The sequence below is a fragment of the Corynebacterium sp. KPL1814 genome, from assembly GCF_000478175.1.
In the GTDB taxonomy this organism is placed as follows: domain Bacteria; phylum Actinomycetota; class Actinomycetes; order Mycobacteriales; family Mycobacteriaceae; genus Corynebacterium.
The window spans coordinates 53,045-95,153 of sequence record NZ_KI515779.1 but is presented as its reverse complement, the minus strand read 5'-3'; the positions used below and the strand labels follow the sequence as shown (position 1 = coordinate 95,153).

At 56.6% G+C, this 42,109-nt stretch carries 35 protein-coding genes, 1 tRNA gene and 1 pseudogene; 14 read left to right on the top strand and 23 right to left on the bottom strand.

Features of this window, described 5'->3' with window-relative positions; genetic code table 11:
* Nucleotides 1-52 precede the first annotated feature (52 nt).
* From HMPREF1257_RS12105 to HMPREF1257_RS12330, 3 genes are read right to left on the bottom strand one after another with little or no spacing between them, the layout of a single operon-like run.
* Nucleotides 53-901 carry a YbfB/YjiJ family MFS transporter gene (locus tag HMPREF1257_RS12105; protein WP_023025724.1) on the bottom strand — a complete coding sequence of 283 codons (849 nt, stop codon included), beginning with the start codon at nucleotides 899-901 and terminating at the stop codon, nucleotides 53-55.
* Nucleotides 902-919: 18 nt separating this feature from the next.
* Nucleotides 920-1,300, bottom strand: coding sequence for a carboxymuconolactone decarboxylase family protein (locus HMPREF1257_RS12100; RefSeq protein WP_023025722.1), 381 nt, complete (start codon nucleotides 1,298-1,300; stop codon nucleotides 920-922).
* Complete coding sequence (locus HMPREF1257_RS12330) at nucleotides 1,281-1,742, bottom strand: hypothetical protein (RefSeq protein WP_198010521.1); 462 nt, start codon at nucleotides 1,740-1,742, stop codon at nucleotides 1,281-1,283. The genes HMPREF1257_RS12100 and HMPREF1257_RS12330 overlap by 20 nt, the downstream gene beginning before the upstream one ends.
* Before the next feature lie 180 nt (nucleotides 1,743-1,922).
* On the opposite strand from HMPREF1257_RS12330, the gene HMPREF1257_RS11360 reads away from it, so the two are divergent.
* Both HMPREF1257_RS11360 and HMPREF1257_RS11350 read left to right on the top strand, forming a co-directional pair.
* Nucleotides 1,923-3,157 (top strand): IS3 family transposase gene (locus HMPREF1257_RS11360; RefSeq protein ID WP_176453645.1). Its coding sequence is split into 2 segments (ribosomal slippage): nucleotides 1,923-2,211 and nucleotides 2,211-3,157, totalling 1,236 coding nucleotides; the frame shifts between segments, so codons are not numbered across the junction.
* Between the two features lie 618 nt (nucleotides 3,158-3,775).
* A protein-coding gene (locus HMPREF1257_RS11350) for an IS3 family transposase (RefSeq protein WP_156904624.1) occupies nucleotides 3,776-4,992 on the top strand; the annotation gives its coding sequence in 2 pieces (ribosomal slippage) (nucleotides 3,776-4,037 and nucleotides 4,037-4,992; 1,218 coding nt in all).
* 16 nt (nucleotides 4,993-5,008) lie between these two features.
* On the opposite strand, the gene HMPREF1257_RS11345 is transcribed toward HMPREF1257_RS11350, so the two are convergent.
* From HMPREF1257_RS11345 to HMPREF1257_RS11320, 6 genes are all read right to left on the bottom strand, one after another.
* Nucleotides 5,009-5,755, bottom strand: coding sequence for an FAD/NAD(P)-binding protein (locus tag HMPREF1257_RS11345; RefSeq protein WP_255342561.1), 747 nt, complete (start codon nucleotides 5,753-5,755; stop codon nucleotides 5,009-5,011).
* Between the two features lie 42 nt (nucleotides 5,756-5,797).
* Nucleotides 5,798-6,820, bottom strand: a complete 1,023-nt coding sequence (locus HMPREF1257_RS11340) for a nitronate monooxygenase family protein (RefSeq protein WP_023025717.1) — start codon at nucleotides 6,818-6,820, stop codon at nucleotides 5,798-5,800.
* A 366-nt stretch (nucleotides 6,821-7,186) separates the two neighbouring features.
* A protein-coding gene (locus HMPREF1257_RS12325) for an IS3 family transposase (protein ID WP_176453645.1) occupies nucleotides 7,187-8,421 on the bottom strand; the annotation gives its coding sequence in 2 pieces (ribosomal slippage) (nucleotides 7,187-8,133 and nucleotides 8,133-8,421; 1,236 coding nt in all).
* Between the two features lie 339 nt (nucleotides 8,422-8,760).
* Nucleotides 8,761-9,054: a type II toxin-antitoxin system death-on-curing family toxin gene (locus tag HMPREF1257_RS12585; RefSeq protein WP_255342562.1), complete on the bottom strand. Its 294-nt coding sequence runs from the start codon at nucleotides 9,052-9,054 to the stop codon at nucleotides 8,761-8,763.
* Nucleotides 9,055-9,137: 83 nt separating this feature from the next.
* Complete coding sequence (locus HMPREF1257_RS11325) at nucleotides 9,138-10,232, bottom strand: HigA family addiction module antitoxin (RefSeq protein WP_023025715.1); 1,095 nt, start codon at nucleotides 10,230-10,232, stop codon at nucleotides 9,138-9,140.
* A gap of 14 nt (nucleotides 10,233-10,246) precedes the next feature.
* On the bottom strand, nucleotides 10,247-10,546 hold the full coding sequence (locus HMPREF1257_RS11320) for a type II toxin-antitoxin system RelE/ParE family toxin (RefSeq protein WP_023025236.1): 300 nt from the start codon (nucleotides 10,544-10,546) through the stop codon (nucleotides 10,247-10,249).
* Nucleotides 10,547-10,808: 262 nt separating this feature from the next.
* Between HMPREF1257_RS11320 and HMPREF1257_RS12440 the strand changes: the two genes are divergently transcribed.
* The 5 genes and pseudogenes from HMPREF1257_RS12440 (at nucleotide 10,809) to HMPREF1257_RS11305 (ending at nucleotide 15,579) form a co-directional block, all read left to right on the top strand.
* Complete coding sequence (locus HMPREF1257_RS12440; protein ID WP_023025712.1) at nucleotides 10,809-10,949, top strand: hypothetical protein; 141 nt, start codon at nucleotides 10,809-10,811, stop codon at nucleotides 10,947-10,949.
* A gap of 262 nt (nucleotides 10,950-11,211) precedes the next feature.
* On the top strand, nucleotides 11,212-12,123 hold the full coding sequence (locus HMPREF1257_RS12580) for a hypothetical protein (protein WP_023025130.1): 912 nt from the start codon (nucleotides 11,212-11,214) through the stop codon (nucleotides 12,121-12,123).
* Nucleotides 12,104-13,420: an ATP-grasp domain-containing protein gene (locus tag HMPREF1257_RS12090; protein WP_023025709.1), complete on the top strand. Its 1,317-nt coding sequence runs from the start codon at nucleotides 12,104-12,106 to the stop codon at nucleotides 13,418-13,420. The genes HMPREF1257_RS12580 and HMPREF1257_RS12090 overlap by 20 nt, the downstream gene beginning before the upstream one ends.
* Entirely contained in the window at nucleotides 13,335-14,732 is a 1,398-nt protein-coding gene (locus HMPREF1257_RS12085) for an FAD/NAD(P)-binding protein (RefSeq protein WP_084529624.1), read from the top strand. Before HMPREF1257_RS12090 ends, HMPREF1257_RS12085 begins: the two co-directional genes overlap by 86 nt.
* Nucleotides 14,733-14,869: 137 nt before the next feature.
* A pseudogene (locus HMPREF1257_RS11305) lies at nucleotides 14,870-15,579 on the top strand (IS6 family transposase).
* Nucleotides 15,580-16,188: 609 nt separating this feature from the next.
* Here HMPREF1257_RS11305 and HMPREF1257_RS12315 read toward each other — a convergent pair.
* The 3 genes from HMPREF1257_RS12315 to HMPREF1257_RS11295 all read right to left on the bottom strand — a co-directional run bounded on the left by HMPREF1257_RS12315 (nucleotide 16,189) and on the right by HMPREF1257_RS11295 (nucleotide 20,183).
* Nucleotides 16,189-16,806, bottom strand: coding sequence for a hypothetical protein (locus HMPREF1257_RS12315; protein ID WP_156904658.1), 618 nt, complete (start codon nucleotides 16,804-16,806; stop codon nucleotides 16,189-16,191).
* Between the two features lie 168 nt (nucleotides 16,807-16,974).
* Nucleotides 16,975-17,051, bottom strand: a tRNA-Met gene (locus HMPREF1257_RS11300).
* 162 nt (nucleotides 17,052-17,213) lie between these two features.
* A complete protein-coding gene (locus HMPREF1257_RS11295) occupies nucleotides 17,214-20,183 on the bottom strand; it encodes a UPF0182 family protein (protein ID WP_034659653.1) in 2,970 nt (989 codons plus the stop codon).
* Nucleotides 20,184-20,306: 123 nt separating this feature from the next.
* Here HMPREF1257_RS11295 and HMPREF1257_RS11290 point away from each other — a divergent pair, with 123 nt between their 5' ends.
* Both HMPREF1257_RS11290 and HMPREF1257_RS11285 read left to right on the top strand, forming a co-directional pair.
* Entirely contained in the window at nucleotides 20,307-20,843 is a 537-nt protein-coding gene (locus HMPREF1257_RS11290; protein WP_005281826.1) for a PPA1309 family protein, read from the top strand.
* 36 nt (nucleotides 20,844-20,879) lie between these two features.
* Complete coding sequence (locus HMPREF1257_RS11285; RefSeq protein WP_023025695.1) at nucleotides 20,880-21,533, top strand: hypothetical protein; 654 nt, start codon at nucleotides 20,880-20,882, stop codon at nucleotides 21,531-21,533.
* 22 nt (nucleotides 21,534-21,555) lie between these two features.
* Here HMPREF1257_RS11285 and HMPREF1257_RS11280 read toward each other — a convergent pair whose 3' ends face one another.
* Entirely contained in the window at nucleotides 21,556-22,620 is a 1,065-nt protein-coding gene (locus tag HMPREF1257_RS11280) for a PDZ domain-containing protein (protein WP_034659654.1), read from the bottom strand.
* Nucleotides 22,621-22,713: 93 nt separating this feature from the next.
* Between HMPREF1257_RS11280 and HMPREF1257_RS11275 the strand changes: the two genes are divergently transcribed.
* Complete coding sequence (locus HMPREF1257_RS11275) at nucleotides 22,714-24,159, top strand: zinc-dependent metalloprotease (RefSeq protein WP_023025690.1); 1,446 nt, start codon at nucleotides 22,714-22,716, stop codon at nucleotides 24,157-24,159.
* 6 nt (nucleotides 24,160-24,165) lie between these two features.
* On the opposite strand, the gene HMPREF1257_RS11270 is transcribed toward HMPREF1257_RS11275, so the two are convergent.
* The gene (locus tag HMPREF1257_RS11270; protein WP_023025688.1) at nucleotides 24,166-24,687 is read right to left on the bottom strand and encodes a M48 family metallopeptidase; all 522 of its coding nucleotides are present in this window, start codon (nucleotides 24,685-24,687) and stop codon (nucleotides 24,166-24,168) included.
* Between the two features lie 121 nt (nucleotides 24,688-24,808).
* Here HMPREF1257_RS11270 and HMPREF1257_RS11265 point away from each other — a divergent pair, with 121 nt between their 5' ends.
* Complete coding sequence (locus HMPREF1257_RS11265) at nucleotides 24,809-25,675, top strand: hypothetical protein (protein ID WP_232208576.1); 867 nt, start codon at nucleotides 24,809-24,811, stop codon at nucleotides 25,673-25,675.
* Here the strand turns inward: HMPREF1257_RS11265 and HMPREF1257_RS11260 are convergent.
* From HMPREF1257_RS11260 to HMPREF1257_RS11225, 8 genes are all read right to left on the bottom strand, one after another.
* Nucleotides 25,653-27,707: an ATP-dependent DNA helicase UvrD2 gene (locus HMPREF1257_RS11260; RefSeq protein ID WP_023025684.1), complete on the bottom strand. Its 2,055-nt coding sequence runs from the start codon at nucleotides 27,705-27,707 to the stop codon at nucleotides 25,653-25,655. The genes HMPREF1257_RS11265 and HMPREF1257_RS11260 overlap by 23 nt on opposite strands.
* A complete protein-coding gene (locus HMPREF1257_RS11255; RefSeq protein ID WP_023025682.1) occupies nucleotides 27,700-28,431 on the bottom strand; it encodes an NAD(+) diphosphatase in 732 nt (243 codons plus the stop codon). Before HMPREF1257_RS11255 ends, HMPREF1257_RS11260 begins: the two co-directional genes overlap by 8 nt.
* Entirely contained in the window at nucleotides 28,432-29,550 is a 1,119-nt protein-coding gene (locus tag HMPREF1257_RS11250) for a TrkA family potassium uptake protein (RefSeq protein ID WP_023025680.1), read from the bottom strand.
* Between the two features lie 99 nt (nucleotides 29,551-29,649).
* The gene (locus HMPREF1257_RS11245) at nucleotides 29,650-32,829 is read right to left on the bottom strand and encodes an ATP-dependent helicase (protein ID WP_023025677.1); all 3,180 of its coding nucleotides are present in this window, start codon (nucleotides 32,827-32,829) and stop codon (nucleotides 29,650-29,652) included.
* Nucleotides 32,822-35,929, bottom strand: a complete 3,108-nt coding sequence (locus tag HMPREF1257_RS11240; protein WP_198010524.1) for an ATP-dependent DNA helicase — start codon at nucleotides 35,927-35,929, stop codon at nucleotides 32,822-32,824. The genes HMPREF1257_RS11245 and HMPREF1257_RS11240 overlap by 8 nt, the downstream gene beginning before the upstream one ends.
* Before the next feature lie 32 nt (nucleotides 35,930-35,961).
* Nucleotides 35,962-36,750 carry a hypothetical protein gene (locus HMPREF1257_RS11235; protein ID WP_023025673.1) on the bottom strand — a complete coding sequence of 263 codons (789 nt, stop codon included), beginning with the start codon at nucleotides 36,748-36,750 and terminating at the stop codon, nucleotides 35,962-35,964.
* A 10-nt stretch (nucleotides 36,751-36,760) separates the two neighbouring features.
* Nucleotides 36,761-37,711, bottom strand: coding sequence for a DUF3152 domain-containing protein (locus HMPREF1257_RS11230; RefSeq protein ID WP_051138424.1), 951 nt, complete (start codon nucleotides 37,709-37,711; stop codon nucleotides 36,761-36,763).
* Between the two features lie 66 nt (nucleotides 37,712-37,777).
* On the bottom strand, nucleotides 37,778-38,002 hold the full coding sequence (locus tag HMPREF1257_RS11225) for a DUF3107 domain-containing protein (protein WP_023025669.1): 225 nt from the start codon (nucleotides 38,000-38,002) through the stop codon (nucleotides 37,778-37,780).
* Nucleotides 38,003-38,075: 73 nt separating this feature from the next.
* On the opposite strand from HMPREF1257_RS11225, the gene HMPREF1257_RS11220 reads away from it, so the two are divergent.
* Together HMPREF1257_RS11220 and HMPREF1257_RS11215 are read left to right on the top strand one after the other, a co-directional pair.
* Nucleotides 38,076-39,422 carry a DEAD/DEAH box helicase gene (locus HMPREF1257_RS11220; RefSeq protein ID WP_023025665.1) on the top strand — a complete coding sequence of 449 codons (1,347 nt, stop codon included), beginning with the start codon at nucleotides 38,076-38,078 and terminating at the stop codon, nucleotides 39,420-39,422.
* Nucleotides 39,419-40,657, top strand: coding sequence for a hypothetical protein (locus HMPREF1257_RS11215; RefSeq protein WP_023025663.1), 1,239 nt, complete (start codon nucleotides 39,419-39,421; stop codon nucleotides 40,655-40,657). Before HMPREF1257_RS11220 ends, HMPREF1257_RS11215 begins: the two co-directional genes overlap by 4 nt.
* A gap of 36 nt (nucleotides 40,658-40,693) precedes the next feature.
* Here HMPREF1257_RS11215 and HMPREF1257_RS11210 read toward each other — a convergent pair whose 3' ends face one another.
* A complete protein-coding gene (locus tag HMPREF1257_RS11210) occupies nucleotides 40,694-41,173 on the bottom strand; it encodes a hypothetical protein (protein WP_034659662.1) in 480 nt (159 codons plus the stop codon).
* Nucleotides 41,174-41,636: 463 nt separating this feature from the next.
* Here HMPREF1257_RS11210 and HMPREF1257_RS12075 point away from each other — a divergent pair.
* Nucleotides 41,637-42,109 (top strand): helix-turn-helix domain-containing protein (locus HMPREF1257_RS12075; RefSeq protein ID WP_369707794.1); only part of this gene is annotated, 473 nt, incomplete at its 3' end.

Below are 42,109 nucleotides of genomic sequence, written 5' to 3'. Positions count from 1 at the left end.
GCCGGATCTCGTCTCGCCATAGTAGTCATTCTGGTTCATCTCCTTATGCGGGTTAGGTTCCCACACACAAACCATTAGACACTCTCCCAAGTAATGCACGACGTCGGCCAAAACGCTCTGCAAGTGCTGACCAGAAATAGGGAGAGGGGATTGCTGCGACGCCAGCTACGGCCCATGTGATGGCAGCTGCTGATGAGCCGAAAACAGGGTCGGCCAGCACAACGAGATATGTGCCAATAATAATGTATCCGAAACCTTGAAAAAAGTATCCCGCATTCAGTAATCGAAAAGCTTGATGAAGTTCTGGGGTGGATCGTTCCGTAGAACTGGCCAGTACCTTGCGATCCTTAGTCTTCTCTTCAGAGCCAATGGGCCAAGTCCAGGCGATGATGCTAAATAACGCACTGATTAGGGTAGCGATACCCCACAAGTGTGTCCATGCCAAGGTTTGACCTAGTGACCACACCGTTAGTCCAGAAACGGTAATGCCTAAGCCAACACCACCATAAACAAAGCCAACTAGAGAGGAGGACTGTACATTCTGGGTAACAAACTGGGTGATGCATACAAAAATGAATGCAGACGCTATGCCGGCTAAGAACCGTAGTAAAACATGCATTCCTGGACTATCTGTCAACGCCATTGCAGCAAGCAGTAGAGTTGAAAATATTAAGGAACTGCGATAAAGGGTTCTCGTTTTAGATAGCCAGTTTTTAGAAAGGGTCAAAGACCCGAGCAGATAGCCGAGATAATTTGATACTGCAATCCAGGACGAGATGGAACTTGACCAGTTTAAAGCTGCCATCATGAGGGGAAGCAGTGGCGTATAGAAGAACCTGCCGATCCCCATTGCCACTGCAAGTCCAAGTGTGCCTTGAATGCTTGAAGACGTTGCTCTCATCTATCTGAATCCGGTTACTTATGAAGTTACTTGTTGCTCTTCCGTAGCGATGCGTTGGGCAATTTTAGCTCCCTCCACTGCTGTAGGCATTCCTGAATAAACACCAGAATGAAGGATCGCTTCGATAATCTCTTCGAAGCTACACCCATTTCTTCTAGCTCCGCGAATATGCGTTTCTAGCTCTTGATGCCGGTCAAGGGCTGCCAGAATAGCTACTGTGATTAGACTGCGAGATTGCAAAGACAATTGTTCGCGCGGCCAAAGAAAACCCCAGGGAGTATTTTCCAAAAGTTCCAGAACGGGCCGTGCGGGTTCCCAACCGTTGAGCGTATTGTTGACGTAGTTGTCGCCTAGAACCTGTCGACGGATTTGATCGGCGTTATTGTTTCTTTCGCTCATGAAGGTCCTCCTGAATGCTTGAAGCGATTGCGTCTGCATCGTGAATAATTACAGAGTTTACAAACGGACGTATAGTGGCAGCGGTTCCCCACTGTAGGCCCTCGAGGGGAATCCCGTATGCATAGAGAGAAACGCTTTGTTCGCTATCAGACTGCACCCTGAAACTGTGTGGATCCACATCAATTGCCCCGGATACACAGGGGGTATTTTTAAAATAGTGCGGCCTGATAAGGCCAAGTGATGCAGCTGAAACGATGAGCGGATCTGCTGTATTTTGAATAGATGATGTTGGTAATCTTGCTTCCACTAGAGCCGTTGCTTCTCCTTTCTCTTGCGGCATCGATGGATTGAAATAGTCAACTTTTCCGTTTGACTCATCTAGGGAGATGATTGGATCAGCAGGGAGCACAGTTAAGATACCCGCTTTGATTAGAGCTTGCATTTGTTCCAGTCTTTGGATCGGGGGGCCGATAGAAAGGAAAGCGTTAGTAGGGCTATACCTAGCTAGGAGTTCTTCCTTGAAGGACTCTCCCGTTATACGCCCGTATTGAACGCATTCGCGAACCTCGTTTTGAAGTGTCCCAGGTTTTGTTCCGTTTGAGTAGATGGGAAAATCTGGAATATGCCAAGAAAATTTGACCAGGATGCGAAGGATCGTGTGGTCCGTCTTGTAGAGGACCGCATCTTGGCGGAAAATATGTCGATGCAAGCCGCGTGCCAGGCAGTAGCCCCAAAGCTGGGGGTGTCATGGCACACAGCCCGTCAATGGACCCAACAGGCCCGCCGTGCGGGAAACATCCCAGAACCCGTGCCTGAAGATCTGGCCGCCGAAAACGCGAGGCTTCGCCGTGAAAATCAAGAGCTACGCGACACCAATGAACTTTTAAAGGCTGCCTCAGCTTTTTTCGCGTCGGAACTCGACCCAAAACGTCGGAAATGATCCGGTTCATCGATGAATACCGGAATCGTTTCTCTGTCGAGTTCATCTGTAAGACGTTGAAGAAAAACCGCGCTGGTGGGTTCATCACCTCGCGTGGGTATCGTCAGTCCAAGGCCCGTGGGGTAAGTGCTCGCGGCCTTCGTGATGCTGTGCTGGTTGAACGCATTAGTGCTATCCATCGGGATAATTACGGCATCTACGGTGTGCGGAAAATGTGGCATGCTCTTCATCGTGACGGAATCGATATCGGTCGTGAACAAACCGCGCGGCTGATGCGTCTAGCCGGTGTATCAGGCAAAGGCAAAGGCCGCTCGCCTATGACCACTCGCACACCTCAAAGGCCGGATTTGCGCCCGGACTTGGTGGAGCGAGAATTCAAAGCCGAAGGCCCGAACAAGCTGTGGGTGGCTGATATTACCTACGTGCGCACGAAGAAAGGCTTTGTGTATGCCGCGTTTGTCACCGATGTTTACTCCCGACGGATCGTTGGGTGGGCGTTATCAGATTCCATGCGCACCGAAGCGTTGCCGCTGCAAGCTCTCAACCAGGCGATCGCGTCTGCTGAGGAAACAACAGGTCTCATTCATCATTCGGATCACGGCTCGCAGTATGTCAGCGTTGTCTACAACGAGCGTCTTGCCCAGCACGGGATTGCCGCTTCCACCGGAACTGTTGGCGACTCCTATGACAATGCTCTGGCGGAAAACGTTAATGGTTCCTACAAAAACGAGCTGATCCATACTCGCAGGTGGGATGAGGTTGTCGAGGTGGAAATCGCGACGTTTGAGTGGGTGTCATGGTGGAACGAGACGAGGCTTCACCAAAGCTTGGGCTACCGCACGCCAGCTGAAGTGGAAACCGAATTTTGGGACCAGCACCCGCCGCAAGCAATAATAGAAATCAAGGCAAACGCCTAGGAACAAAACCCGGGGCACTTCATTTCTAATGTCTCTAAGTACGTCTAGTGCAGCTTTGAGTGGCCCGGATTTATTTCCCTTTTCTGCCTCGGCGATGTCATTTTCAATCTTCGAAGCGACCGTGTCCTGGTAGTCGCGGAGCTTCTCTCCAGGGGAGTTGGTCCATTTTGCCTGAAAAGCTCACCCCAATCCAAGGTCTCTGTATATCCTTGGTTGTGTCGCCATTCAACTAGACTGTGGCCTCCTTGCTTTGCAAGGCTAACAAGAGATTCTTCATCGTAATCGGCGTTGTTTGCTTCGAGGAGCGAAATTGTGAAAGCTAGTTCAACTTCCTGAGCGATTCGGGGCCAGACGTCTACAGAGAATGTAGCGTTCGAAAGAGTAGCAGCGTAATCTTCGGTTAGGATTCGTGGAACCCATCGTTCGTCAGGACGTTTTTGGTTTTTTCCACGGGCATGGTGGGGTGCTCCCTTTCGAGAACATGCGATGATATGTGGTTCTTTCCCGGAAGGTATGTAGTGCTTTCCGTGTGCATTTTCTCTAAATTGCCCACCTCTTTGAGGTTACCCTCGTTTAGTGGACACCCGATTAGTGCGGATCTTGTGTCCGTAAGAGAGGATGTTCATTGTGAGTCAACAACGCCAGAAATACACGCCGGAGTACCGGCGTGAAGCCGCAAACCTAGTAATCGAGTCAGAACGCCCGATTGCTCATGTAGCGAAAGAAATTGGTGTCGCACCTGGCCTTTTAGGTCGGTGGGTGAAAAATGAGCGTCAACGCCGAGGATCCTCTGATGGGCTAAGCGAGGCTGATCTTCGTGCTGAGAACGCTCGTCTGCGTCGTGAGCTGGCAGAAGCCAAGATGGATAACGAGTTTTTGTCAAAAGCGACAGCCTTCTTCGCCGCAAAGCAACGCGATCAGAAAAGTTCGAATTAATGCAGCAGGAGAAGGCGAATTTCAGTATCAAGCGCATGGCACGCCTTTTGAAGGTATCTCGGTCTGGATACTACAAATGGGCCCATATGCAGCAGCAACGCTTATCCGGTAAGGATGATCGTGCAGCATTTTACGATGATGTTGATCGCAAGATTCATCAGATCTGGAAAGACTCCAACGAGGTCTACGGTGCCCCGCGAATCACCGCAGAACTAGGTGAGCGCTACCAGATTGTTCTTAACCGCAAGACTGTGGCTAAGCGGATGCGCCTGATGGGAATTGAAGGAATTTCACCGCGTGCCTTCGTCCCAGCGACAACGATTCAATCTAAACGTAAGTCGAGTCTTCCTGACCTGGTAAAGCGCATGTTTGATACCGGCGAGCTCAATCGAGTATGGATGTCAGACATTACCTACCTGCGAACCGGCGAGGGTTGGTTGTACTTATGCGCAGTTCGCGATGGTCATTCCCGCAGGGTACTGGGCTGGGCTATGGATAGCGTGCAAGATACATTCCTGGTCGAACGAGCACTGCGGATGGCACATACACTGCGTGGTGACGTTCCTGACGGGCTGGTGTTTCACGCCGACCGGGGAACACAATTTACCAGCGAGCAGCTCTGGGAGGTGTGCCGCAACCTAGGTGTTGCTCAGTCTGTGGGGCGTACTGGGGTGTGTTTCGATAATGCGATGGCTGAGTCGTTCTGGTCGACGCTTAAGACCGAGTTCTACGACCGGAAGCGCTGGCCAACCCGCGATGCTGCGCGTCAGGCCGTTGCCTACTGGATTGAAGCCGTCTACAACCGTCGGCGCCGGCACTCCGCACTCGGGATGGTCAGCCCCGTCGATTTCGAGAACCACACCAGCCTAACCACCAGCAGAAAAGAAATAGCTGCCTAACCACTAGGTAGCTCCACTACGTGTCCACGATTTGCGGGCAACCCCATCTTCCTTCCGTTAGGAGGATCATATAGTCGAAGAAGGTGAGGCCCATGCCTCGGAGGATGATTGATTCTCTTGTGGGGAGCTTTGCAGCTTTTTGGATAGATGCGTCCCCACTGGGAAGATAAGTTACTGTCGATTCCTTAGCTTTTTTAGAAAGGCTCTCTTCCTTTCCGGAGAGATTCTGCGAAGTGTGGCCTAGAGACAGCACTACAGATTTAGCTTCTACACACCCTCCGAGACTGTCGTGTATGAGAAGTGAATCCTCCCTCTTTTCAAAGGATACTGCTCGCCTAGCGACCAGTTCGATTGGGGAATATTCCCTTGAGTCCTTAAGTAGTTGATTCACTGACCATTGAAGATAAGCACCATAGAGAGCGCGAGAACTATAAGTATCCTCGGTGGCGGAGCTTGCTTCTGCTAGCAGTACGGGGTCGGAAGATAAGAATTCTCGAGCATCGTTTGATTTAAGCCAGTCATAAAATGTTGGTCCAGTGGCATGTTGGCCGGAAAGTCCCGCAGATTCGTCGGGAAAAGCTGACAATTGTGCTGTAACAGTATTCATGAGCAGCAATTGACACTGGTAGGGGCTCCAAACTTTACCCGATCCAAAGCCGTTATCGTCATACCAGACAATATGGATTGGCTTGTTTAAGTTTTTGTCCTTGATGCGTGAACTGAGTCTTTCAATGACGGCCATTCCTCGTGGTCCACCACCGATTACAGCTACGTCTGTATGTGAAAAACTTACTTTGGACGATTCTTACGCTTGTGAGTATGGTAAGAGTTCGTCAATGATTTGTTTGGCGGTTGCTTCTCGGCAATTAGCGAATCCTTCGCCTGCCCAAAGGTTAAGATATTCGGGATCCTTTGCGTTATTGGCCTCAGCTCTCATTCCCGCAGTTAAGTAGTGGATTTCGGGGTAGATATAGGGCGCCTGTGGTGTGAATGTTTTGGTGAATGTATTGGAAATTGCTCGAGCCGGTTTCCCGGAGAAGGCATGGGTAATAACAGTGTTTCGGTTAGTTAGCTCCAGAAGTGCATGCCGGTGTGTGTCTTTTGTGCCTGCTTCCTGTGCAGTGAGAAAACGAGTCCCTACGATTACTGCGGTTGCGCCGGATCTGAGTAGGTCTAGTGTATCTTCTGCTGTACCTACGCCCCCGCCGGCAAATACAGGTTTTTCTGTCTTCGCTACTGCATGGTGCAGGAGAGTTTTTGCATCGTAGGAAGATCCCTCTATGTTATTGTCTAGGACTGTTGCCCGGTGACCGCCAGCAGCCTTTCCTTGAAGAGACAGAATATCGCAGTCGAGCTGGATGATGTGATCGATTTCTCGTGGAGTTGTGGCATTGAGAACTACTTTCTTGCCTGCTCGACGAATCGTTTTTAGCGTATTTGCGTCAGGGTATCCGAAAGTTAAGGAAATGAACTTAGCGTTGGACTTCAGCGCAATATCGAGCTTTCGATCGTAATGATCATCTGACCACTTAGGGCGTGAAGGAAAATCGGAGTAGCTTACGCACTTTTTAGTCAGTGCCTGATGATACTTAGAGTATTCGGCGTGCTGGTCAGAATTGGGATGGGAAGGGTAAAATAGATTGATCCCGAACGGCTGAGTGGTTAAAGACTCAACAGTGCTTACTTGTTCTTCAAGCTTTTCTGGAGTGAGGTAACCGCCGGCGAGAAAGCCTAACCCGCCCGCATTGGTTACTGCTGCGCATAGCTCAGGAGTTGACGGCCCTCCTGCCATAGGCGCAAGAACGATAGGTTTTTCGAACAGAGTCACTGGAGATCCTTTCCAAGTGAATGTGGTGTGATGTGCATGGGATAAAAGCGAGCAGTGGTGGTGCTTTGAGCGCTTCTAGCGGTTTGCTATCTTGCTTGGATAGGGGGTTGGCTTTTGGATGTAAAGTTTTCACGTTGGCCTGACGGCGGAATGGTGTTAGTTCCCTGTGAGAGGGTTTCGACATCCGCTGTAATCAAGGCGCTGTTACTATCTTTACCATAGATCCATGTTCTTAGCAGAGAGTGAGAGAAATGGGCTCTCTGCTGTGTCTCGTTTGGGCCTGGTGCACGTTTAGGCGGCAGATGCTTTAGGCAATGTATATTGCCTCATTGGCCCTCATGTACTGAAGTGCCCCGGGTTTTGTTCCTAGGCGTTTGCCTTGATTTCTATTATTGCTTGCGGCGGGTGCTGGTCCCAAAATTCGGTTTCCACTTCAGCTGGCGTGCGGTAGCCCAAGCTTTGGTGAAGCCTCGTCTCGTTCCACCATGACACCCACTCAAACGTCGCGATTTCCACCTCGACAACCTCATCCCACCTGCGAGTATGGATCAGCTCGTTTTTGTAGGAACCATTAACGTTTTCCGCCAGAGCATTGTCATAGGAGTCGCCAACAGTTCCGGTGGAAGCGGCAATCCCGTGCTGGGCAAGACGCTCGTTGTAGACAACGCTGACATACTGCGAGCCGTGATCCGAATGATGAATGAGACCTGTTGTTTCCTCAGCAGACGCGATCGCCTGGTTGAGAGCTTGCAGCGGCAACGCTTCGGTGCGCATGGAATCTGATAACGCCCACCCAACGATCCGTCGGGAGTAAACATCGGTGACAAACGCGGCATACACAAAGCCTTTCTTCGTGCGCACGTAGGTAATATCAGCCACCCACAGCTTGTTCGGGCCTTCGGCTTTGAATTCTCGCTCCACCAAGTCCGGGCGCAAATCCGGCCTTTGAGGTGTGCGAGTGGTCATAGGCGAGCGGCCTTTGCCTTTGCCTGATACACCGGCTAGACGCATCAGCCGCGCGGTTTGTTCACGACCGATATCGATTCCGTCACGATGAAGAGCATGCCACATTTTCCGCACACCGTAGATGCCGTAATTATCCCGATGGATAGCACTAATGCGTTCAACCAGCACAGCATCACGAAGGCCGCGAGCACTTACCCCACGGGCCTTGGACTGACGATACCCACGCGAGGTGATGAACCCACCAGCGCGGTTTTTCTTCAACGTCTTACAGATGAACTCGACAGAGAAACGATTCCGGTATTCATCGATGAACCGGATCATTTCCGACGTTTTGGGTCGAGTTCCGACGCGAAAAAAGCTGAGGCAGCCTTTAAAAGTTCATTGGTGTCGCGTAGCTCTTGATTTTCACGGCGAAGCCTCGCGTTTTCGGCGGCCAGATCTTCAGGCACGGGTTCTGGGATGTTTCCCGCACGGCGGGCCTGTTGGGTCCATTGACGGGCTGTGTGCCATGACACCCCCAGCTTTGGGGCTACTGCCTGGCACGCGGCTTGCATCGACATATTTTCCGCCAAGATGCGGTCCTCTACAAGACGGACCACACGATCCTTCGCATCCTGGTCAAATTTTCTTGGCATATTCCAGATTTTCCCATCTACTCAAACGGAACAAAACCTGGGACACTTCATACTGCTATGAGTTTTAAGTTAGCTATAGCTCGTCGGGTCGGTTATGTAGGTCTAAGTGGGCTTGAATTGCTTGTACTTGAATTTTGAGTTGCTTCCTTTGTTCGAGAGGATTATCAGCTAAAAGAAGTAGTTCTTCAGCGAATCCGCGTGCTTGGCTGGGGGGTAAGTACCGTTTCGACAGGGGTGCCTTCATCCGAAGTGAAATACATGTAGACAAGACGTGTTCCGTCGGGAAGCTCCCCAATTCCCGTGAGTACACCTTCTAAGTCTTCTAGGACATTTGTTACTTCAAATCCTGGGGGGTAAATGGTCGACGTTACCCAGGAGGGGAGTAACTAGGGAACGCAGAGTACCCGCGATTTCTGATATCTCTATCTTTTTGTTGGCTATCTTTAAAACGAGGCGTTCAGCGGCGTCTGCATCAACTTCTCCAAGCAAGGGGCCTACTGCCAAGTTCAGTCTGAGGAATAACCAGCAAGCAGCCCAGCCGGTCCGCTTATTGCCGTCAAGGAGACTTTGGGTAGTATAGAAGGAATGCAGTAATGCTGCGGCCTTATCCCAAGCGGTCGGGTGCGGCCTTATCCCAATAAGTGCATCGCTTCCGTTACTTTCAGTGTCCGATAGGCAAACGTCTTGCTGATGATGAACGAAGCTACCAATCTCAGTCAGGCTGGGAGGGGTGATTTCCAGCTTTCAAGCTGAGCGATGACGGTGGGAGCGTTGCGCACGAGAGTGGTTTTCCACGACAGGTTACCCTCTTTTTGAAGCCTTCCAATCAGGGTGATGGGATGAACCCCTAGGTGGTCGGCTTGTTCTTTAATCCAGGATGAGTGCACACGATCAGGAACCGCCGGTAAAGGGCTAGAGATCACGAGTTCGCTGGCCAGCTGGTCTGCCTGGGCTTCATTATTGGCACTGTCATCTGATAGGTCATCTAGGATGACCTCGCCATTGTCGACAAGGTGACCCAATAATATATGGGCTGTCTCATGCAGGATGGTAAATAGTATCTTATCGAGCCGTTTCCCTCGTCCCGATATGCCAATTACGGGGTGCCCGTCGACCATCATGGCGCAGCCGTCGAGTTTTCCTCCCGGAAAAGCCTCCACATAAACAAGTTTCACCCCTACCTCGGCGAACAGAGTCTGGAACTCAGCAAACGCCTGCGGGTCACATGCTCTACTCGACAGCGTCCGGGCGAGGTCTTCTAGTGCCTTCCGGGAGTAGGGGGCAGTCTCGAGAACTCTGGCAGTTGCTCTAACGCAAGCTGCCCACGCTTCCTGCAGGACGGTGACATTTTCCTCGCAGTTACTACGGCGGGCGGCGAAGCTTATTCCCAAGGGATCTTCAAAGGATTTCTTGCCAAATAAGTTCAGCACCTCGCATGCCTGACTTTGTACGTCGGTGGCGGTGATGTATCCCCGCTTGACGAGCAGAGGGACGGGGGCTAACTCTCGTAACTGTGCGCGGGTCTTCACGATGTTGAGGTTGTTCTGCGTCTGGTCGTCCTGGGACTGCTTCCATAGCAGGTAGGAGTCCTGGAGGTTAAGCCAGAATTCCGCGGAGGTGCCCAGGGCGGCACCGATCTGGGCTGCGGATTCGCGCGTGATCTCCTTTTTTCCGGAAATAATCTCCGAGACAAACTGTGCCGGACGTCCGAGCACCTCGGCAAAGTCGGCCTGGGTCCATCCGCGTGTGTCTAGCTCGTCAGCGAGGATCTCTCCGGCCGGGAATAGCTCCGCCGCAATTGGAGTATTCATGAGTTCACCTTCTCTCAGTGGTAATCCACCATTTCAATAACGATGACCACGCGGCCGTCGCTGTTGGTTGCGAATTTGAGGATGAGCCGAAACTGCTTGTTCAGGCGGATCGAAGAGGTCCCGGCTCGGTCACCTTTCAGTTGTTCCAGATGTAACGACCGCATGGCCCGCAGGTCGCGTTCATCCACGGCTCCCTTCAGGATCTGGATCTTCTTGCGATACGCCTTGATGATGTCCGAACCCCATCGTTTGGGGATGTAGGAGGCATCCTCGGCCACTCGTTGAAGTTCGTCGTCCTCGAAGAGGATGCGCACCAAGTCCACCTCGTCCAGTTCACTAGTGCCGCGCCCAAATGACGTGACCCTTTCTTCTCTACTTATCTAAGGCTCATCACCCTTCGCGTGAAGTACGCTATCTTAAATGTGCCGGTTCCGCAAGGTGGAACCAGGTATAAAGAGGGGCGCCTCGCTGCAACGAGGTGCCCCACCGGCAAGTCCTGAGAGCTGTCAGAACCCATGCACCTTCTGGTAGTAGCGGAGTATTTCCCCCTCGGACTGATTGACTCGAGAGGAGAAAATGGCTCGTAACTCCAAGCAGACCAGCAGGTCTGCGGCGAAGGCAGCCAGTAAGGTACTGCGCAGCAAAAACTATAGTGCCGCTGCGAAGAAGGCCGCCGGCAGCACACTGTCTCAAGCGCCGAAGCGTCGCGAAAAGTAGCTGCACCAGTGTTGTGTCTCGAGAGAGATACTCCGAGGCGCAACACTCTGCCATTCACTAGAAGCGTGTCTATACTTGTGAATATAGGGTACGGGCAACCGAACCCGGACGCGGTGATCGTCAACCGGGTCTTCGAGATGGCTTAACAACGCCCACACGCAGCGGCCATCAGGGAATGAGAAACTGAGTCTTCGCTGCTCTCCGCCCAACTTTGCAACAGCACCTATTAAGTTAACTTTACGGATTTTGAGGGTAAGGTTTTATGATCCAGTCCAATAAACTAGGTGTAGGGGCGGTTATCGTAGCCCTAGCTGTCCTATGGCAAGGAATCGGCACTGCGATAGTCGGAGCCCAAGTAGACCCAGAGCTATCTACTTTTACTACGTTTTCAGCGTTTCTTATCGCGGCGATTATCTCCACAGTGGTCTATTTAGCGTTTTATCGTAGAAAATACCAAGCTACGGAAACACCGCATCCCCCCATGAAAATGACAACTGCAGCAAGCCTCAATCTGTTTACTGCGGGCGCTTTCTGCTTATTCTATGTTTCCACTACTTTGATGCAGCCCACTGCAGCAAGTGTCATCGAAACAGGAGTCGGCCCTTTTATTGTCGCAGTAATAATGACTTGGTCGGCCAGAAGGCTCAGCAGTTCATTGGTGTCAACAACTGCAGTAGTGGTTCTGGCTCTATGTTTTTTCCTCCTAGGAACGGGAAGCAGTTCACCCCAGTCTTATCTGGGTTTCGCTCTAGCTGTAGGCGCAGGAATTTCTGCGGTAGGAGTGCTTTACTCCTCGCGCTGGGCTACTGAACAAGGGAACAGCGTTCTCACGATTGCAGCAGTGAGGTTTCACTTAGCTTGGATTATTAGCGGTCTCGTGGCTTTCTTTTCCGTGGAAGCGGAGATGCTTCGAGGCTCTACCCTGTCAATCGTCCTACTATCGGTGATGTGCATTACTTTTCCTATCCTGCTCTTGCAGTGGGGAATTACCTTAGCGCCGCCTTTCATCTCGGCACTGATCATCGCGGCCCTTCCGGCCGTGGTGATGGCTACCGAGGTGGCATTGGGCTCTCAAGTCGAACCAATTCAGTTAACTTTGTTGATGCTCATTGTGGCAATAACCATAAGCCAAGCAATGTGGGGAACACGGAAAAATGAAAATATTAGTAGTTGATGATTCTTCAAGTGGCGCCGATCTGGTGGCAACCCTGCGCCAAAAAAGGGACGTAGAGGTTGCTACTGCTAACCCGCCGTATGCCATCTCAGCTAACGAAGACGGGAGCATTTCCGATCCATGGGCCCTGGCCCTACTCCGGGAATGTAGCCAAGAAAAATTTGACCTTGTTGTGCCGGGAAGCGAATCAGGAGTATCCATAGCTGAGTGGGTTTCAGCTGAGTTAGGACTACCGCATAACGGTAGAGAGAAGATCTGGCACCGTCGCCATAAGCAAGGAATGATTGAAGTTGCTCACCAATATGGACTGCGTGCCCCAAGGTCTGTTACCCTATCCCCCGCTTCTGCACAAGACAGCCTTTATCTAGACCCGTCCCTGGTCAAGGATTGTGTTGTCAAGCCTGTGGGAAGCGGGGGCAGTGACCATGTCTATTTCTGCAAAACAGAGCCCGAGACTCTTCAAGCGATTACTACCATTCAAAATTCTACGACTTTGCTAGGAGAAAAATCACCCTCCGTGGTTCTTCAGGAGTACGTAGACGGACCTCAATATTTTGTGAACACGGTGACAGCCGAAGGGCGTCATGTTGTGACCGAAGTTTTCCGATACGGACTTACGGAGGAATCTGGAGCTCCCCACATATATTCAGCTATCACAGTAGGACCGGAGGACAACCACTATTCCGGTGCCGTGGAATATGCCTTATCGCTCCTTGACGCTCTGGAAGTAAACTTCGGAGCCTCCCACGTGGAACTGAGGTGGTCTAAGGGGCAGTGGGTACTTATTGAATACAACGGTCGCTGTATGGGCCCCGAAGTACCCGACGAGGTCTATTTCCCGACTCGCGGTTTCAGCCAGATCAGCGTTCTCGCCACGATGCTAGTGGATGGTTTACAAGCTGCCGAACAGGAAGTACTCGCCGGAAATCTTGACGGGTGTGTCGCCTGGCTCATGCCTACCCCGCAGTCAAACGGTGTGCTTCAACAGTGCCACTGGGATCTTGTCCAAACTCGCCCGACCGTTCAGAGAATCTCGCGGCGACCAAAGATCGGCACTTATATCGATAACTCGAATCGGGTAACAACTGGTGCGTTTGGCATGGTTTTCTTGGCTCTTCTGACCGTGCTGCTGTTGAGACCGATCTTCAATCTCTTGAGTCTTTCGACGCCCATGGTGATCTGTTTACTGTTGTCCCCGGAAAGGATGCGTGATGACGACCCGAATTGCTGTTATCGGCGCAGGGGTCGCTGCTGCAGCGGTCGCACGACGGGTATCTTCTACTTTCCCGCATATTGAACTCACTATTTTTGACGCGACACCTCCTCAGAAGCACCTTGCTTTTGGCCATGTTGATAAACGCTTGCTATGTAACACAAGTACTTCAGTAATGTCGCTGGATGTCGAGGAACCACATGATTTTGCGGAGTTCCTGGGATACAATAGGCGAGAGTCCAGTTCTGTATTCTCTTCAAGAAAAAAGTACGGATCTTACCTGCAACAGGCTCTACCCTCTGAGAGCGGCAGCTGCGATGACCGTCTTCAGTACGTACTCGATTCGGTCATTTGTGTAGAAGATTCTGCACCCCCTGTCCTCATTCATACTGCGCGTCACGGGCTCTTTAAAGCCGATTTCGTCATCATCACAGGTGGCCGAAAAACAGCACGGGTCCCTTCATCTTGCCAGTCATACCGTGATACGGTCCCAGTTTTCCCCAGCCCCTATGACCCCAGTTTTTCACACTGGCTAGAAAACCATCCCACTTCCCGCATCGGTATTTTAGGGACTGGCCTCTCTGCCGTGGACGCTGCACGATTAGCGTTATTTGAGGGGGTGGAGGCAGTTATACTTAGCCCCAGCGGCCAGCTTCCCGGGGTACGTACTTCGCTTCAGTTAAGCGCCCCAAAGGAAATACCAGCAGAGGAGTTCCGTGCACACTCCCGCAGCGTAGAGGATTTTAGACAATACGCCATTCAGCACGCCACCTCCCTCGGCTGGTATCCGGGACGTCTTAGGGAGCCCCTCCCCAGGAATGGCACTGATCGTTTTCTGCTGGACTATGAATTAGCTGAAAATGGTTATTCTGTATGGGAAAAAATGATCGGTCGCATGGTGGACCTAGCCAATCAGACCTGGTCACCTCTAAAAGTCTCCCTAAGGCAGACTCTCCTCAATGGGATATCAGATTGGATACATCGTTACGTGACCGCCATGCCTGTGCAAGGCGCGAAAAACCTACGAGAAGGTTTTCAAGCAGGGAGCCTTGTCCTAGCTCGCGGCCAGGGATCAGGGGAACAAGCTCGAAACGCTGTGGACCTAAAAGATGCTTCGGGTAATTCTCACCGAGTCGAAGCGGTAGTTTGCGCCTGTGGCTATGAGGACCCCGGATGGATCAAACACAACAAAGGAATTTTCCCTGGTCAAATAAAGCCAAACGCTTCTCGCTGGGTCGGTGCCCCTTTAAATAATGGTTGGGGCACTGCGCAGGCCGGTAACAGAGTTCTATTTGCGGGGGAAGCAGCAGCACCGACCACCGCCATTCCAAGCTACGCCCGCACTTCAATCATGCAAGCCAATTTTGCCCTTGATTGGATTAACTCCCACGCATAGGTTGATGCCCCGGGGAGATCGGTCACATCCTCGGGGTGAAAACTGCCTATTAGCAGGCTCCGTGCCTTTCCCCGAAAGACAAAGGTGCTGTTGCAAAGTTGGGGCAGTAGGAAGGGCGACGTGAAATAGTCACAGCCATGGGTATCTTCTCCGGTTGTCATTTTTCCCGTGGCATCATTCTGTGGGCAGTGGGTGGTACTGCCGCTACGGGGTGAGCTACCGCGATCTGGAGGAAATGATGACCGAGCCGGGCGTGCCGGTCGATCACACCACGATCTACCGCTGGGTCCAGAAATACGCCCCTGAGCTGGAAAAGCAAACACGGTGGTACCGGCAGGTACCTGACTGGCAGGCCAGTTCCTGGCGGGCGGATGGGACCTATATCCGGATCGGCGGCAGGTGGTGCTGCCTCTATCGGGCGATCACCGCCGGTGGCCAGACCTTGGAGTTTTACCTCTCTTCGAAGCAGAACGTGGCTGCAGCGAAGCGTTTCCTGGCCAAGGCCCTCAGATCCAATGCATCAGCCGGGTATCTCAGAGTGACCAACGCCGATAAATCACCCTCCCTAGCCAGGGCAATCGCCGAGTTGAAGTCAGAGGGAATCTGCCCGCCAACAGTGGAACACCGGCAGGTGAAATACCTCAACAACATCCTGGAAGGCGACCATGGTCGGCTGAAGCGGATCCTCGGGCCGAAAGGCGCGTTTAAGAACCGGACATCTGCATATCGGACGTTGAAAGGGATGGAGGCGATGCACTCATTGCGGAAAGGGCAAGGCGCGATGTTTGCCAACAGGCAACCGAACCCGGACGCGGTGATCGTCAACCAGGTCTTCGAGACGGCCTAACAACGCCCACACGCAGCGGCCATCAGGGAATGAGAAACTGAGTCTTCACTGCTCTCCACCCAACTTTACACCAGTCCGACGATTTGTATACCTATAGCACCTTCAATGCCCGATACACGGTAGGTTTGGGACGGAATCTATGTGGGCACAATCAGGAACTATAAAAGATCATATTACTTGCATCCAAGCCTATACTTTCAGAGAATCTCCTTGGCTTGGCGGCAACAGGTGCTAGGTGTGTGTTAGTAAAATTGGCGCGGGTTAATGTCGCGATCGGGGGACATCGATTTATACATCCTTAATGCGGGTCGATTTACTTCGATTGCGGGACTGGCCTATGGCCAACAATATAAACGTGTTTAAAAATACGTTTACTAGAGACAACAAATCGATGGAATCATGTCCTAGACCTAAAAATCCTGATAGGCCTAGGACAAACGCTAGGCAGGTATTTAAAGAGGCTGCAATAAAACCCATTTAGCGGTAGTTTTTCTGTACCTGTATAGCGCGCACCAAATAATTAGGGTGATTCCAATTAAAACTAGAACTCGGCTATTTTCCATGTCTACTTACGGTGAAATGCGCAACTGTATTTCTTGATTCTAGATTCTAGCATCGAGTTGCATACGGGAATACGATGTTTGGGGAGTACTTTCCTCCGAGGGCTCGGATGGTAAGGCATCGACCTGTATTAGTGGCGTGACCTGCTACTGCGGAAACGCCTGCGCACGCACCTTTGGCTAGCCAAGAGCCTAGGCCAACTCCTGCTAATTTACCGGCGCAGTAAGCAGTTCCTATGACGATCCCGCTCGTCTCGTCCTTGGAAAAGACTAGCTCTTGTCCGATTTTCTTTCCCCAGCCATGAACGTCTCGGATATAGGGATCTGAAATAACCGGCTTGCCGGCAGGGCTCGACGAGATGTGCTGGATTATCTTATCTCCATCAACTGAAAAATGAGTATTTACCTGGTTTCCATCTACGTCTTTGGCCCAGGCAGGTTCAATGTATGCGCTAGGTTCCTCACCTTCTGCTGGACGTACTAGAATGTGTCCGCTTGGAAGCTTTTCAAGAAAGGAATCTGAGAACTCAAAAGAAAGTTCCAAAGGGGCGTCTCCATCACTAGTGCTAACTAGCTGGTTGCCATCTTCGCGCTCTATTAACTTTGTCTTTGTTCCTGCGTTCTTCGATGGCGCCGGAGTGGTTATGCTGTCCTGCTGTGGAAGCAAGGATCCTTCGTTTATTTTTAAGCTTCCACAGCAGGGCAGCATCACTTCCAAACCGGCTTAAGTGACAAAATGCCATCGCTAAAGTCCCGATTTGAGTCCCAGGACGTGCTCCTTAAGAGAAATAACTAAAGCCCCTACCAGCGTTTCTACTGGTAGGGGCTTGGAAGTTGGTAGCGGGGGCAGGATTCGAACCTACGACCTCTGGGTTATGAGCCCAGCGAGCTACCGAGCTGCTCCACCCCGCGTCGAGATGACTTCCATCATCTGCGCTTGAACAGTGCGTTAATACTTAATGTATTCGCTCTGTCCCGGCGACTTCTGTAACTATACAGACAGGAAGGCACCTACCCAAATCCCCTGGGTAGGTGCCTTATTTCCTGAGTTTCGAGTGCGAGAAGTTGGAGGTTTTAGCCCTCGGACTTCTGGTAGGACTCAACTGCCTTGTCCAACTCATCTAGGGCGCGGCCGTACTCTTCGAAGGAACCGTCGCGGGCATCTTCCAGGCCCTTCAGGGCCTTGTTGATGTCATCGATAGCGCCTGCTTCATCGGAGGAACGAGGGGCCGAAGCCGGAGTGGATTCCTCAGAAGACTCCCTCTTCTCGTCCTTCTTATCGGTAGAGGCTTCGGATTTATCGGCATCATCGTCGCCGGAATCGCCCTCAATCTCTTCGATGTCTTGCGCGGACTTTGCGTCGATTCCCACCTGCTCAAGGGCATCACCGATAGTCGGTGCATACCCCACGCGGCCCTTGTAGGACACGAGCACGCGCAGGAGCTTCGGGAAGGCGGAGGCCTGATCCTTGCGCTGCGAATAAATCGGCTCGAGGTAGAGGATCTCGCCGCCACCGACCGGCAAGGCAAGCAAGTTACCGTTGTGCAGGTCGTTGGTGCCCTCCCACAGGGTGCGGTCTCGGGCAACCTGGTCAGAAGACATCATGGCGTCCTGCGCCTGCTTCGGACCCTGGGTCTGCGTATTGGTTGGCAGCACGCGAACGGTGATATCGCCGTAGGTATCCGGATCGGAAGATACCGCCATGTGCGCGGACAGGAACTCACGGTTCAAACCACGGTACGAGGTGGTCAGCTGGAAGCTCGGATCGCCGGTTTCCGGATCAGCAGCCATCACGTAGTACGGCGGCTGGTTCAGATCACGGGATTCCTCCGCGGTCGGGTCGTTCGGCACGGACCAGAAGGCGTCGTTATTGAAGAAGACGTTCGGGTCATCGACGTGGTAGCGCGCTAGCAGGTCGCGCTGCACCTTGAACATGTCCTCTGGGTAACGGAAGTGATCGCGTAGCTCATCGGAGATTTCAGATTCCGACTTGACCACATCCGGGAAGACGCCTTCCCATGCCTTGAGCACGGGGTCTTCCTTATCGAACTCGTAAAGATCCACGCTGCCGTCATAGGCATCCACGGTCGCCTTCACGGAGTTGCGGATATAGCCCACCTGGTCATTGACCAAGCGCTGGGTGGTGCCATCGGGGTTGAGGGCGTCCTGGGTGGCATCGGAAAGCGAAGCACGCTGCGAATACGGCAGGGAGTCCAGGGTGGTGTAGCCATCAACGATCCACTTCAGGTGGCCATCAATAACGGCCGGGTAGGTAGCGGAATCAGTGGTCAACCATGGGGCAACCTTTTCCACACGCTCGCGAGGATCGCGGTCATAGAGCAGCTTGGATTCGCTGCCCACGCGATCCGAAAGCAGGAAGTTCAGCTCGCGGTACTTGGCGGCGTACATGGTGCGGTCAAAGATATTGCCAATCTCAACGCCACCGTCACCGTCATAGGTGTAGTTGGTGCTATCGGTGTCGTATTCCACCGGATTCTCACCAGTGGTACCGGTAATGGCGTAGTCCAGGTTATCGGCGGCGCTTGCGATGACCGGGCCGTAGTAAATACGGGGCTGGTCTACCTTAATGCCCAAGGACTTCTCTGCGTCTTGAGTCTCGCCCTCACCCTCGGACTCGCCGGCTTGGGTCTGCAGGTCAGAAACGGTGAAGATGGGGTAACCACCGCGGGCGGAACCAGCATCGCGGGCGACCTCATCCACGGTATTGGCCTGCGCAGCTACGAAGCCATTGCCGTGAGTATAAACGGTGTGGCGGTTAATCCAGTCGGACTGGTTTTCGCGCAGCTCGTTCGGATCCAGCTCGCGGGCCGCAACGACAAAGTCGCGCAACTTGCCATCGATTTCGTAGCGGTCCATGGACAGCGTTTCTGGGAAACCGTAGAAGTTCTTCAGCTGCTGCATCTGGGTGAACGTCGGTGACAGAATCTCTGGATCCAGCAGGCGCAGGTTATTGATGGTGGCGTTATCGGAGGCAACCTTGTCATCCGATACGTCATCGCCGCCCCAGTTTTCCTTGTAGGTCACGTGGTCATCGGTAAGCCCATAGGCAAATCGCGTGGACTCAATATTGCGGGCAATGGACTCGTTTTCCTTGGCCTGGCGGTTTGGCTGTACCGAGAAGCGCTCCATCAGCAGCGGCCATGCCTGGCCGATAATCAGGGAGGACGCGAGCATCAACACAACGGCGAGGCCAGGGATGCGCAGGTCTTTAATGACGATGGCCATAAACAACGCAATGGCGACGAAAACGCCGATGATCATCAAAATGATCTTGGCAGGCAGGTAGGCGTGGATATCCGTGTAGGAACCACCGGTAAATAGGTCGTGCTCGGAATACAGCAGCCCGTAGCGCTCCAGCCAGTAGCCGGCGACTTGGGCCACCATCCACAGACCAGCCGTAATGGCTAGCTGCAGGCGTGCCGCGCGAGAGATGGAGCCGCGCACCCCAGCGGCTTTATTGCCAATGCGGATTCCTCCCAAGATGTAGTGGCCGAACAGGGCAATGAGGAAAGCGAGCACGAGCAGGATGGACAGGGTGCTGACCACCATCTGCAATACGGGCAGGCTAAAGGCATAAAAGCCCAAGTCGTGGTGGAATTGGGGGTCCTGCACGCCAAAGTCCTGGCCGTTGAGGAATAGCATCACATCGCGCCAGTGGGACTGGCCGATGAATCCGGCGATGATACCCACGATGGCCGGGATGACCTTGAACAGCACACCCATGGACTTCTCAATGGACTGGCGGTACTGATAGACCGGCGAATTCAAATCCCCCATATCCAGGGAGTCGGGGCGGCCGCGCCAAGCAAAGAACCCGGCTGCCCACACTACCGCGGCAGCGACGAGCCCGAAGATGATAAAGAGGACTATGCGCGCAATAATTGCGGTAGTGAAAACGCTGCGGTAATCAATGGAGCCAAACCACCTCCAATCCGTGTACATGCCCACGAGCATGGGGCCGAAGAACAAGAGGACGGCAATGATGGCCGCAATAATTGCCGCGACCTTGGGAGGCCGCTTCAATGGGGCGGCTGGTGTGGATGACCCTAGGGACAACGCCAGCTCCAATCAAATAGTGCGAATATTAAACATGTAGACTTTTCCCAGTTTAAGGAATCAATACACAGATAACGAATAAGGATGCCTATGAGTTCCCCCGAATTATCACAGCCAGCATTAAACCGCGCTATGACGGAGGCCGTGGATTTCGTCCATGCTGAAGGTTGGGACGCCCGCCCCACCATCTTTGCCCTGGTTCCCACCCACCTGGTGGCGGATCAGCTAGCGGCGATGGATGAGGACACCGCGTCCCCGCTAACTCTTATCGTCCAAGACAATGTCCCCGAAAACATCGAGCCGGGGTCCGAAGAATTGGCTGATTACGTCTCCCGCTTGGCCTGGCCGCGCGAGGTCGCGGGCGCCATCTTGGCCCAGGAGATCAAGTTCCGGGATACTTCTAGCGAGGACCCCTCCCCTCGCCCGGCGCGCCTGTATTCGGGTGCCCTGCGCGAGGAAGGAATTGAAACTACCTTGCTGCAGCTGCGGCCCACTGAAGAAGAGCTTGAGGCAGCGGGTCCCTTTGCTGAGGACGATATTCAGCTCCGCGGCGGCCCGCAGGTGGCCCCTGGTGTTATCGCCGCGCTGCGCTATGGCCTTAACCAGGACCCGGATGAACTAGACTAGGTAGCAATTAAGCCCGCAACCAAGGAGTTCTATACAGTGCGACGCCTTCCTTCTTCCCGCCGATCGTCTGCCCGTACCGCTACCGCGGCGGTGCTGCTGGGCCTGAGCGTGACTGCGGCAAGTTGTTCCTCCGATGCTGATGCGCCTGACGATGCCCCCGTGGAGACCACCTCTGCGTCCGCCACAACCTCTGAAAACGATGAGGAGTCCACAGCATCTAACACCGAGTCCTCCACGGAATCAGAATCGGCAGATAAGGATGCGGACGAGGCTTCCGAAGAAAACACCACCAGCGAGCCGAGTACTAGCGGCGAGTTGGATAAGTCAGTGGCCAAAGTCTATGACGTGTATAAGTCGCTCGCGCCCAAGGACCTATTTGCCCAGTTTGAGCGTTGCGATTCCACCGGCGGGGATTCTTCCTACAATTGCTCCGGCCCTAAGGTGGGGCAGTTCCAATTCTTCAAGTCCCACTCCAAGGCCTCCCAAACCACCCAAGTCCTTACGGAGCTGCGCAGCTCCCATGCCATCGAGGATGATGGCGATCGCGTCGTCGGCTGGTCCACGTTGGGCACCACTGCGGTTATCACCGTGGTAGATAATAAGCAAGGCTTGGTCATGCAGCAGATGATCTCTTCTGACCAGGTAGATCCGGAAGAAATGATTAAGGAATTGGGCTTAGTCCAGGACTAGGCCGCGGCCTCATGAGCGTTTATTAGCTGCATTCTTTTACGTCTTTGCCCGCCGCAAAGTCTTTCATAGCCGCCACGGCATCGTCGAGGTCTTCTACCTGCGCAATGGTCATATCACCGTGGTCGCTGCCGGCCGCGGCCGCGCAGTTGTCCTTGGGTGCCAAGAAAAGCTCGGCGCCTGCCTCGTGCGCAGCGGCGATTTTATGCTCGATGCCACCAATTGGCCCGACCTCGCTATCGGCCTGAATGGTGCCGGTGCCGGCCACAAAGGTGCCACCGGTTAGGTCTTCATCGCTGAGCTTGTCGATGACCGCCAGGGTAAACATCATTCCCGCTGACGGCCCGCCGATATCCTGCAGGTTGTAGTTCACCGAAATATCGTCCTTGGGCTGAGATAGCATGGCGATTCCCAGCAACGCCTTGCCCTTATCGTGCGGGTTTTCGCCCAATTCAATTTCTTCGCTGAGCTCTTTATCCCCGCGCGTGACGCTGACTTTCACCTTATCGCCGGGGCTTTTGTCCTTGATGATGTCTTGAACCTCGCTCGGCTCGGTGACTTCGGTGCCATCGACGGCGGTGATGACATCGTCTTTTTTAAGGTGCTCCGAAGCGGCGCCGTCCTCGATGACCTCCGCCACGGTGATTTTGACCGGCAGCTGCAAATAGTCCATCGCCGCGATGGTGGCCGCAGACTCCGATTGGGTAAAGGCCTGCTTATTGGATTCTTGGACCTCTTCATCGGTCATGTTTTGCGGAATGACGGTATCGATGGGCACCAGGGTGTCATCGGTAAGCGCCCAGCGCCCCAGTGCCTGAGCCAAGGTCATATTGGTGCGCACGGACACGGTGGTCATATTGAGGTGCCCACTGGGCTCATAGGTCTTCGGCGCCTGCACATCAACGACTTGGGTGCCATCAACCTCGCCCAGCGTATCCACGGTGGGGCCAGGGCCTTCGGCGGCATAGGGAACGGTCAGCGAGACATCGGTGCCCGGGATATGGTCAAGCGATACCAACGCACCGGTAAGCACAACGGGGATAGCCCCCCAGGCGATGGTGCGGACGCGACGGCTAGCAGGAGAATTCACGAAGCAATAGCCTACAACCTTTGGCGTACTGTTCGCTGTCAGCGTTGCTGTGATCATGGAAACTTTCCGCACGGTGCCGGTAGATTGGAGCACATGAGCAACGGATTCGGTTTTTCTTTCCCAAATAACGATGACGACGATAATGACGGCCGTCGTGACCAGAACCCGTTCGGCGCATTCGGCGGCGGTAATGGTGGCGGCCTCGGAGACATGCTGAACCAGTTCGGTCAGATGCTCTCCGGCATGGGTTCGTCCATGAACTCGCCCCAGAACTCCGGGCCGGTCAATTACGACATGGCCAAGCGCATCGCCCTGCAGCAGATCCCCAAGTCAAAAAATATCAGCGCAGAAGATTCCAAGGCAGTAGAGGAATCGGTGCGCCTAGCGGAGCTGTGGCTTGACGATGCCTCCATTCTCCCCACCGCTTCCGGCGCCACGCAGGCGTGGAATTCCAAGCAGTGGCTGGAAGAAACCATGCCCGCCTGGAAGCGCATGGTCACCCCGGTAGCCCAGCACATGAACGATGCCCAGCTGGAGTCCATGCCGGAAGAGGCCCGTGAAATGATGGGTCCAATGACCAAGATGATGGGCCAAATGTCCAGCATGAATTTCGGCATGCAGCTAGGCCACGCCTTGGGCGATCTGGCCAGCCAGGCACTAACCGGCTCCGACTTTGGCCTGCCCATCGCCCCGGCCAATACGGTGGCGCTTTTGCCGCATACCATTCAGAAGGTCGCGCGCGAGCTCAACGTTCCTGGCCAGGAGGTTTTGGTCTACATCGCCGCGCGCGAGGCCGCCCGCCAGCGCCTGTTTAAGCACGTGCCGTGGCTGGTAGAGCGCATCGTCTCCTCCGTGGAGGAATACGCCATCGGCTTGGTCATTGATACCTCCCACATTGAAGAGCTCGCCCGCGAGCTGAACCTGGAATCCGGCGACCCGCAGGCCATCCAGGAAGCCATGAGCAAGTTGCAGGGAATGGATCTCTCCCCGCGCATTACCTCCAAGAACACCGCCGCCGCCTCCAGGCTGGAAACCCTGCTGGCCTTGGTTGAGGGCTGGGCCGAGCACGTCGTAAGCGAGGCCTTGGGCGAGCGCATCCCCTCTACCTCCAAGCTCACTGAGGCCTGGGCGCACCGCCGCAGCACCGGTGGATCTGCCGAGCAGGCCTTCAGCAAGGTCGTCGGCATCGAGCTCAACGCCCCCAAGGTGACCGAGGCCGCCGAGCTATGGCGCCGCGCCACCGTAGCCGTGGGTGTAGAGAAGCGCGATAAGGCTTGGGACCACCCAGACTTCCTGCCCACCGCAGAGCACCTCGATAACCCGGCCGCCTTCATCGATTCCCTCTTGGATGACGAGCCGGATGAGGGCTTCGAGGAAGAATTTGCAAAGCTCGAGGAGATGCTCAAAAACGGCGAGGACTCCGAAAAGAATTCCGAAGAGCACAAAGATTCTGCAGAGGACCAGGATTCCAAGGGCAGCGACGACGGTGACGACAGCGACGAGAGCACCGATAAGGACAACGGCGGCGAGGATAAATAGCTCGCTCTAACCGCCCCAGCGCTGGTAGGCCTCAAGGTAGCCCTTGGCCCGCTCGGCGTGGGGCGCCCTATCGGCCCACTGCCAGAATTCGCGCCCATGGCGCGGGATGAAGGTATGGGTGAGCTCATGGATGATGACCGAATCCAATACATAATCCGGCACCTGCTGTAGGCGGTTGCTCAGCCGGATATCCGCGGTGGAGGTAGTACAACTACCCCACCGCGTATTTTGATTACTCACCCACCGGATGGACCCAATCCACGCGCGGCCTTCCAGGTACTGCGCGTTGAGCTGTTTGGCGCGCTGAAGAAGCGCCGCATCGGTCTTCGCCGCACCACCGGTTTTCTTCTCCAAGCGCGCGAGCATATCCTGTACCGCCTCGTTTTCCTCGCGGGCGGACATCCAGGCCGGAATGCGCACTTCCAATACCCCGGCCACCATGCGCGCCTGCACCGACTTTCGCCGCCGCGCAGAGCGGATAACCTTGACCTCAGGGTGGGTACGTCCTGGTGGTTGCGTGCTCGACATGACAGGCCATTGTACCTGTGGTGCAATGGACGCACATGCGGCACATGTGCCGTATTCGGGGTGATAAAAGGGGATTCGAGGGGGAGAACCAGTGACTGGCTCACAAGGCACGGCTCAACGTGTGACATTGGCGCCAGGGTGTGGCGTATTTTGCCGCGAGGATTCCGTGGTGCAATTTGGGATGGACGCCACCCGGGTGGCGGTGGCGGATACGGGCAATGCGCAAGGCGTGGCTCGCGCCTTTGCCACGGCCCATCAGCCCGTCGATTCCGGGGAATTGGCGGCGCGGTTGGAAGCGGCCGGCTTGGATAGCGCCGCCGCCAGCAGCCTCATCGATGATGCCTTGGACTATGGCATCCTCTGGCCTCAGCCGCCACATCCCGAGCAGCGTGAAACCATCATCATGCTAGGCGAATCCCCGCTTGCTCTGGAGTTGCGCGCCCGCTTGGCAGCAGATGGATATACGGTGCGCATCCCCCTTGATGAGGATAATATCTTTTCCTATATCCACGACCTCGATGGGCTTTTTACAGTACTTGGCATAGACCAGCTCCACTGCCCCATCGATTGCGCCAATGCGCTTGCCGGAACCCCGACGACGTGGCTCCCCATCTCCCTCCTAGATAACCGCGGCATCATCGGGCCCTTGCGCGTGGAAGGGCAAGGCCCCTGCCCGCTGTGCATTCACTTATTCCACGTGGATGCGGATCCGCAGTGGAGCGCCATCGCCTCCCAGCTCACCAGCGTGCGCAGACAGCCAGAAAACCTGGTCATCGATGCGGTAGCGGCCCAAGCACAGGTGGTGATCCGCCGCCTAAGCAAGCGCCCCCTCCCGCCAGGCGCGCCAACCTCATTTCCGCGCCCGGGCCAACAATGGGAGGTAGACGTCTACGGCCGCCACCAGCAGCGCACGGCCATCGCCCATCCGCGCTGCCCGGTGTGTTACGGCGGCAAGGTCAATCTGGCTACATCCGCACCGAGCGAATGACCTCCAGGATTTGCTCGCCGTAGCGCTCCAACTTATTGGGCCCAATTCCAGATATGGACAGCAGCTCCGCCTCATCTACCGGCAGCTCTTCCGAGATGGCCTGCAGAGTGGAATCCGTAAAGATGACATAGGCCGGAACCTTTTCTTCCCGGGCAACCTGCGCGCGCCACGAACGCAGGGCGGAAAAGACCTCGTCATCGCCATTGCCCTCGCAGTCTTCGTGCCGGCCAATGACCTTTTCCGCCGGGGTCTCTAGTACCCCGCTGCACACGCGGCAGCGTTTCGGGCGACGGGAGCGGCCACTTCCCGCAGCCGATTCCACGCCTGGCGCGATGCCGTCGAGGAAGCGGGTGCGCTCCCGGGAGGCCCTGGAACCGGCGGTCTTCGCCAATGCCCACGACAGGGCTAGGTGTTCACGGGCGCGGGTAATGCCTACATAAAACAGGCGGCGTTCTTCCTCGATCTGCTCGTTACCCGCCTTAATGGCGTGGTTGATGGGCATGAGCTTTTCGCTCAGCCCGACGAGGAAGACAGCGTCCCACTCCAAGCCCTTTGCCGCGTGCACCGTAGCAAGGGTAACGCCCTCCATAGCGGGGGCTTGCTTATCGGTGGAGCGGCGGCGCAGCTCGCCCAGCACCCCGTTGAGATCGATACCCGGGGTGGATTCCACGATCTTCTCAATCAATCCCACCAGCGCGTTCAGCGATTGCCAGCGCTCGCGGGCCTGCGCGCCCTGCGGTTCGGTGGCGCTGAGCCCAAGCTCAACGAAGGCAGCACGCGCAATCGCCACCGGGTCTTCCGGCAAATCATCGCGGCGTGTAGCGGCAATGAGCACGCGAATGGCCTCCAGAATCTCCGGGCGGCGGAAGAAACCTTCACCGCCGCGGACTTGGTAGACCACTCCGGCATCGGCAAGCGCCTGCTCAAACTGCTCCGACTGGGCGTTAATGCGGTACAAGATGGCAATCTCTGAGGCCGGCACGCCCTGGTTGAGCAGGGTGAGCACCTGCCCAGCCACCTCCTGCGCCTCATTTTCCTCAGACTCGTAGGCCTTAAACGTCGGCTCCGGCCCAGGCTCGCGCATGCCCTGCAGCTCCAGGCGAGTACCCGCCGCGCGCCCCGTAGCCTTGCCGATGACCCGGTTAGCCAAATCCGTTACCTGCGGCGTGGAACGATAGTCGCGCTGCAGCTTGACGATGGTCCCATCCGGATAGCTGCGCGAAAAATTCAGCAGGTACTCCGGTGATGCGCCATTGAAGGAATAGATGGTCTGGTTGGCATCGCCCACCACGGTGAGATCATCGCGATCACCCAGCCAAGCATTCAGCACGCGCTGCTGCAGGGGCGTGACGTCCTGGTACTCGTCAACGACGAAGGTGCGGTACTGCTCGCGGAAGGTCTCCGCAATGGCAGGGACGTTCTCGATGGCGCCGGCGATGTGCATGAGCAGGTCATCGAAGTCCAAGTGCATCATATCCGGGGTAGCTTTGGCCTTCTCGTAGCGACGGAAGGCTTCTGCCACCTTGGCTGCATCTGCCGGGGCACTGCGATCCGTTTCCACGATCACGCTCTCATAATCCTCGGCGCTTACCAGCGCGGATTTCGCCCATTCGATTTCCGCCAGCACGTCCCGGATCATGTCTTTGGAATTATCCAGCCCAACCGAGCGCACCGCGCGGGCTACCAGCGGGAATTTATTGTCCAATAGCGTCCACGGCAGATCGCCTGCAACCTGCGGCCAGAAATACTTCAACTGGCGCCGCGCGGCTGCGTGAAAGGTTTGGGCCTGCACGCCAGCCACGCCCATCATGCGCAGGCGATCCCGCATCTCTCCTGCCGCACGCGCGGTGAAGGTCACGGCCAAAACGCGCTGTGGGTTTACGAACCCTTGATCCACCATGTTGGCGATGCGATAGGTAATGGTGCGGGTCTTACCAGTGCCCGCGCCCGCCAAAATGCACACCGGTCCGCGCGGGGCCGTAGCCGCGCGGCGTTGATCTTCATCCAGCAAGGACAAATCCGGCTTATTCACCGTGATACCACTCCATAATCATCGTGTGTGCGATAGAACCCGCGGTGGCCAGCGGAAGCTTAGGCAGCTCGGCGCGGGTCACCCAACGAATTTCTTCCAGTTCCCCATCAGTATGGCAGGTGGCCTGGACATCCGATGTCTCTGCGTGAAAGCCCAGCATAAGCGAGCCACTCGGCGGCCACGGCTGGGATCCCCAGTAACGAAGATTCTCAATGCGCCGCCCAGTTTCCTCCATGGTTTCGCGGGCAAAGGCGGCCTCAATGGTCTCGCCTGGTTCCACGTAACCAGCGATCAAGGAGAAGAAGCCATTGCGCCTGCGATTGCGGGCCAACAAAATCTTCTCCTCACCCTTTAGCTCAATGAGCCCAATGACGGCTGGGTCCAGGCGCGGGAATACCAAGCGGCGCGAATCCTGCGAATCGCGGCCAACGATACCCGGCGTTGGGTAGTCCAACGGGTGGCCCGCGCGCGGATCGAAGCGCTGCTCCAACCGGTTGCGGATCAGGGCAATGGCCTGCATAACCAGGGAATTAGAGGCGAAAAAAGTTGCGGGTTGCAATTGCCCCATCCGCCGCGCAATACCTTCCGGGCAGGCAAAAACGTGTAGCGCGCCGATGTCCACCATCTCTGGTTCTCCCACGCCTTCCGGCAATTCCTCCACCACCGCGGCGTCCCCACTCGCGGTAGCAGGCACTAGTCCCGTCTCCGTTACGGGCAAATACAATTAATCCTCCTCGTCTTCATCTTGCACTTCCACGGGTTGTTCCAGATCGTGCTTGATATACAGCAGGCGATCGCCCGGTTTCAGTGCGGAGGCATCGGCCGTATCCACGCGGTGGAGTTCGTTATTGCGCAGCACCGCGAGCACGATATCCGCCAAGTGGCGCGGGTTAGAACCGACTTCAAACTCGCGTACGGCGCGCTCAGATACCGAAAATCCCTCGTTGGGAGAAAGCAGATCCTCCATCATTTCCACCACGGTGGGGGTCACGGTAGCAAGCCCCAGGAGGCGGCCGGCGGTCTCTGCAGAGGTAACCACGGAATCGGCACCAGATTGGCGCAAGAGGTGACGGTTTTCAGACTCGCGCACCGAGGCCACAATCTTGGCCTTCGGGGCAAGCTCGCGCACGGATAGGCAGCACAGCACCGCGGTATCGTCCGAGGATGGGGTGACCACCACGGAGTCTGCGTGCTCCACCCCGGCGACCTTGAGCACGTCCTGTTTGGTGCCCGAACCAAAGATGGTGACCAGCCCGTGGTGTTCCGCATGCGCCAGCGAGGCGCGGTTGTTATCGATGACCACGATCTGAGAGGTGGGTACGTCGTCTGCCAAGAGCGCGGCGACTGCCCCAGCACCCTTCGTTCCATAGCCAATAACGACGGTGTGGTTACGCAATTGCTTTCTCCAGTTCTGGATTTCAAAGGTGCGGCGGGCCTTATCCGTGAGCACGGATAGCGTCGCACCGACCAACAACACAAGGAAGACGAGGCGGGCTGGGGTGATAAGTACAAGGTTGATAAACCGCGATTGCTCCGTGACCGGAACGATATCGCCATACCCCACGGTGGTCAGCGTGACGGCGGCATAGTAGGAGGAATCCAAAAGCGACATGTCCTCGCTATAGCCATCGCCGTCTAAGTACACCACGATGGTGACGAAGATGAGGATGCCAAATGCCCAGAGCGCGCGTTTGGCCAACTGCCGCCACGGGCTGGCATTGTGATCCTTGGGCACAGTGATGACATCAAGGAGCGCGTGATCAGGTTGCGAGGACAACTCGACTTGCGGCAAAAAGCGCTGTTTAATACGCCCTTTGAATGCCTTCGCACGTTTTTTGGCCACTGGCCCAGCCTTCTTTTCTGGATCGAATTTTCATTTCGCCGGTTATACGGGGACGCAACTATCCATTCACCGTCCGCGTTCCGTCCCCATACCTTAGCCTTAATGGCCTGCTACTGACGATTCAAGCAGGCTACGTAGCTCCTCGCCTTGGGCTAAAGTATCTGGCTCAAAAGTATAACCATCGTGAACGTAATGGAAAGCCGCGCGGATTTTATCGCCACCGTGGATGCGCCGCCAGGCTTCGGCATAGACCGCCAACTGAATCTTCGCCGCGTCCATGGCCGCACCCTTCGGCGGCCGACCAGTCTTCCAATCCACCACCATCCAGGTACCATCTGCCAAGCGGAAGACGGCATCCATTCGCCCGCGCACCACCGCGCTGCCGATGGTGATTTCAAACGGCGCCTCCACAAAGTCCGGCTGGCGCTGCGCCCACTCGGAGTTCAAGAAGGATTCCTTGAGCTCTTCTAGGTCGAAGTCCTCCGGCTCATCGATGCCCGGCAATTCCTCTTCCCCTAGCAGCGCGGGGCTGCCAAAGCGCTCTTCCAACCACGCGTGGAAGGCGGTGCCTCGCTTGGCATAGGAATTGGGCTTAAACGGCACCGGGCGGCGTTGCCGGCGCGCAAACTGTAGCGGATCGCTGCCCAAGGCCACCATGTCAGAAGCGGTAAGTTCACTGGGAAGTTCCACATCCACAACCGGTTGCTGCAGGGACTTGTATTCCTCAATGAGCGCGCCCGCATCCTGTTCCCACAGCTCGAAGGTCTCGCCGTGGCTTAACTCAGGAAGGTCCTCCATGGCGGCTAGCACCGCATCCGCGCCGGCTAGGGAATCCGGATCGGCTTCAAGGGCTGGGAAGAGCCCGCTTTCTGCCGCATGTGCCGAGGTGTCCACCGGCTCTTCGGGCACCGTCCACTCCCCTACGTACTGGGGGAAGGTTTCTTTTAGCCTTTCGAGGTACTCGTACGGGCCCTTCTTAGCCTTGCCCGTCCGGTTATTCGTGCCGGAGCCGGTAACGGTCAGCGTGGACTCGGTTCTGGTCAAGGCCACATAAAAGAGGCGGGCTGCCTCCTCCGCGTTATGCGCGCGGTCATCATCCAGGAATGCCTTGCAGGCCTTTTCGAATTCGGAGCGATTGACCGCATCTGGCGAAACTTCAATGTAGTCATCTTCACCGGGCACCTTTTCGATCTTGGTCAAAAAGGTCTCTGCTTGGGCCTTATAACTCGAAGAATCCGCGTGCACCACATAGACATGCTCCCACTCCAAGCCTTTGGCCTTATGCGCGGTCATGATTTGTACGCGATCCGTGGAAGCTGGAACCTCCCCAAGCCCAAGGCCATCTTCATGCTCGCGGGCTAGCTCCAAATAATCTAGGAGCGCATACAAGGAGTCTCCGTGGAAGCCCGCGACGATATCAGCGAATTTATCTAGGTGTGTGGCTCCGCCAGCGCTGCCGCGGGCAAGAACCTCGGTACGGATATTGAAGATGGCCTCAATGTCTGCGAAGAGATCGCTTAAAGGCTTAGACAGGCAGTAGGTGCGCAGGTAGCGCAGCTTGGCAGATACCTCTTCCATACGCGCCAAGCCCTGCGGGGTATAGCGATCGCGCTCGCCGAGATCTGCCAGGGCATCGGCAAGCCCCACCGTCTGGTCTGGGCCTTCGGCCGTAAGTTGCTCTAATTGGGCGCGCAGGTATTCCTCTGGATCCATGCCCTCTTCCCACTGCAGGCGCTCTTGTTTTGCCCCCGCCAGGTTCTTTTGGCGCGCGGCAAGGGCTTGAATATCGCCCATTCCCAGCCCGCAAATGGGCCCGGCGAAAATGCGGAGGGCCGCTTGCGCGTCTTCCGGCCGCACCAGCATGGTCGCCAGCGCTACGAGGTCCTGGATTTCCGGTTGCCACAGCAGTCCCCCCAGGCCATTGATTTCATTGGGGACATCGACGGCATCCAAGGCTGCTGCAATGGCCGCGGTTTGCCGGTTGGTACGCACCAGCACCGCTGCGCAAAAGCCTTCGCCCTCGCGCGCATCCCACTGCTGCCTTAATTTCTGCGCAATAAACTCGTGTTCCTCGTCTTCGCTGGCGAAATAGGCCAGCTCAATCTCGCCTTCGCCCTTGTGCGGGGCCGCGTGCAGCTCATCGACGGGCCGCGGGCCGCCCCCAAAGACCCCGGCCGCCACCGAGTTGGCCAGCTCCAAGGCACCCGACGGGTTGCGCCACGAGGTAGTGAGCTGATCCTTGGGAGCAGGCGTGCCATCGGCTTGCGGGAAATCCTCCACAAACGCGGTGAGGTTTTCTGAGGTAGCCCCGCGCCAGCCATAAATGGCCTGCATGGGATCGCCCACCGCGGTCACGGAAATGTCCTTGTGTTCCCCACCAAAGAGGCTGCGCAGGAGTACGCGCTGGGCATAAGACGTATCTTGATATTCATCCAGCATGACCACGCGGTAGCGCTGCGCCTGTTGCTTGCCCACCGCCGGGTGCTCTTGCGCAAGGCGCGCTGCCACAGACATCTGCTCGCCAAAAGTGATGACCTGCTGCTCTGCCTGCGTGCGCTTGAGTTCCTCGATCAAAGGCACGTACTGCACGCGTAGATCCTGGACATTGATGTACTTCTGCAGGTCCTTGGAATACTCGCCCTTCGTCCTCGGGGCCTTTTCCAGGTTGTCTATATCGGCGCGGAAATCCCGTGCGAATTCGGCGATATCATCCGGATCCTTCAAGGAATTGTCCATATCGGAGGTGATCTTGAGCAGGACTTCCGTAATGGAACCCAAGGTCTTTTCATCCGATAATTTGCCGCCGTAGTTTTTCACCACGTCGTAGGCAATAGCGAAGCGCTCTGCCTCCGTGATGATTCGCGCTGAGGGCTCTACTGGGACCAAAAGGCCGTATTCACGCACGAGCTCGCCGGCATAAGAGTCATAGGTGGCCACGGTGGGCGCGATATTGTTAAGTGCCTCCGCTGCGGGGCTGCCGGGAACGATGAGGCCGGAATCGCGCAGCTGAATGAGCTGGCGGCGAATGCGCTGTTCTAGCTGCTGCGCCGCCTTGCGCGTAAAGGTCAGCCCCAGCACTTCCTCTGGGCGCACGTAGCCATTGGCTACCAAATAGACCACGCGGGAGGCCATGGTTTCCGTCTTACCGGCACCCGCGCCGGCCACCACAAGCTTGGGGCCAAAAGGACCCTCGATGACGTGGGCTTGTTCCTCAGTGGGTGGGTAGTCCTTGCCCAGTGCTTTCGCTATTTGTTCCGGGAAAAAATCCTGCTTAGGCATGGATGGTCATCTTTCCTTCCTCCTGCACTGGGCAGATGGTACGAATGGGGCACTTATCGCAATCCTTATTGGTGCGCGCGGTCAGTTGCGGACCGCGCAGTTCCGCTGCCAGGGGTGGCAGTAATGTGGAAAACTCTTCCAGCGCCTCCGCGGTGAGCTGACTCTGAGTGCGGGTGGTAATTTTGCTGGAATCTTTTCCGGGATAAACAAGCACCCCGCCCGCGCGCGGCATACCTTCGCCATCGCGCACGCGTTGCCCGTCGAAGCTGCCCCGGGACAAGGCCAATTGGTAGGTCATTAGCTGACGGTTTTCTTCTGCCTCTGCCTGCGTCGCTGCAGATTTGCCGGTCTTGAGGTCCACGACCAGGTAATTTCCGTCTCCATCCTGCATCAAGCGGTCCATGAATCCACCTACCCGAATATCCGGGGCGACCTCGACGTAGACGGGTACTTCCACCCCGGCGAGTTCATTTTTAACCTCGGACTGCTGTGCCCATTGCTGCGTGCGCTCTAACAGGCGGGAGAATTCTTCCAACTTGCTCTGTAGTTGCCACTGCGGAACGTCCAGGATGAGCTCATAGGCCTCCATGACGAGCAGGCGGGCCTTTTCCGCATCCATGCCGCGGCCGATGGCCTCCAAGAAGGAGTGGGCCATGGTGCCGCGCAGGAGGTGCTCGGCACCGCTGGGATCTTCAGCGAGGTTTCCCACAATCGCCTTGAGCGGGCAGTTAAGCAGGGCTTCGACCCGGGACGGCGAAAGGCTCTTGCTGCCGCGCAGCGGCGTATGCGATGCCACAGAGCGTGCGGAGAACCATTGATCTGGATGGGCGCCTGGGATTCCCGCCTGTGCTAAACGCGCCAGCTGCCGGGCTGCCTGACGCCGCTCCACTTCGCCGGCATCTGGGTTCGTGACCACGCGGCGCAATTGCGCCACAAAGGAGGGCACAGAAAGCACCGCCACGTCGAGGGGATCGACCTCGAGCCCATCGCGCAGGGACACGGGTGCTGGCTCGGGAACGTCCAAACCCAGCTCGCGGGGAAATTGGGCGGCGCGCAAGGCGCGGCTGGCTTCCCGGCGCGCCTTCGTCCCCGGCACATCAACTCCGCGCCCCGCAAATTCCGAGATGAAGCGGGAGGGCTCTGCAAAGGCGTCCTCATTGGGGTTTTCCACCGCGGCGATCAGCAACCGGTTTCGGTGGCGCGTGGTGGCAACGTGGAAGAGTCGGCGCTCTTCTGCCAGACGGGAGGCAATGTGACTGACGGGGGTATCGGGGTCAATATCGCGGTCTAGGAGATCGATGAGATCTTCTTGGCCAAAAATGGATCCGGTCTCCCCCAGCGAGGGCCACGCGCCTTCTTGGGCTCCGGCGACGATGACGGTGTCCCATTCGCGGCCGACGGCACCGTGGGCGGTGATGATCTCCACGGCCTGCGGGGTGGCGGTGCGGCGGTCACGCACGCCGGTGGGGAGTTCTTGTTCGGTGATGTGGGTTAAAAAGGACTGCAGCGAGGAACCGGGGCGGCGCTCAGAGTAATCACCGGCGGCATCAAACAGTGCCATCATGGCATCGAGGTCACGGTCCGCCTGTGAGCCGGTGGCTCCGCCGCGCAAAGCTGATGCCTGCAGGCGCATGTCCAGCTCGGTGGCGCTCCATACTTCCCACAAGACCTCTTCCACGGAAGCTTGGGCTTGTACAGCCTGCCGGCCCGCGGCAAGTACCGCGCGCACACGCTCCAAGATGGAAAATTCGCGTTCTGTCAGTTGCCCGTTGAAGTCCGGCAGCTCGCCCTGCAAGAGCTCGCGCAGGCTATCCATTCCGCGTGTATCGGGCGCCCACCGGCGCAGGCCACGAATCAGGCGACGCAAGGTGACGGGATCCGCCCCTCCCACCGGCCCGGTAAGCAACTCCTCGAGTTCCGCATTGCTGAGGTCTTCTTCCAAGGCGCGCAGGGCAAGGAGCATGGCAGATACTAGGCGCTGTTCTGCCAAAATGACATCGGTCGGGCTGATATGCACGGGTACCCCGGCGGCCAGCAAGGTGCGGCGCATCTGGCCAATATCCGCCGTCGAGCGCACGATGACGGCGATATCGCGCCACTGCACGCCATCGTCCAAATGCCGGCGACGCACGGTATCGGCCACCACATCGCGCAGGCGGCCCTCAGAATCCACGATGGAAATGCAGGCCGGGGAGCCGCTGCGGTGCGGATGTGAAAGCTCGACGGAGTGTTCCACGGGAAATTCCTCAAGGAACTGCGAGTTGGCACCGCGGAAGGCAAAGACGGATTGATCTGCATCGCCGCCTATGACCAGCAATTGTGCATCCGGGGCCAAGCGGGATATGAGCTTGCCTGCGGTGGGATCCAATAGCTGGGCATCATCGACCACGATGGTGTGCCACGGGTGCGAATTCGTAAGTTCTGGGCGCAGCAAGACTTGGTTGACTAGCTCTGCCGCGGAATAAGAATGCGCCCCGGACAGGGCTTGGACGCGTTCGTATTCGCGCAGGAATGTACCGGCCGCGCTCCACATTCCACGGCCGTACTTGGCGCCAAGGTTTTCCAGATCCGCGGGGCTGAGGCCGCGTTCGATGGAGCGCAAAAGAAAATCGCGCAATTGGCGGGCAAAACCTACATACTCTAAGGCGGGGCGAACTTCCTCCGGCCATTCGCCGTGGCCGGATTCAGCGTGGCCTTCTAGCAATTCCCGGATAACGGCGTCTTGTTCCGCGCCGGTGATAAGGCGCAATTCCTCGTCGCTGGCGCTGCGCAAGAGGGCGAAGGCCAAGGAGTGGATGGAGCGGACCATGGAAGATTGCGCCGCATAATCTTCGAGGCGCTCCGAAAGCTCGCGGCGCAGGCGAGCGCCGGATTCCTTGGAGGCAGCGACAACGAGGATGCCAGAGGGATCTGCCCCCGTGACCTGAGCGCGGTCGAGGGCATGAATGACAGTATCGATAAGAAAACTGGATACGCCGGTTCCGGCGGTGCCGGTTACCTTCCAGGTACCGGTCTCCGGCAGTTCAACGGGCCAGGAACGGGCATGTGCGGACGGGGTGCGGGCGATGAGTCGTACCTGTGGCGACGGCGGTAAGACCACTCCCGCGCGGGCGGTGGAATGGGGATTGTAACTCACCGCCCCAGTATCGCAGATCCCCTAGACACAAGAAACTGTTCCACCCTCTCAATATTAGAACGCACATTCGAGCGCGACCGTGGATTAAGATCATTGATATGACGGCGGTAAGACACCGCCCGCAGCAAAAGCTCTTGCATGCCCGGCACGTGGCCAAACCGCTGGCAGATATCATCATCTACCACTTGCGCGATCAAACCATCCACGATCACGAGCGCGGCGCTCCACCCGGCCGGGCGCGCGGATTGGCTTGGCACGATATCCACAATCCCTGGTGGGTGCGCCCCATAAAAGACCGTGGTGGTCAGCAGGGCGGTATGGGCGGTGACCAAGGGGACATCAGCAAGCGCGGCCTTATCGTAGGCCTCCCCCGTCTCCGCCCAGGCGGTGCGCTCCGCGCGGGCGAAGGCATCATCGCGGTGCGTGCTCGGCGGCGCAGGCGCATTGGCCATGGCATCGTCCAAGCGCAAGGCCGTCTGCGCTGCTTCATCGATGCGCCCGGCGACCTCGCCGGGAAGGAACTGCGTCGCCTTCCATCCGGCGGCGGTGTGGCGGCCGTCGCTCGCGAGAACCGGCCGCGATACCCGCGCGCCCGGCACGCTTAGTTTTTCGCGCACCTTGGCAGACCATGCCGCGAAGGGGCCGGCCTGGGAGTAAACCACGTCGCCCACCTTGATGCCGTTATCCCATACTGGGCCCAGCTGATCGCCTTGGGCCCGGCGCGACCCAGTCGCACCGGTTTCTGCGTGGAAGGCGCTTAAAACATGCTCTGGGGGAAGCGGCATCCAGTACTCCTTATTGGGGTTGGTGGGGATCCCTTTGCTCCGGATTGGGATATGGCCACGGGTTAGGCTCGCAGGTCACATCCTCATCAGGATAGACCTCCTTGGGATTGCGGTCATGCAATTGCTTATTGTTCAAACTCAGCGTCTGCTGCATCATCACTGGGGCCAATTTGCCCTCGCCGCCGCACTGCTGGTGGGAGGCATAGCCAATGGCATGGCCCAATTCGTGGTTGATGACGTACTGGCGGTAATTGCCCAAATCGCCCTCAAAGGGCGTGGCCCCGCGCACCCACCGCGCTTCATTAATGATGGTGGTGGATTCGCCGGTAAACTTGGTGTGGCAGGAGGTTTCCGTCTCGATCTTCTCGCCACAACGCTCAGCGGCCGTGGTCAGAGAGGTCAGCTGGATGCGGGTATCGGGATCGTCTGCGGAGGCGACGTGCTCGAATTCGAAGTCGCCTTGGGCGGTCCACCCGCGTGGATCCGCAAGGGTTGCCTCCACCATTGCGGCAAAGGCATCATCTCCGCCATAGGGAGCGGTATTGAGCCCATCTTCCACCTCGATGGAATAGCGCACCTTTTTCTCGCCACCCTCGCCGGCTACAGCGCCGGGGCGGCCGATTCCGTGGAAAGTGCCCTTGCCCTTTTTGGTGAAGTCACTTCCAGGGGGCATCTCACTGATCTCGCGCTCTACCGCCTCCGCATTCGCGGGGTCGGGGCCCGTGAGATCCTCGTGGGTAGGAGTGGCTGCGGTGGTTTCCGCGCTGGATGCATCGCCGTTGTCATCGGCCGAAGAGCCAGACGCGATATCCACAATCACCCAGACGGTAAGCAGCACCATCACGGGGATAGCCACCACACGCCACCAGCCGTACCGGCGGGCGAACCGGACCACCGGGTTCGGGTGATCCGGAATTCGCCCATGGCTCTGCTGAGCCTTGCGATTCTGCCTACTTTCCATAGGCATTGAGGGTACCCGGTTGTCTATTCAAAAACTGAATTAGCAAACCTTTAGAACGCCCCAAGCTTAGGCGCCGGCGAATCCGACGGACTGCTTCTTAGCGGCACCAACCTCGACGTACACCACACGCTCAGTGCGCACGAGGTACTTGCGGCCCTTGTCATCTTCTAGCTCCAACGTGGAGTTTTCTGCCAGGGCGCTATTAATCTTTTGCGTTAGCTCCGCCTGCTCACCACTGGTGCTAATGATCAGCTCGCGCGGGGTATCTGCAAAACCAAACTTGATATCCATAAAATTATCCTCCTCTAACTAGAGTTTTACATGCCAATGGCCCCACTATAACCATCCCGGCTACTATCAAGGTGTGTCTGTCATAAAACCCCAGCCACCGACCTTCGCGGAACTCGGCGTGGCCGCCGAAATCTGCGATGGGCTCGCTGACCGTGGCATCGCGCGAACCTTTGCAATCCAGGAATTAACCCTGCCCATTGCGCTCAATGGCCAAGACCTCATTGGCCAGGCGCGCACCGGCATGGGCAAGACCTTTGGCTTTGGCGTGCCGCTGCTCGATCGCGTTTTTGATGACGCGGATATTGCCCCACTGGATGGGACGCCGCGGGCGCTCATCGTCGTTCCCACCCGCGAGCTTGCCCAACAGGTCACCGCGGATTTGCAGGACGCGGCCGCGCACCTGCCGGTCCGCCTCGCCTCTATCTACGGCGGGCGCCCCTACGAGGAGCAGATTAAGCTCCTCCAGCGCGGCGTTGATGTGGTCATCGGAACGCCAGGCCGCCTGCTCGACCTGCACGAGCGCGGCGATCTGGTTCTGCGCCAAGTTGCCATCGTGGTACTCGATGAGGCCGATGAGATGCTGGACCTAGGCTTTTTGCCCTCCATAGAGGCCATTTTGGAAGCGCTCGATGGCAACGCGCACCAGACAATGCTGTTTTCTGCCACCATGCCAGGCGCCATTTTGAACTTATCGCGGCAGTTCATGAATAAGCCCGTACACATCCGGGCCGAATCGGAGGCGGATGAGGTCACGCACGAAACCACCCGCAAGGTCACCTTCCAGGCCCACCGCATGGATAAGGTGCCGGTCATCGCGCATATCCTACAGGCCCAAGGCCGGGGTCGCAGCATCATCTTTACCCGCACCAAGCGCTCCGCCGCGCAATTGGCCGATGACCTTGCTGCGCGCGGTTTCCACGTCGGCGCCGTGCACGGTGACTTGGGCCAAAAGTCCCGGGAGGCGTCCCTGCAGGCCTTCCGCTCGGGCGAGGTAGATATTCTCGTCGCCACCGATATCGCCGCCCGCGGCATCGATGTCGATGATGTCACCCATGTCATCAACTACCAGGTTCCCGATGATCCCATGACGTTTATCCACCGCATCGGGCGCACCGGCCGCGCTGGGCACACCGGCACCGCCGTCACCCTGGTGGGCTACGATGAGCTAGAAAAATGGCAGGTCATCAACGATGAACTAGGGCTTGATACCCCCGAGCCGCCGCAGTGGTTTTCCACCTCCCCGGAGCTTGCCCAGGCGCTTTCCATCCCCGCAGGCGTGCAGGAAAAGGTGGGGCCGACCACCAGCGTGATTGGCCAGCTTCCGGCGCGTAAACGGTCCGCGGCACAGCCCAAGCCACGTTCCCAGTCTCGGTCCCGGTCTCGGCGCGGTAATGGCAAGCCTCGAGGAGGGCGCCGATGACTAAGGCCCCCATCTTGCGGGCTACCGCAGCGGATTGGAAGGCTACCGGCATCATCGGCGCTGTCTGCGCCATTGCGGTGGGCGGCGCAGTCGCCACCGCCAATATCCACCAAGCGGACCTGCACCAAGAGGCGGTTCCTGGGAAAGGCGATGCGGCCGTGCTTGCCGATGTCCCCTCCTCGCTCACCCCCGCCTATAGCCTGCCCAACCAAGCCGTGCCCGGCCAATACCGCGCCATTTCCGCCCACGGCTTGAGCATTAGCCATGATGGCGATGTGCTTACCGCCACTAATGCCGATGGCTCCACAGCCTGGACCTACACCCGCAGCGATGCTGAGCTTTGCTCGCTATCGACTGCGTGGGGCAAGGTGGTTGCTACCTATCGCACGGGCGTGGGCTGCGGGGATACCGTTGCCATTGAAGCAGCGACGGGTGAATATGCCTCCACCCGCAGCGCTATCAATTCCCCGGAAGTTGTACCCGTGCAATCCAATGACCGGGTAGGTACCGTTTCTGCCGGGCGAATCGATCTGTGGCGCTCCGATCTCGTGCGCACCGTGGAATACGGCGAAGTGGAAGCCAAGCAAGAATCGCAGAAACAACCGCACGAGGATTGCACCATTTCTTCGGCGCTGACGCGTACTGAGAACCTGGCGCTGACGGAATCGTGCCCGGAGGACCCACATACCACCTGGTTAAGGTTTCAAGCCACCACCCCGGAGGATTCCCGGGAACCGGAAATGGACGCCGATGTCTCCTTGTCCCGCGATGGGGCGCGGCTTATCGCGGTGGGCCAGGACGCCGCCGCAGTCTATATCCCCGGCCCAGAACCCCACATCGAGTCTTATAACAACCAGGGCGAAAAGCTTTCTTCTACTCCCGTAAAGCCTTCCGCCGCCATCGAATCCGGTACAAGCCCTTTCGCCCCAGCCATAGCGGATCTCCCGCACCACATGACGTGGTTTGATGGGAAACGCCTCTACCTTTTAACCCCCAGTGATTTGCGGGTCGATCACGTCATTGACGGCGCCATCGGCACCCCAATCTCAGTGGCTGGGCACATGCTGATGCCCACCGAAAAGGGCATAGCTGTGGTGGACTGGTCTACCGGGAAGGTACTGCGCGAAATTGCCGTCGACCGCGGCGGCTACCGTGGTCCTGTCCACCTCACGTTGGCGGGCGAGACCATTGTAGAAACCCGGGGCGATACCGTGGTTGGCCTCAGCAGCGACTAAGCGAGTGCCACTCGCGCCTCCCGCGCGAATGGTCCCTTAGAAATTCGAGGCGGCCCACTCCGAGGACTCGCGCCTAAACATCAAGAGATAAAGCACCGCGACCGCGCTTAACAGGGTGATAGTTCCCAGCACCGGGGATCCACCGCTATACATTTGAAACGCGCTCGCGCCTAGGATGAGCTCTACGAGGACCACGGCGCCTCTTCCCCATCGCTTTCCTTTCACCATGGCCCAGGCGCCTGCGATGACGAAGCCAAAGACGATGAAGATAAAGATGGCGGTGCCAAGCCCCACAAAGCTTCCCGATCCGGAATCAGAAACCATCGAGTCATTTTCCGCGCCCACCGCTTCGCGCACGATGAGGAAAATACCAAAACAAATAACCGCGATGGATTGCACCGTGGCAATGCCTGCGCCTATAAGCACCGACTGCGGGGCACTATCCGGTGCTGCCGCTGGCGCTGCCGACTTATCTCGCTGCTGCTTATTTACCTGGCGTTTGTTCTGCTTAGACACAAATCCCCAGTCTACTAATGCGGCGCGGATTTTTTCTGTGCCACCCACGGCCTTGAGTTCAGAGGGTCGTTGCAACACTTTCCCTTAGGAGGGTGTTGTTGTGCCTGGAGTTGTGGGCCCGTTTCATTCGTTGTCTGAGTCGGATCGTCGTGGCTTGGTCGCCTTGGTTGGCAGTGGGCGTAGTGTTCGTTCGGCTGCTGGTGAGCTTGGCTGTCATTACGCGCATGCTTTGAATTTTTGCCATTCTCACGGATTGCCAGTCATACATAAAGCCAAACGAGTTGATCGTCGCGGTAGCCAGGCTTTACAGCTTGTAGAACTAGTTCAAGGCGGACTTTCGGTACATCAAGCCGCCAAAACGTGTGGAATGCATCCCACCGCTGCGTATGCCGTTGCTACAGAAGCCGGGTGCCATATCCGGCTATCGAGGTATGCCCGGAAAGTCCGCCAAACACAGTTAAGGGTGGAATACTTACGCCTTCGGTTGGCGAGCTTGCCTGTTGGTGATGCTGGGGCTGGGGTAGGAATTGATCGTCGATTGTCTTTAGACTTCGAAAAAGGACTCATCAAATCCGGAGGGCCACGTAAAGAGTTCATACCTGTCGGCGAGGATGCCACCACGTATAAAAGACTTATGAAAGCGCTGCGCCAACGCCATGACGTCAGCGAATCTGGACGGTTTTGTGCCCCTGCCTTGCCTGGCGGTGTGGATCCGTATAAACGCATCAGTGATCGCTATATTTGCTTTGAAGAACGCGTTATTATCGCCGATCTTCTTCGTGAGCATGTGCCGCTGCGGGAGATCGGTCGCCGTTTAGGGCGAAGTGCCTCGTCAATTCAGCGTGAAGTACGCAGAAACCACAGCGCTGAAGGCCCGTATCGTGCAGAAACCGCCCAGTTAAAGGCTTGTGCGCGTAGGTTGCGGCCGAAAATACC

Excerpts from the sequence above, each read along its gene's own strand:
- HMPREF1257_RS12330 (WP_198010521.1), bottom strand. The coding sequence starts at position 1,742 with ATGCAAGCTCTAATCAAAGCGGGTATCTTAACTGTGCTCCCTGCTGAT.
- HMPREF1257_RS12105 (WP_023025724.1), bottom strand. The coding sequence starts at position 901 with ATGAGAGCAACGTCTTCAAGCATTCAAGGCACACTTGGACTTGCAGTG.
- HMPREF1257_RS11235 (WP_023025673.1), bottom strand. The coding sequence starts at position 36,750 with ATGCCGCTTCCCCCAGAGCATGTTTTAAGCGCCTTCCACGCAGAAACC.
- HMPREF1257_RS11245 (WP_023025677.1), bottom strand. The coding sequence starts at position 32,829 with ATGCCTAAGCAGGATTTTTTCCCGGAACAAATAGCGAAAGCACTGGGC.
- HMPREF1257_RS12440 (WP_023025712.1), top strand. The coding sequence starts at position 10,809 with ATGGCTCGTAACTCCAAGCAGACCAGCAGGTCTGCGGCGAAGGCAGCC.
- HMPREF1257_RS11230 (WP_051138424.1), bottom strand. The coding sequence starts at position 37,711 with ATGGAAAGTAGGCAGAATCGCAAGGCTCAGCAGAGCCATGGGCGAATT.
- HMPREF1257_RS11270 (WP_023025688.1), bottom strand. The coding sequence starts at position 24,687 with ATGTCGAGCACGCAACCACCAGGACGTACCCACCCTGAGGTCAAGGTT.
- HMPREF1257_RS11215 (WP_023025663.1), top strand. The coding sequence starts at position 39,419 with ATGACTAAGGCCCCCATCTTGCGGGCTACCGCAGCGGATTGGAAGGCT.
- HMPREF1257_RS11225 (WP_023025669.1), bottom strand. The coding sequence starts at position 38,002 with ATGGATATCAAGTTTGGTTTTGCAGATACCCCGCGCGAGCTGATCATT.
- HMPREF1257_RS12580 (WP_023025130.1), top strand. The coding sequence starts at position 11,212 with ATGATCCAGTCCAATAAACTAGGTGTAGGGGCGGTTATCGTAGCCCTA.
- HMPREF1257_RS12085 (WP_084529624.1), top strand. The coding sequence starts at position 13,335 with ATGACGACCCGAATTGCTGTTATCGGCGCAGGGGTCGCTGCTGCAGCG.
- HMPREF1257_RS11290 (WP_005281826.1), top strand. The coding sequence starts at position 20,307 with ATGAGTTCCCCCGAATTATCACAGCCAGCATTAAACCGCGCTATGACG.
- HMPREF1257_RS12090 (WP_023025709.1), top strand. The coding sequence starts at position 12,104 with ATGAAAATATTAGTAGTTGATGATTCTTCAAGTGGCGCCGATCTGGTG.
- HMPREF1257_RS11325 (WP_023025715.1), bottom strand. The coding sequence starts at position 10,232 with ATGAATACTCCAATTGCGGCGGAGCTATTCCCGGCCGGAGAGATCCTC.
- HMPREF1257_RS11275 (WP_023025690.1), top strand. The coding sequence starts at position 22,714 with ATGAGCAACGGATTCGGTTTTTCTTTCCCAAATAACGATGACGACGAT.
- HMPREF1257_RS12100 (WP_023025722.1), bottom strand. The coding sequence starts at position 1,300 with ATGAGCGAAAGAAACAATAACGCCGATCAAATCCGTCGACAGGTTCTA.